This is a genomic window from Paenibacillus sp. FSL H8-0457, assembly GCF_038051935.1.
In the GTDB taxonomy this organism is placed as follows: domain Bacteria; phylum Bacillota; class Bacilli; order Paenibacillales; family Paenibacillaceae; genus Paenibacillus_AQ; species Paenibacillus_AQ lautus_A.
Window position 1 is genome coordinate 3715661 of the sequence record NZ_CP150293.1, and the last position, 57671, is coordinate 3773331.

Genomic DNA, 57671 nt, shown 5'->3' on the forward strand with positions numbered 1-57671 from the left:
GCCGTTATGCAGATAAAAATTACTTTGACTAAAGTCACTATGAATCAAACCGTATGTATCTTTGGACTTGGGCAGAGAAGTAAGTTTTGTTAATCTTTCTTTTAGAATTGAAATCATTACATCATCAGGTCGCAGGTACTTCTCCGCCTTTAATTGAACTTCTTGGTCCCAGGCTTGTCGTTTAAACGCCGGATTACTCCATTCATAACCCTTTGTGGCATGATGGATTTTCCCCATAAATTCGCCCCATTTTTCGTAAAGCGATTCATTCCAATCTTCATCCGACACTTCTTTTCCAAGAGCCATTTCGTATGAAATGGCTAGGAACGAACCATTTTCTGCAGCAATTTCTTCAACCATATTACCTCTGGTTGATGGAACAGCATTTGAAACTGCCAGTCCTTTATTCGACAAATAATTTAAAAATTCAATTTCACCCCGTATATTATTTCTCGATCTTCTAATTGTATGTGAGATTTTTAATATGAAAAATGCGTTGTTTTTCTGGTATTCATAAACAAAGCTTTCATAACCGCCCAATGAACGAACAGTGTCTTTATTAATGTCATATCGCTTTATTACTTCGGTAAGGATCTCTTCAGTGAATTGCTCTTCAATTTCTCGTATCATTTTCTATACCTTCTTTCATTCAACACATTTTCGCTTCTTTCTCACTCTTCCCTCTGTAACCGTTCATCCCGTCTAATTTGATACTGGCGTCTTCGCTAAAATGAAAAAGCTCAAAACAATTTTCTTTATATTCCATACGAACATTGAATTATCCTGTCCGTTAACAAGAACTAGTACCGATAAAACAAAAAAGTCGCTAAAATAGCGACTTTCTATGGGATCATGTCTTGTCCCTAGACATCTTGGGATCTTTTCTACATAAAAAAGCTTAAGGACAGTTTATATTTCCTTTTCTTCGAACTTACGAACTCCTTTATTTTTAGACGTCACTGGTTTCAGACAACCGTAGCTTTTTTTTACCTATTTAGACACTTACTGATATAATTGACCCAACCCTCTGAAGGATCAACAATCCGTTATCAATACTCTCAATGAAGTACTTCATATCATCTAAAACAACAACATCACTTTCCTTCAATTTGACTTCGCTTTTAAAATAAATGAAGTTATCTGATCCAGGTACTGCTCCTTTATAGTAAATCATGCTGTTCTCAACTCCTTATAAAACTTATTTCACTTAAACCAAAAAAAACCGACTTTCCGCCTGTACCTTTGGTTCATGACTTCTTTCACTGGAATGCCATCCAATATTCTGGTTAACTAACTCTTGTTGCCAACGCAAAAACACCTCCCGAAATTGTCACCATATCTTATGACATGGTTTTCTCTTGAAGGTGTTTTTAATTTATCTCACGCTATGGAGCCAGTCCCACCTGCTTCATCTGAAACGCTACTTGGTTTTGACTATTTGCCCCTGTGCTTCTTCTTCGCCTTTTGAACTCTAAGTTGATATTTTCTTTCATTTTCCACAAGATTTTGTTGACGATTATGCACTTTTCGTTGCAGTTTCCTGGATTCGAGGTCCAGCTTTATTGCCTCCTGAGCATGGCTAGATAAACCTCGTTGGGCAATCTCTCTAGACGCCTGCCGAGCTAGTCTTTTCGGATTTATTCGAGTGTTTTTACTTCGTTTCGTATCCGTTCCTACCTTCGTAAGGTTCATCAATTCCATCATTTTCTCGCTAACGAACTCTAATATTTCCGGATCCTTTGGCTCGTTACCAAAAATATGACGACAAGCTTTTAGACGTCCTTGTTCTTCCTGCTCAATCACACCAATCCAGTACTTACAACTTTCATCAAACAATACGGTAAGCTTCACACTTACTCCCCCTCTGTTTATACTGGAGTGATGGACATCCCGAGGGGGGAAGGTCACTGACACTGGAACTGACCCTGTGCGACCGGACTACCAACCGATCTGTGTTTTTACACTCCTTTAAGGTTATATCACATTTTTCAAAATTCTTAAACCGTTCCACTATCCTGCCCGTTAGCTTAATGAAATTGCACCTTGAAACAGGCAGGGAATGCAGATGTTATCCGCGTATTGCGGATTATCAGTTGAATGAACTTCACCCGACTATTGTCATCGTATTGAAATGTTCGCGTATAAACAGCATTTCTATATAGCTAGGATTACCGGGTATACGATGATTAGCTCTCCAATGGCCCAAAGCTTGGAAAGTCCGCTCCACCTCTTCCCTGCGCATCCCTAGCCGAAAAGGACCGATACCGACATGCGGCGTTACGATAATAATTGCGTCAACTGCAAACTCCTCTTTATGACAACTTCTAATTATTTTTCTTCTGGAATGTCAACAATAATATAGTTTTCTTTTAGATTAACTTGAGGCAGTTCGGCTTGTTTAAAAACAACGTCATTCCAATTCTCCTTAGTGATTAAACCATATCCAGTAGAAGTAATATGAGGCATCCAGCGAAAGTTGGCGAATGTCGTATCTTTAAAATTCGGTAGGGAACCGTTCTCTTTTATAAAGGCGCGGTTTATGAAATAAAGGTTATCTTGCGTAGTGGTCTTTTCGCTAATGAAAGCTTGCCACTTAAGGTAAGCTGTGTTCTTCGTAATTTGATAATAGCGGATTACATTATTATTGAGCTCGATGAATCGGTCATGGGTGTTTTCCGGAAAATAATATTGAAGACTGGATGCTTCCATAAATGGTTCAAAGTCCTCCGTGAGCTGTGAAACTCTAGGAAGATTGATTGCAGCATTTCTGGCCGTGCTTAATGCACTACTCTTAACGTCGGTCAGCAGTTTCGTGCTTGGTTTTGAAACAAACGCCGTTTGGGTCTTTTGATTCCAAGTTACTGAACCGTCCAACGCTTCTGCAACAAAACGTAAGGGAATCATTGTTTTACCGTTTTGAATAAATGGAGCAGCGCTTAATGAAACTGAAGTTCCATTTTTTTGTGCTACTTTATTATTCATAGTCAACTGCAAGTTTATGTCGCCCCCCTTCACTGTCACTTGCTTAGTAGTATTATTCCAGGCAAACGTTAAGCCACCTAAACCTTTGAGTGAAGTCAGACTAAAAAACACCTGATTGTTCTTAATGAGAATATCTTTTGAATCTAAGTCATGATTATTCACAACAACTTGTGTTCCTTTTGAACTTTTTACTGCTGCGGCTGCCTCATTTGTTGGAAGTAACAAAAGCGAAGAACATAGAACAGCAAAAGAAAATAACACCAATTTCTTCATCACTAAAACCTCTTCTCTTCTTTATTTCAACTATCCTCTCCCGTTTGCTTAATTAATCATCTCTTTTAAATATAGAATAAGAAAAATATATCACTCCACCAACACCTAAAATCATTGATATCCCAAACAATATCCACACTATTTTCACATCAGTATCGCTAAGACCGTTACCTACTGGACCAACTTTTGGTTCGAAAAAATGATTTAGTTTCCATATACCATAGAGAATGAGAAATATTGATGCGAACAATCCAACAAAATTTTTCTGCTTAATGTTTCACGCCCCCATCCGTACTGATATAAAAGTAACGCGGTCATTAAGTTAATAAATAGATAATACCACATATTGGAACTATCCTGCCCGTTAGCTTAATGAAATTGTATGGAAAGCAGTTAGATATTTAGCTAATCGGTTATCGGCTCATGTTAAAGTAAAAAATGGCCTTTAAAAGTTGAAATGACGGGTGTCAATTATAAGGCATAAATCACTCCCTATGGTCGCCACCCGCCACCAGGTTACATAACTTGGGGTTTTTCCAGAAGCCCAGCCTCCCTGGCTTTTTGCACCGCTTCCTCCCGGTTGCGAACCCCCAGCTTCATATAAACCGATGACGCATAGTTTCGAACCGTACCGTCGGATAAATACAATTTGGAAGCAATGCTTTTATATCGCAGCCCTTCGGACACGAACTGTAAAATTTCAAGCTCCCGCGGCGTTAAATCATAGGCCGATGACGCTTTGATTGACGAAGGATCATCACGGCTATTGTCCGCTTCCAGTTGGGCAAATAATTTGTGTGACATGCCCTGATCGATCAGCGTGCCCCCGCGGTGGACGGTGCGAATCGTTTCAGCCAGCTCTAACGGCTGCATGGACTTCAATAAGTATCCATCCACTCCGCTTCGCATTGCCTCCAGAGCCTGTTTGGTATCCTCGAACGTGGTGAGAATCAGAATCCGGATGTGGGGCCACGATTCTTTAATCGTACGGGATGCGGAGATTCCATCCACATTCGGCATTTCAACATCCATAAGCACCAGCTGCGGCCTAACTTGCCTGCACAGCTCGATCGCTTGCTCGCCATCCTCTGCCGTCCCGACAACCTGAAAATCCTGCTGCTCTTCCAGCAAAGTCCGCAAGCTTTCACGAATAACGGGGTGGTCATCGACGACCAACAGGCGGATGACTTCATCCTTAAGCTCCGTTTGTCTGGGTAGCGTGCAGGTAACGAGAGTGCCTTCTCCCTGCTCCGTATAGACGGCCACATGGCCTTGCAAAATCATCGCCCGCTCCTTCATGGCGCTGAGGCCAAAGCCCTCTCTTCCATGCTCCATCCCGCGGCCGTTATCTTGAATTTCCAGTCTCGTCTGCTGGGGCTCGAATTGCACGGAAACCTTAATCTCTGTTGAGTGTCCATGGCGCACGGCATTCGTCAACGACTCTTGCAGGCAGCGGTAGAGTGCTGTCTTCGCTTGCTTCATTACAGGGTATTCCTCCCCGTAGGAATGGAAAGTAACGCTCACCTTGGCATGCTCCTGAAACTCCTCCGCCAGCTTCCTCAAAGACTGAAGCAGCGGGAGCGTCTCATGCGGCGATTCGATTTGATGCACATAACCTCTGACCTCCTCCATATTTTGGCGGGCCAGGTTCAATAGGGAATCGAGACTTTCGGTTCCTGTATCCGTTGCCATCTGAGGACGCAACGTTTCTAATCCCATAATGAGCGAAGTGTAGGCATGACCGACGGTATCATGAAGCTCTTTGGACAGCCGGCTCCGCTCTTCGGCAAGCGTGATACGCTCGATTTGGGACAGGTACTGCTCCAACACCGCATTTTGCTCGCGGATCGTTTCGCCTTGACGATGATTGAGCACGAGTAAATGGAAGGAGAATCCGAAGATATACGCCATCCCGATGTGAACGGCCATGACCAAGTATTCACTCTGCTCTGCAAGCTGCTTGATTATGGCGGGCACGAGCAAGATGGTTACAGGCCCTGACCAGAGATAGGTTCTATGGGCGCTGTGAGCAGCAATGAAAAAAGCATACAGCAGGAATGCTAAGTAGGCTTGCGGAAAAAATGAAGCCAGATACAAACACAACCCGCCCGAGATCACGATTTCGGTAAATAGGTAGTATTTATAATCGAGCTGCAAGCAAAGCCATGGTACGGAAAAAGCAATCAGCTGCCATAGGACAAGGACTACAATCGGCAGCGTGAAATATTGTTGCAATCCTATGGTCGTAAACGCGAGAGAAATGCTGGATATCAGGCGGATTATAAACATGAGCCAGTCGTACCAGTACCATTGCTTGACCATATCGAACAAAACCATCATCCCCTAAAGACTTTCAGTATGACATTACGTAACTATTATAAAGTAAACTGCTATAGAGTAAACTATCCTCCGACGACCTACGAGGCGAAGCGGGGCATTCGTCTACCGGTTCACATGCTTGATCATTAGACGCGTGTAGCCGCCTATCCAGCGCGCCATGCGGTCCGCAAGCCAGCAGCTCACCATCATCAGTACGACCCCTGTTGCCGATACCATCATAGCTTTGGCAAACGTGTCTACCGTCGCACCCATAATGGAAAGGGTGATAAACGGATAGAGGAACGGGACCGCAATCAATACAGGCGGCGCCACATAGAGTAAGGCCGCACTGACCAGACTTAAAATCCCTACCGGAAACTTCAACATCAGCCAGCCAATAGCGATCCAGTTGCGTCGGTTCAGCAACTCCTTTTTCGCTTGGAGCCAGTTGGACACTTTCGGGGTGACAGCTTTAACACAAGGCTCGGTGGTGATATCCATATAGATCTTGGTTTGTACACGTTCGAATTGCAGGAAGACAGTTGTCGTTCGCAAAACGTTAGCCAGGAGAGGAACGCCCACGACAGTAAACGAAAGACTCAAACCCAGAATAATGGCAACCAGATAAAAGCAGAAGTAAAACAATCCGGTGACGAAAGTAAACAGCAGGAAATAGCCGTTTTGAACAAAACAGGCGACGGTTCTTGCCATCAAAGAGATCACATCCTTTGCAAGTAGTAAACGTATCCTACTTCTCTTGATGTCAAATCTGCCAGTGTCAAAATGTCATATGACATAAAATGAACGGAGCGTGAGCTACGGTCATGACCAACTGCACAGTAGAATTGTTCAAACTCAGAATGGTCCCTGCGTACCAGTAATACAGGTACAAACCGCAACTCATTATGTCTTTTCTTATACGATGCTATTACGCTACGCTTACCAGCACCTTTTTCGAGATTTCAATTAACCAGAATAAATCCGTATCTTACCCCACATACTTCACTTTTCTTTAAGTCACCTTTTAACCTAATATAATATGTACAATCCCCAAGCATTCTTATCTTACAAGGAAAAAGTAATTAAGCACGATGCCATATCAGCAGTCCATTTCATGAAGCCATATACACCTGATGTTCCTCTACAGTGCGCATAAATTATATATAAGGCATTTAGACCAGATGGATCCCTGACGCCATTTGACAAAAACATAAATCGTTAAAAACAAAAAAGCCGCAACTAAGCGACTTTTAAGCATACATAATTAAGATTTTATTGATTCAATTGAGATGGCTTCACTTTTTGAATTTGAACGAGGATGTCAAATGTTTTACCTAATGATACATCAACAGTCGTTGGGATATCTGGACCTACCGTTGTTACTCCGGCAAAAATGGGATGTTGCTCGTTTAGCCAAGTTTTAGTCACTCCGCTTGCCTTACGTAAATCAACAAAGAACTGGTCGTATTTTACTTGTCCAAAGGTGTGGTTGAAACTATTCGGGTCATCTAATTTTAAGATTCCATAGGGCCCGAATTGTTGGCTGGTGTTATAAACATTGTAACGTCCCTCGAAAACAGATGTTCCAATGGTTACATACCGTTTTCCATAATGTTCTGCTAAATGCTGCCCAGCTACTTTAGGGTATACGAAAGGGATCAGGTTTGTTTTCGAAACGTGCCCATTATGGCCCCACACGATTGTTTTTCCTATATGTTCTTCTGTCCATTTCGCATTCTCATACATGGCAATATCGTGCTTCAAATAAAAGTCTTCCAGGTTATCAGGATATGCGGCTGTCATTGTCGTAAATTGCTCGATAATACGGGCATTTTGTTTGATCCATGCGAACTCTGGGGATTTTCCATTCAGTTTATGTTTATTTTGCTCTAATAAAGCGCTGATTTGTTTCGCATCTGAAACATACCGTGCTTTCGTTTCTTTCTTAAGACCGCCAAAGGTATCTAAATCCTTGGTTACAGGAATAAGGCCTTTCATCTTTTGTTCGAAGCGAGTGACAAGTTTCGGATCGTATTTCTTTACATACGCTAGGATATTGTTATAAACACTCTCGTTCACGGTCTGGATATCCATCCCGATGATCCGTATTTTGGATTTATGCTTTGGATCAGCATTATATTGGCGTATCCATTGAAGCAGATCTATGATTTCTTTCGTGTTAAATACAGGACTTAGATATTGGCTTGGGTCCCCTTTACCCGTAAGAACATAGCGATCGAGTCCCAATGCTCTGTCCCATCCCTCTTCTAACACTAAGGCCTTAAAGCCCATTTCAGCTGTCAAATAATTAACAATGCGATGCTTCATGGTAAAAACTTCGTGAGCTCCATGCGTCGCTTCGCCTAAACCAACAATTGTAGCTGATCCGATCATATCCTTAAGCGGTCTTAAATCCTGAAGAGATGCTGTTGGATCCGTTGACTTTAATGGCATGGCATGCTTTTCTAACCATTTTATCTGCTCGGCTTTTTGATTTGAGTTGTAGGGAGCTATAAGAGAAGCACCTACTTTCGAAGTTGCATGAATATTTCCTGTAAAACCAGCCAGTGTGAACATCGAAGCAGCAATTGCGATACCCATTTTCTTTTTCATAAAATCTTCTCCTTAAATACTTTATGATTTGGTTTGATGAGATATATTCTAGTTCCCAGAACTCTCTTCTGTATCCTACTGCACTCGTTGTTATGTACAACAGTGTCAAAATGTCATATGATACGCCCTTCCCCCTTAACTTAATAAAAAGACGTCTGCTGCCTCGATGAAATCAAATCGGGAATGTAACAATGTTCTTGTCATTGCATTTTGACAAGAACTTGATAACCTAAATATAAAAAGCCGCATAATCAGCGGCTTCTAATGCTACTATGTTTTTGTCACCGACAATTTTTACTAACTTAGTCAATCTCCTCCCCCTCCGCCATCTCCCGAACCTCCATCATTGCCACTGTCACTACTGTAGTCGTATGAGCTCCCCCCGTCTGCTCCACTGTCACTATTACTGCTCCAAGTTCTCCCGGAAGTTGTCCCCCCAGGTATTCCCTTCCAAGAACGATTAAAGACATAATCGATAGCGGTATCCACATCGTTATTAAACAGAGAAGAAGCCTCAGAGAAAGTAAAATCCGGGTTTTCTTTGCTTACATTTCTCATAAAACGTTCTCCTACACCAAGTAATAGCGCATCTTCCCTCATCTTTTCCAGCCATTTGAGGTCTTTACCAGCCCTTCCTACGTCATGTCCGCCTCTAGCCAGCTTTCGTCGATACCGCTTTATAGCGCTTCGGAAAGCTGCCGAACGCCGATCTAATGCTCCTCGGGGTAAAAACCCAACAAGTAAAAACGAAAGAATTACGAAGTTCAAGTATTCGTCTACCAAGGGTTCATACAAAATTGGAGCTGCCACGAAAAAGCAAACGACCAAAAAGACGATGATGTATCTTTTGAGGCGCCATCGATAAGAAGCCAATATGAGTCCGCCGCCCAAAATAATGGCCAATATTCCTACCCAACCCCAAGCTGTTACGTCTGCAATGTACAGATAGATGAGCAAAGCCAAATGTATGAGAGCTAGAGCAGGTATGATGACTTTTCTCGCCGCGTATTCCTTGTACATGATCCCTTTGCTATTCTCAGTCTCCACAAGTTCCTGCCAGCGGCTTAGTCCCTTTTTAAGACTTCTCATGCGCTTTATGTATTTACCTTTAGTCGCTTTATTCCTGCGCTCTGTTTTCGTAGGGCCAGAAAATTTATCCAGGTTCAGGACAGTCGTACCGTGAGACAGCCAACCAAGCAAGTAACGGTCTGGTTTTTTCAAGGCTGTACGATTACCCTTGAATGTAAACTCGGGAAGCCTCTTCGGCGCTCTCGAATCTTCCTGGAATCGCATAGCTGATGGCACTAAGGAAACACTCACCATGCCTTTACGGCGCAGCGAAAATACACCGGCCAGCCCATCTGCAAGCCGGAGCTTTCCCTTCCGGAAAAGGTAAATCATATCGATTGGATCCATCGCTGCGATATCTTCGAAGCTGATCCGCCTACCCCTCCACCAGGATGAAATCCTACGCAGTGAAAGGGAATAATAAACGATACCTGCTATGGCTGCATAGGTCAGCCAGCGGCTGATATGTTGACCCGCTTTCAGTAAATGTTCACGCTTTTCGAATCTTTGCTGAAGCTTCTGTTCAGCTAACAGTCGTTCCGAGAGTGAGGCTGAGGTCTCTTCTGTTTCCCTCTCCGTCAGCATCTCTGGGGGGAAATACAACTTCAGCCTCGCACTATCCCCTTCAGGTAATAGCTTGTTTTCGTACCTGATCCAACGATTGTTTACTTCTGTCAAGCTGCCTCTTGAGCGATCGTAGGCAAATCCAGATAAATTTTCTTTTGCAGGCTGTTCTGTACATACCCTAACGGTTACGTTGTGATGATCAAACCTGTTATCTTTGAGTACGGTCCAATCCAGCTCTCCACGATCGTCATATTTCACAGCTTCTCGATCAAGCCTATAGCGATAATAAATCTGCCTCGTTTCATCTTTTGCTTGTAATTCGATGTAATAAGAACCCGATTTAGTTCTTAAATAGACCGGATAACGCTCCAAATTAACATATCCAAGATTACCGAGCTCTCGGTCATTCGGTGGTACATAAGCTTCAAAAAATTCAATATTCGCTCCCCCGAAATTATCCATATATCTAGGAATTCTTTCATACTCTCCTTGTACTGTGTAAGTGAATAGCTCTTCCACATATAAGTCCCCGTCCGCCATTACCTTGGCCATAACGTCCACTTGATCAATCGTTAACTCATTGTCGTTGCCACACCCGACTAAGATAACAACCCAAACAATACTAACTGCCAAAAGCATCGCATGTTTAATCCTTATTTTCACAGTAAACCTCCCGTTAATATACCAGGGTCTCACTGTCCATTTGTTGAACAAGAAGGCAGCAGATCACGTTGATATAAGCATCGTGCTACTATTGATAATAGATGTCTTTCTGCTTCCAGATGCCATTGTCACACTCTATGATGGATCTTAACTCTACGTTTACATAATCTCCCCAATATCCCAGTGTAATAGAGTTTTCATGTAATGAAATCCACTGCAATGACACGATAAAATGTTCTATTTTAAAATTACTGTTTTCATAGACCTCTTTACAATAAAGCTGCACTCCATTATCAAATACATCCATTTTAGATAGAAAGTGTTCAAACATTTGATGAGAGATATTTTGGATACCGTCTACTTCTATTGACCAATCCGAATGGGCGGATTCTAATAGTATTACATCTTTTGATTTATCCGCGTTTTCCCATGCTGTCAAAACTTCATTTGCTGAGAATCTGTTGAATTTAAATAACAGTTGTTGTTTTATCATTAGTGTCACTTCCTTTCAAACTTCAATTACCTCTGCTCCAAAAATCATCAAGCGTCTTCTTGCTTTCTCCTAATGAGCGAAGCTGAACAATATCCCCTCTTTCATTTAAAGTAAAATGTCCTTTGAAAGCATCTGGCATGGCATTATATTGTTTTTCTTCCTGCTCATATGCCTGGACAAAACAAGCATATCCATATTGATTTACTAGATACGGCAGCCCAAAAGCAGAACGAAGCAGTTCATATTCTTGATAGTTATAAGGCGTGCTTTCAGGACGCTTCATCAGAATTTCTATGAATTTAGTCATCAGTTTCTCTACTTCTTTCTCAGTTGCATACTTTGCATAGCCTCGAATTGCAGTCAATCTCATATCTAGGTAGCGCTCTTTTTTAAACGCTTTTAAGAAGAATTCCTTTAAATCAATATCTTCACAGAACACAAGTGCTTTCAATATTGTGTTGCGAATGTACAAATTTTTAGCCTTAAAATACAGTTCTATTAAAAATTCAACATCTTCATTTGACAACGTTATATCCTTACATCTTTCCAGCAGCTGTTGAAAATCGTCTTTATTTTCATACCCTCTTTTTTGGGACATCTTCTTAAGCTCTTCAATTATGTTTATCATTTGAATCCCTTCACCATCTCCTTCTCTTCTCTGGCTTTACCCTATTGGCACATCATTCACCCTTATCCTTTTAACTTCTTAAACCTAGTTAAATATTCACTGACCAATTGGATTAAATTGCGGATAAAAAAACAGCTAATCGCTTATCTTGATCTGCTTGTGTTAAATTGCACTAACATGTCCCGTTAGTGCAATGGAGTGTCACCTAATATTATAAAGGAAACATTCCCCATCTGTCTGATAAAAATGGCCACCCATTACGCAAAACTGCCCGTTAGCTTAATGTATTGCATGGAAACATAGTTAGATGCTTATCTAATCGGTAATCGGTACAAGTTCTTGTCTTCGCCTCAGGACAAGAACTTGTACCGATAAAACAAAAAAGCCGCTATTTTAGCGACTTTCTATGGGACCATGTTCTTGTCCCTCGACATGATTTCTTTTTTTGGCCACATATACCTATAGCTATCATTCAAAAAAGGCCAACCGAATGGATTGGTTGACCTCATTCTCCTTTTGTAATTGCGTGAATCATCCCTTCTTCGGTGCGGCGATCTGACGTGCTACCCTATCGGCTAATGTTGCATCGGCCTGGAATAAATAGCCTAACACAACCCTTTGAATCTCATGAGAAGCCGCCGATAAGTCATCAGCGAGGTTCTGAACAAGATGATCCTGCTGAACTTGTGTGAGCGATTGGTAGAATTGTCCCGCTTGCGTGAAATTATCGGCCTTCGGAATATCGGATCGAACGAGCCGACCGGCTACATAGCGACCTGCCCCGCTCGTTACCTGTTCAGTCGGTGACCAGTTAGCTTGATGGTTAATCGGAATTTTGCGGAAATCCGATCCAAGGCGATGCCGCTGTGAATCCCAATAAATATTGCTGCGACCTTGCAGCATTTTATCATCGGACAGCTCGGCACCATCCAGAAGATTTGACGGGGAGAATGCCAGCTTCTCGACCTGCTCCTGATAATCAGTAGGGTTCGTATCCAATACGAGTCGACCAACTGGCAGCAGAGGGAATTGATGCAAATCCCACACTTTCGTGTCATCCAGCGGATCGAACGACAGCATCGCCTCATCCTCTGGGTTCATCAACTGCACATACAGCCCGTATTGGACCGGTGTGCCTTTGGCAATCGCTTCATACAGATCTTTACCCGAATAATCCGGGTTCTCGCAAGCCAAACGAGCTGCTTCTTGCGCATCGATATATTGCTCTCCAGCCAACGGAATCCAGCGATATTTGACGTAGAAGCGGTCGTTCTGTGCATTTTTCCAAACATAGGTGTTAACACTGTGTCCCGGCGTATGGCTGAAGCTCTTGACCGTCCCTTCGTCCGAGTACAGACGTACAACGAAATGGGTTGCCTCTGGCGCTGTAGCAATGAAACCCCAGAATCGATTTGGATCGATGAGATTGTTAACTGGTGATGGCAGGAAAGCATGAATTGACTCAGGGAACCGGATCGGGTCTCGTACGAGGAACACGGGGATATGATTACAGAGCAGGTCGAATACGCCATGCTCGGTATAAAATTTCGTCGAGAATCCACGCACGTTGCGGGATGTATCGGGTGTCCCTTTGTTGCTGACCGCAAGTGAGAAACGAACTGTAACGGGTACCCGTTGTCCCGGCTGCTGCAAGAAGCACAGTTTCGTATAAGCGGCCATCGAGTGAAGGGTTTCAAAATAACCCATGGCACCAAACCCCTTCACGTGGACCGGACGCTCTAATATCTTTTCGTGGACAAAGGTTTCAAGTGTTTCATGCAGCATGCTGTCCTGTTCAAGAATCGGTCCCCGTTCCCCCACCGTTTGTGAATGGTGTTCCGGCGACTGCATAGCATTCCATTGTGATTGAGCATGGCCTCTTTGCCAGCTTCGATCGTTTGCCTGATTGTTAGCTTTGTTACCGTCCATTGCCCCGCCTCCCATACCTACATTCTCGGGGATATATATGCATGGCTATGTACGGGTATGACAGCATGTCAAATTGTATATTGAATTGAAATGAGTAAATGTGCATTTCATCACATAGTAGAGAAATCCTGTAAACACACTACGTTATCCGCATAGCTTTCTGCTGCGCTTTCAGACACAGTTCTGCCGCCATAAAAGCGGATCGAGCGCAACAGCGGCGATGATAAATTCGCCCGGCTTCACCACCGGACTGGGCTTCCCCTTCGGGGCATAGTTCATTCCGTCGCTTTTCTGCATAATCATAAGCCTCCACCCATATCATTTTTTTCGCCATAATTGCTTCCTGTCGTGATCTTCCCATACTCAAAATTCTCAATGCTCTTGCCCTTTTGGTAAAAATAAGGAACGTTTTGTTGAGCACCCTCTTGCGTATAGAAGGGATCATTCTTTTGTAGCGGGAGTTGCACGTTCTCTCCCATGCTTGCGGATTGGTAGATGCTCATGATCAACTCTAATGTGCTGCGGCCGTCTTCTCCGTCGATGAGCACCGGCGTTCCATGCTCGATCGCGCTCAGCACATTGTCGATCTGACCAGTATGACCTTCGTACGGTAAATCCGGCAATTCGTCATAGTATTTCTGGATTTTTTCTTCTAGTTCCAAATCGCGTTCAGGGAATCCGTTCGGCAAGGAAGTGGAAGCCGTTACCCGCCACGGGGCAGAAATCCGTGCATACTGTCCTTGGAAGATGTATTGCTGTTCTTCTCCGTGGTGGACGACCGAGCTGGTAAGTTGTCCCAAAGCTCCATTCGGATATTTCATCATCGCGATGGATAAATCCTCAACCTCGGCATTGTCATGCGCGACATTAGCCATGTAGGCTTGTACGTGGCTAGGACAACCAAGCATCCACAGCAATCCGTCGATATGATGTACGGCATGATTCAGCGTAGGGCCTCCCCCCTCTTTCTCCCAAGTGCCGCGCCACCATAAGTCGTAATAACTATGGCCCCGCCACCAAAAAGAATCCACTTGGGCGTGCAGAATCTTGCCGGCCAGACCGCTATCCAGCACTTGTTTCAGCTTCATAATCGGATTTCTGAATCGATTCTGGGCAATCACGGACAACACCTTGCCGTTATTCCGTGCCGCTTCGATCATGTCATCACATTCCTTAAGCGAGGCTGCCATAGGTTTCTCAACAATGACATGGCTTCCTGCGTTCAGGAAATCGACCGCAACCTGCGCATGAACGTACGGAGGCATACAAATGGACACGAGATCGATTCCGTCCTGAAGCAGTTCCTTATAATCGTGTGCGATTTTAGCCTCCAGTCCGTACTGCTCCCGCCTTACTTCAGCCTTCTCTGGGTAAAGATCGCATAAGGCAACAATTTTACAGCGGTCCTTAAACTGCAGATATGCTTCGATATGACTGGGCGAAATTGCACCCGTACCTATAATTGCAACCTTTAACATACGTTATTTTTTACCTCCCAACTTTATTTTTTATATAAAAATTATATCCGGTGCAAACTTGTAAATGTGTTTTGCTATGAGGGAAAAATAACGCTAGATTGCGGATTGTATGGTATATTCAATGCATGTACGAAGACGAGGAAGAAGGAGGCAAACAAGTTGTCATTCGTTGCAAGCAACTACAGTATCTCTCCCTTGTACTTTGCCTATAGACGTAAAAGCGAAAATTACGAGCATAAAGAGACTTTCCATTCCCATCTTGGCCTTGAGGTGTTGTTCATTCATCAAGGAAGGGGAACCATGATCGTTAACAACAACAGCTATGAGATTAAGCCGGGCATGCTTTGTATATTTCAGCCCTGTCAACTCCACCACCTAAAGCTTGAATACGACGATCATCAATGTTTCGAACGTTCGATTGCGATTTTTGAACCGACGGTGTTTGAGGCTTATTTTAAACAGTGGCCCGCTCTTCATGAATTTTACAATTTTATTTATCTAGGCAATCTTCCTTTCCCTTGTTTATACGAGGTCGACGACCCGTATCTGGAAGGTGCATACAAGAGCATGAACGATCGATTCCCGACGCTGTCCGACACGGAAAAATATGAAGAAATTTCGCTGTTTCTTGTCGCACTTTTTCGCTCCTTGAAACCAATCTGGGATAAGCGGAAAGTACGGAGTTCAACTTACCAAACCCGTAAAAATCATCGGGTGGAGCACATTTTAACCTGGATTGAGACGAATTATACGATTCCTTTCCGATTGGACGACATGGCGAAGTCGCTGCATCTATCTCCCTACCATTTGTCACATCTCTTTAAAGAAGCGACAGGGATCAGCATCACGGAATACATAGCAGCCCGAAGGATTCATCAATCCATACAGCTCCTAGCGACTACAAAAAAACCGATCTCGCTTATTGCAGAGGAGATCGGATTAACGAATAGCTCTTATTTTTGCAAATTGTTTAAGTCGCAAATGGGAATCACGCCGCATCAATATCGAAAAAAATGGACGAGTACTTAAATAACGGGAATGCGCCTGATATTTATATGGACCTTAGATAAAAAGGTTAATCGTGTCAAGCATGATCAAAGATAGTACACTCATGCAGTGATGAATAAAGCTAAAAAAGAACCGATGCATCACTCACCGGTATCGGAGCGTTTCCGCCGGACTTATTACGAACTGGGATTTGAGAGATATAAGATCAATGATTGATATAATGGTCATATAATTGCTCGAAGGTTGTAAAACGTTCGACTTCTCTACCGACCTTACCATATTCGTCTACATATTCATCCATCATTTCAAGGAACTTCTCTTTCATTACTGATAAATCACTTGCATCAAAGTACTGCATGAGATCAAATTTCTTGGTTCCTTTCTCCGCAGCCATTTCATCAAGATATCCTTGTGCTCCAAAGGCCGAAAGAAAGGCATAGGAGGCATCGTTCGTTTTAACACTGTTCAAGATTTTATTGCGGTAGTTGCACCACAATTCTTCGTAAGTTCCCTTCAGATTATCAAAAGTCGGAGCGGGTTTAACAATGAAGTTATCACACATCTTGCTATGTAACCTCGTAACGCTGTTCAACATATTAAAAGAGGCAATTCGGATATCTTCAATGGTATGAGCTTCGATGACAGACATGTATAAGGATTCGAGGTCATCTGGAACATGGCGATACGAGCGTATTTCTTCTAAATATCGCTTGACACCTCGTTTGATGCACGTGTTATTCATGCTGACCAAGGCATTGACCAGATTGTACAGAACGCCGGCAGATGCATGTCTCACTGAACCGATATGATCACCCAGCATCGTATCGCTGTATGCTTGCTTAGCCAGATCGATCCATTTTTTTGCTCGATTAAGACACGCTTCTCCTATCGGCTCCGCAAGCGCATCAAGAGCTTTTTGCCTAAAGTCGTTCAATTTCTCCAAATCCTCAGACTTTGCATAATAGAGAATTTTGAGCTCGGTTAGGCTCGACACGTTGGGACTCTCTAAGATGGATTGTGCGTGTAATCTTGTATCCCATGGAGTGCAATAGATGTCATAGCCAACGTCATCTAAGATGAAGCAATCGGATATTCCCCATCCCTTTTCTGTATTATTTATGATAATTAAATCAAGATCGCTCTTTTCGTGAAAGTCCCCGGTGCTAAACGAACCAGTAAGCCCAATAATTGCGATATCGTCTTGAAAATCTCTTCTTGCGCGTTCGATCACCATGTTGATCAGCAGTTCATTTTTGTCCAGCAGCTTCTTCTTTATGATTTCGTTCATTCGTTACACCCCTTCGTATGAGCTGGCCGTCCTTCATCACAACAACCTCAACTAGAGTCTATCGATTTAGAGGTGCGGTTGCTATGTATAAGTTGATTTAATTCATCTTTGCACAAAATCCGCTAAACCGTCGATATGACGATTAAGCGGATTTCAGTAGTTCTTTTTTCTTTATGCTTTCGCATGACAAGGAATGCCGATCCGCCAATAAACAGTCCGTTAGACTAATGCCTGCAGCAAGTTTAGTTTTGTAACTCCGTTTATGCGGGCATCCGCTTATTGTTCTGTGAATTGAAGAATTTAATGGAAAATAAAATAAACCTCACCATAATACTTTTAACAAAAAAATTACTGAAGATGTATTTCCGATTTGACATCATTTTGATTTAAAAATTTCATTAAATCATGACTCAGCTGCATAATCTCATTATTCGCATGCAAGCGTATCTAATCACACATTCCGTATCAGACATTCCGTATCAGACATTGCCATGATGAGCGTATCCTTTTTAATAACGTACGGAAGCTTTGCTGCCACAATAAAGACTGACCAAACCTACTCTTAATGATTCACATTCTGTAAATACAGATTTCTGAAAGTTTTTCTTCAGAGAAATTGCCTCTATTTGTGATACGGTTCACCGTATCAGCTAATAAGCGAATCGATGGCACCCGATTGGGTGCCCTTCAAAGTTGAAACAGGAGTCGTACACCCATCCTGGGAGCTGTGATACCGATTTTTTGGATAAAATTATACAAAAATACAAAGTCGCTAATCTAGCGACTTTGTATTTGGGCATAATCAAATTTTGATGTTAGTTCGTTCAATCTGAGATTCTATTACATCATATAGAGCAAGTTTATAGTTTATTTTATCCAAATTAAAATATAGCTCTCTTATGCTTTTCTCAATTTCTTTTTTATGATGGAGCATCATCATTTTTCGTTCCGAAATCGTCGAATCCCCTTCTTTATACAAGTAGACATACTTCTGAATTTGAGCAATCGGCATTCCTGTTGCTCTAAGCGCAGTAACGAAGTGAATCCAGCTTAAATCATTTTCGTCATATAACCGCTTCCCATTTTCATTTCTCTTCACATGTGGAAGCAGCCCCTCCTTTTCGTAATATCGAAGTGTGGGGGCCGCTATTCCTGTCAATTCAGTCACTTTCCTTATAGTCATCATAAATAAAACTCATCGCCTCCTATTAAAGTTAACTTTAATTGATTTTTTGGCATATCCAATTAAATAATCCAAATTTATGCTGTGAAAGAAGAAGGGAGATAGGATAAAATCAATTATTTCACTGTTTCATTATACACTTTTTTTCAGTGGAAAAGTCTTGACTTAAAGTGAACTTTATAATCTATGATAACAATGTAATTAAAAATGAGCTCTGGAAGGATGAAGTTACAATGAATAATATCTCAATCGTCACTGGTGGTAGCCGTGGACTTGGTCGCAATACGGCCATCAGTATTGCCCGTCATGGCGGTGATGTCATCTTGACCTATCGTAGCCAAGCAGAAGAAGCAAAGTCTGTTGTTGCTGAGATCGAATCTTTGGGTCGTAAAGCAGTGGCATTACAACTTGATGTTGGAAATATTGCCAGCTTTGCGGTCTTTGCTGAGACAGTACGTTCGACCCTGCGGTCAACTTGGGATAGTGCCACTTTCGATCATTTAGTGAATAATGCCGGCCACGGAGAAATGATAGACTATGCCGAAACTACAGAAGCTCAGTTCGACGGCCTGTTTAATGTACATGTCAAAGGCGTATTTTTCTTGACCCAGGCTCTTCTGCCGCTTCTTGCAGATGGTGGTCGTATCGTGAACTTCTCATCGGGACTCACTCGCGTTTCTTATCCTGGCTTCTCTGCCTATTCCGCCGCAAAGGGCGCGGTCGAGATTCTAACCATCTATATGGCCAAAGAACTTGGTCACCGAGGCATTACCGCTAATACCATTGCACCTGGAGCAATCGAAACCGATTTTCTAGGAGGCTCTGTACGCGACATACCTGCTTATAATGACACTTTTGCCTCTATGACTGCCCTTGGTCGAGTCGGCGTACCTGAGGACATTGGTCCTGTAGTCGCCAACCTACTTGAATCCGACAATCGCTGGGTTAATGCGCAGAGAATCGAAGTCTCGGGTGGTCAGAACATCTGATCGCAAGTAATGCAGCAAAGACAATCCGTGAAACTGGGGCTGTCTCCGAACGAATACGACCATGTTGGGTTAGAATAAGTCCCACCCCCATCTTGGTCGTAATCGTTTCTCCCAAAAAGAGAATGCTGATCACGATCGCAATGAGAGGGACCAGAAAATGAAACGATCCGATTTTGCCGGCTTCGCCTCCGCGCACTTCTTGACGAATATATTGCGAATCATTGGGGAGAAACATCCGGGGCTGACATTTGAACTTCACGAAGGAAGATCGTATCGAAACTTCTTTGTCGCTATCGACACTGCCACCTAATGTCCGCATCCGGACAATTAATCCGTAGCCTTTTAGAGACATTCACTTGGCAGTTCCCTCATTAAAAGAGGCTTCACACGGGACGAAACTGTTCCTTCAGACTGCACGAGAGCTTTATTTATCGGGGGATCGAAATGGTCCTAAATTCACTTGTTCCATCATTTATAACAGCGAGGTTGCGAACTTCATCTCGGGAAAGCGGCTATCCGGTCCTTTCATTAAGTTTCCACCTTGATTTTTCAGATACATGTCGAAGAAATCCAGCATATAGGCATTAATAATGGAGCTCGCTCGTTCAGGTGCTATTTTCCCTGTAATGCCCAGTATTTTGAAAAAAGGAGAAATGAATTGGACATCGGTAAAATTCAAATGCTCCGTATTTTCAATATAAAGGACTTGTCCCCCTTCGCTGACCGTTTCGCGCATCCGTTCAAGCTCCAGCTTTTTATCTTCCGTTACCTGATCCACCCACTCTCTTGTTGAGCCCATACGGTCAAGCTCTGCATCCGTGTAAACTCGGTTATCCCTCACCATTTTTAATTGTTCAAATTCGCTTTCCGAATGGATGAATAAAAACGGCTTTTGCAGACCCTTTCTGTCACGCAGTCGGTACAGCCCTCCGTCCAAGTCTATTCCAGCTGTGATTCGCGGATCGTAAGAAGCGTCATAGGCCGTCGCACCGCCGATGGAATGACCAAACACCCCGATATGCTTAAGATCAATCTTCCCTTTAAATCGACTTGGAATCTGCCCCGATTGGATAAGCTCGAACTGGTCCAGCGCAAAAACCACATCATCTGTTAAAACTTTTCCCAATTTGTCGCGGTTTCCGCTTTCGGTCCGATAATCGTGGTCGGGCGAAAATAAGTCGTTGGTTGTGCTGGTCGTGATTCGACCATCCGGAAACTCAGTTGCAAATGTATTGAAGGTGTGGTCGATCACGGCCACGATATATCCGTGACTCGCGAGATTTTCGGCTTGCGACGTGTGGAGGAACCTGGAAGAGCCGAAGCCGGGATTCGCAAGAATCAGAGGGTATGAAGTCTGTGCTGAAGAGACTTCGGTCCCCGAATAAGCATGACTGGATACGTACTTCAAGTGTTGAAACGTAAACTCAGGAAGGCCATAGTTCGCAGCCATATATCGTAAAATCCGAGAATCGGGAATAAAGGGAGCATACTTGCCGGAGCCCGCTTGGGCCGGATACCATACTTGAACCATCAATTCCCTCTTGCCTGTCGCGGTTGTGCCAAATGTCTCCTCTCGGCTTGAATCGATGAAATGAAAGACTTGTGTACTTACCTTCAGCTCGCCAGTTGGCTCCGGAAAGTTGAATACGGGAAACACATATAGGAAGCATCCCGTTGCGATTAACCCAAACCCGATAAAAAGGCGGCCCAGCACCCTACGGTTTCGCGAAGCAGTCTTAACGGCTGCAGGTTTTTTGAAAGCGTCTTTCAGTGATAGAATAAGCATTATGAGCGTAAATCCGTATAAAAATAATAGCTGAGCCCTGTATCCTTCGACAAGCAAATGGATTACTAAAAAAATGGAGCCTGCTCCGCTTGTCAGGAGCAAAGCTGATCTTCGGATACGCTGATTGACAATGAACTGGATTGCCAACAAACACGCACTCGAAAAGAATAGCATCATTTCCAAAAACCTCACGCCAACTCCCCCTTAAAAATAATCCTATCAAGGGAGTATTTTAGAGGAGCAGCCAGGTTGGTACCATTGATTTAGATGACAATTACCTTACACGCTTGTAAGATTGACGATGATGCGCGCAAGGATCTGATCATCCAAGGATAAATCCTGCAATTTTATTTAAAACACCTACACTTATGCGTTCTCATTGAACCATCGAGTTTCGTTGATTAACGACGATAAGACATTCTTTAGTCGACATTAAAATAACCCGCGCCAGGATAAGGATATGGCTGAAATAGGATTGCGTACAGGCCACAAAAATATCAGTTACTCACCCACTCATTTAACATGTTCTTGTCCCACGACTCTGGATAAGAACTCTCTTGTACCGATAAAACAAAAAAGCCGCAAAATTAGCGACTTTCAATTGGATTAGTTCTTGTCCCCCCGACAATAAAATTTCCTGGCTCTCCGCTGCATAGGAGTTATTTTATTTTAATGACTACCTTTCCTTTGGCACTTCCGCCTTGCAGGTACGAGAATGCTTGCGCTGTCTCTTCCAAATGGTACACTTTATCGATAACGGGCCTAATGTGGCCACCTTCAATATATTCTTTTATAACCTTCAATTGTGCTCCACTCGATTTCATAAAAAGGAAATGATATCTTGTATGGTACTTCTTCTCAAGTGCTGTGATCTTACGGCTCACGATGGACAAAATGGCCGTTTTCATCCAACCCAACTTTGCTTCTTTTCCAAATCTTGCGTTTGGCAAGCCAGAGATGGATACGATTTGTCCTCCTGGCTTCAGGACACGGAACGACTTTTCCAAAGCCGCTCCTCCTAGCGTATCAAAAACAGCGTCATATCCAGTAAGCACTTCTTCAAAATTTTCTTTTTTATAATTAATGATCAGATCGGCGCCCATCGATTTGACCAACTCATACCCTTTTTCACTTGCTGTTGTTGCAACAAAAGCTCCCATCAATTTGGCCAGTTGAATGGCGAACGTCCCCACGCCTCCTGATCCTGCATGAATCAGAATTTTTTGGCCCTTTTGGAGATGCAAAATATCGGTAAAGGCTTGGTAAGCCGTAAGTCCGACCAGTGGAATAGATGCAGCTTCTTCAAAGTTTAGATTCTGCGGCTTTAACCAAATATCTTCCTCGTGTACTGCAATGTATTCCGCCAATGTGCCAATACGACTCTTTCGTGGTCTGCCATAAACTTCATCACCAGGTTTAAATGCACTCACCCGTTTGCCAACCTTAACTATAACGCCGGAGAAATCATTGCCTAAATTTAGTGGGAACTTGTAACTCAGCAGGAGTTTTACTTTCCCTTCCTTAATTTTATAGTCGATAGGGTTTAAGCTGGCTGCATGAATTTCCACTAACACATCATGTTCTCCGATATGAGGTACTGGTTGTTCTGTCAACACTAAGGGTACATTTTTACCGTATTTCTCAATGGCTATAACCTTCATTTAATATCACTCCCATTAGGATTATTGGTTTAAACAAATGAACCTATCGAGCAAAAATGATCTGCTCTACCGTATTCAACTTAAGTCTTTGGTTTGTCACTGAGGCTAAGTGCATTCTGCTTCTATGGCATTAATCAAGGTTTTGAGTTGTTCAAGCGGTTTGCGGACTGTCAAAATATAATAATTTTCTACGCCCTTTTTCTCGGATTGAATATAACCAGACTGTTTCAGCACCTTCAGATGATGGGAGACGGCTGGTCTAGATAAATTGATGTGTCCTGCTATCGCATTTACATTAAGTCCCGATTTGTTCTGTGCTAGCACCATAATAATAGCTTGACGGTTTTCATCGGTCAGCACTTCCAAGAGCGGGATGGTCTCTTTGAATTGTTGCAGAACTTGCTCGGTTCGCTGGCTCATTCGATCCATCCTTTCCGTTCGTTCGTTTAATCACTTAAACATAATTTTAACTATATTCTTGATAAAATCAAGCGTAAGCCGTTACTATATGATGCGTTTCAGCGTGTTAGATCTTCAATTATCCTGCCCGTTAGCTCAATGAAATTGCATGTAAACTTAGCTAGATACTTATCTAATCGGTAATCGGCTCATGTTCTTGTCCTTTACGGCAATCGGTACAAGTTCTTGTCCTCGCCTCGGTACATGAACTTGTACCGATAAAACAAAAAAGTCGCTAATAGCGACTTCCAATGGGACTATGTTCTTGTTCCTCAACACAATACGCTGATTATCTTTCGGAGGACAAGAACTTGTTCGGTTAAATGATTTGGGCAAAATCGATTTAGTTGCGGACACCAGTCCACATCCAGTGCAATCTCTCATACACCGTAGAATAGATTTCTCGTCCGCCCTAATGATAGCAGACCCTGCTATTCATCGGATACGCCAAGCGCTTTGTTCCGTTCTTTAAACCTCTCATTATGCGACGATACATATGCCATTCTTGGTGCCTCGGGATCCATGTATCGTTTGGCGCTATTAAGCGCCAGAGCCGCATCCGTGAACGCCCCTGCAATAAGGTTGAGCTTGCTTTCGTAATTGGCGAAGTCGCCAGCCCCGAAAATGCCCGGCAAGTTCGTCTCAAGTCTCGGGCTGACGAATATGTTCCATTCGTCCATATCCAGTCCCCAATCCTTGATACCTGTAAAATCGGACTTCAGCCCGTGGTTGACGATAACCTCGTCTATTTCTATCTCGCGCGAGTCCCCTGATTCGAGATGGGTAATCGTCACCCGTTCAATCGTCTTTCCGTTGCCGCTGAATAACTGAGTGACTTCATACGGCGTAAGCACATCGACAGAAGACTCCTTCATTCGAACAATGTTCTTCTCGTGTCCGCCGAAGCGGTCGCGCCTATGTACAACTGTGACCTGACCGGCGATGGGAACCAGCTCGTTCGCCCAATCGACAGCGGAGTTTCCTCCACCTGAAATAAGTACACGTTTCCCTCTAAAAGGCTCCAGTTCCTGCACCGTATAGTGAAGATTGGACACCTCATAGCGCTCAGCTCCCTCCAGCTCCAGCTTCGCCATTCGCAGAATGCCGCGGCCGATAGCCAGAATGACCGTGCGTGTCCAGTGCCTCTCCCCCGTTGCCGCCTCCAGTATGTACGTCGAATCCGCTTGTTTCTCCAGTCCGATGATGTGCTGGCCGAATACAATGGTCGGGTCGAACGTCTTCGCCTGCTCCGACAATTGGGCGATTAAATTCTCGCATAGGATCGGCGGAACCCCGCCAACATCCCAAATCATTTTCTCGGGATAAATAAGCATCCGCCCGCCGAGCTCGTCTTTCGCTTCTACTAGCTTTGTCTTCAAATCGCGCATTCCACTATAAAAGGCAGTATACATTCCCGCAGGACCACCGCCGATAATCGTCACATCGTATAATTCAAGCTGCTCAGTCAATTGATATCCTCCTCAAGCCGGCTCATGTAAAGTCCATGCTGTGATAATCATTATCAATATAATTGTAGCTTCGGCCATGTGATAATAACAATAGACAAAATCGACGGTTGCTTTATACAAAATACTAAATGGAGGATGCGGACTTTTCAGTGGCAAGCAAAACCGAATCAAGCTAAAGAACACAGTATATCATCGATTTTTTTACCATTGGAAATAATTCCGTTATTCATCCAAGTTAGAAAATCAACCTCGTAAACGTGGTTGTTTCGTACAGCGGGCAGCTCACGCCACTCTGGCTGCTCTAGCAGTTCCCTTTCCTTTCCTTCTGCCTGGCTATGCCACTTATCGAAAGTTATGAACAGATGATCCGCGGTTAACGTACGTAGGTCCTCTACAGAGAGATTGAACATGCCCGGCCTATTCGCTTTTGAAGCTACACCTACTGCAGAGTGGGAACGCAAGCCAACATCTCCATAGAGAACAGTCGAAACAAAGCCTTGCCCTTCTTCCGTATATTGAATGATGTGGTCCGCCGAGATACGCAAAAAAGCGACCGTTTCACCTTTTATAACCTGACTAAGCGTATGACTCGCACTACGTGCTTTGAAATCATACTTTGCGATAGCATCTTCGGCCAACTCTGTCCGACCGAAATAATCGGCGACGGTACGCAACAGCGTACGCCAATTATTGGTCTGCTCACGCAGGATGCACGTGTTGGATATGCGTCGGCACTGAGAATATTGCTGTTGCTCATAACGATCCATAAGCAATATCAAATCGGGCTTATAGCCGGAAAGGGCGTCAAAGTTTCTGCCGTTCTCGTCGAACGTCGGAATATGGTTTAAGCCGAGATAGTCTTGCTTGCCCCATTTCGCATGCCAGTACTGGACGATAGGCTGCATATCCAGCGCGACCAAGAAATCCTCCAAATACGGCGCTACTACTCTAAGCTTTCCCTTGCGGCTGCGGCGGTATTGTCCGGGCGATATGCCTACCGTCTGCTTGAAACGACGATTGAAATAATATTCATTGTTGAAACCTGCATTCAGCGCAATATCGAGCAGCTTGTCATCGGTGCTTGCCAGCCACTTCTTAGCTTCATTAATCCGTACTTCATTCAAGTACTGAAGCGGTACTTGACCCGTAGCCTCTTTGAACAGACGGGTATACTTCCAGCGATCAATGCCTGCGAGGGAGGCTAACTCCTCCACGGTCAGAATCTCACAGTAATACTGATGAATATGCCGTATGCTGAGCTCTATCCCATGCCGCTCGATATCCGTTCCCATATTCTCGGCTGTAGGTGCATTTTGACGGAATAGAAAAAGCAGCAGTTCTTGAAATCTTACAAATCGTTGGAACAGCTCGAGCCCGCCTGTCGCCCCGCGGAGTCCATATATCTCATCAAGCAGCTCCATCGTTTTCGCGAAAGGTGCGCAGGCAAGCTCTTGCTTATCCGGCAGCAAGCTCGAAGCTGCATCATAGCCGCTCGTTACGAAGCACACACGGTAATAGCTGCAGTTCATAATCTCTTGATCAACAGATAAAGATCTCCCAGGCCCCTGCAAATAGCATTTTCCTTGTCCCTTCCCGCTCATTATAATGAGCAGTTCAAAGCTTTCCTTATCGTTTTTATCGCTGCCGTCCAAATCACTCATTTCTACTTGCTCGCCCGCATCGATCAAGCGGATTGATCGCAGCACATAATGGACTAAAGGGGCAGTCCCAGCTTGTTTGCGCTGTTCGATATCCATCGTTACTATCAACCCCTTTTTAATTGATATTCATTCTCAATGAACATAGTGTAAATCAAAACGAGCCACCCATCAACCTTCGTTGAAAAGCGGCTCTTTCTCACTTATGGCGATGAGTCCTGCCAATGAACTTAATCACTCTTATGTCCTGCTAAGAAGCCAGCAATCGAAGTAAATCATCCATCTTCAATCCGTTGGCCGTAATGGCTCCCGTCTGCCAATACGATCTCTCTACGGGATATACATGGCCGTTCTTAAATGCAGGAACGGTTTGCCATAGCGGATCTGCCTTCATTTCCTCAAGCGCTTTCGCGTTGCTCTCTTCCTCCCACGTTCCGTTGGACGGAAGCATAATAATATGGTCCGCGTCAAGCTCCGGAATGACCTCTTTCGACAAGACGATATTGCCCTCCGTCATCGCCTCGGCGAACCCCGGTGCCTTCAAACCAAGATCCTCATACAAGATTTGTCCGACAAACGTGTTATGAATGCCGAAAATATTAATCGATTTGTCTACAACGTTCATCCGCAGAACAACAAGCTTCTCATCGCCGATTGCCGCGTTCAGCTTCGCCTTTACGTCGACAATTCGGGCTTCGTAATCGGCAAGAACCTGCTCCGCCTTGTCGCTGAGACCAAGCAATTCGGCGATTAAGGTCAATGTTTTGCGCGAATCCGCAAGTACGTCGTCCGGCAAGCGGAACGTCGGCGCAACCTTGGAATAGAGCTCGTATTGTGCTGCATCAACCTCTCCGGCGCCGATGATCAAGTCCGGCTCCGACACAAGCATAGCTTCGATGCTGCCGGTCACGTCGAACAACGGCACGTCCAGCTTCAAATAATCCTGCTTGCCCCACATCGGGTTATAATATTGCACAATAGGAGTTACCCCAAGCGCAACCAAATAATCTTCACGATAAAGAGCTGAGATTCGCTTCGGATTTGTAGGAATCTCTACCTCTCCGAAACCATCGGTTACAACGCGCGTTTCCGTCTGAGGCGGAGCTTCACTTGGCGCTGCGGTTGCCTGTCCAGGCTGATCGGTAGTACCGCCTGTCGAGCCGCAGCCCGTCACCGTAATCATTGCTGCCGTTATAAGTGATATCCATCCTGTTTTCATAAATCCCGATCTTGCCATGATTTAATTCACTCCCATAAGTTTTATGTTTTGTAGCAAAACAATTCATTTATTATTAATAATGATAATCATTATCATTTTGCTTGAGTAGATTTTACACCAAATTGGATTACATGCTCAATATACATTCTCTACGACAGGCTTTATATAAACTCGTCACTTCACTTCCTACTAACAAATAACAAGAAAAAACATGACCCTCTACCGGCTCACAGACTATGATGAAAATTTTCATAACCTTATTTTAAGGTCTTCTAAACCCTCCAAAAATGCTCAATGAACCAAGCAGACCTCGTGGCTTTCTGCGTTATAAATACGGAAGCGGTACCTTGAAACACATAGGTCCAGGCACTAAGTCGTATCTTACAAAACCTCACAGGTTATGGCTATTAGAATCATTAAACATTCCTTGAAGCTTAACTGACCTGCTGCTAGCTTCTTTTTGCCCACTTATTTGTTTCCGGATCATATATGGGAAGCATCTCGCCCTCTGCTTAGATGTACGGAAATCCAAGCAGAATAAAACCGCTCTAACTCCTCTTTAAAGAACGTTCTTACCGTGCACCTACCTTTTCCCCACTAGAACTGATTTTCTTTTCCTTGTTCATCACCTCTTATAATGTCCTTGGCTCGGGACAACTTGTACCTATAAAACAAAAAAGCCGCTACAATAGCGACTTTTAATGGGACTCGACAACATTCTTAGCTTCAGCACCATGTTCCAGTTTAAAGCCTTTGTGTATACAGAAGCATGGCTTTTGCAATCCTCCACCTATAGGGACCCCCTATTTGAAACGAGAGACAAAGCGGCGTTGCCAAGGCGTCTCAACAGCTCGTGGACTGTATTGCTGCCGAATATAGTCGACAGCTTCATGATTTGGTAATCCATCAATCACAGCGAGACAGGCTAGTGCCGTACCTGTTCGTCCAATCCCGCCCCCACAGGCGATTTCAACCCGTTCAACTTCAGCCCGAGTCCATGCTTCGCGAAGCGCATCAGCGGCTGCAACCTTGTTTGTTGGCAGCCAGAAGTCCGGCCAAGGAATCCAGCGGCTTTCCCAAGTAACGGGCGCTGGTTGTCGTCCAAGCAGGTAGAGTGCAAAAGTGGGCTGAAGCCCTTGGGGAAGTGGACGTCTTAGTGCTCGGCCGCGGACGAGTCGACCTGAAGGAAGGCGCAGCACACCTGGCGATTCGGGGTTCCATGTATCATTCATAGTGTCACCCTCCGAAGGATTTAAGAACACGTACAACTAAACATTCCTTTGAAGCTTGACATTGCATTCTGACGTTGTCGCAGTGACGTACTCCACATAATTCACAGAGCCGTTAAAAATAAGCTTCATAACGCATGCGGATTGCGGGTAAAGGGATCAAATCCAGAACATTTCCCTTTGGAACCCACCTGCATTCGTTAGATTCTTCAGTCGACTCAGCTAACTCTCTACCCACAGCTTTGCACACGAAATCAAACATGACCTTCGTAGGAACATCAGTTTCACCGTCATGCCACTATTGAATCGCTGTATATTTATTCCACGTGTTTCATGTACTTCCCTGCTTTCATAATGTATATGCTTGAAGTTACTCACCGAACGATTGGACTATCCTGCCCGTTAGTTTAATAACAGGGCGTCTGCCGCTGTCGATGTCGATGAAATCATATTGGGAATGTAACCATGTTCTCGTCATTATGTTTTGACAAGAACTTGATAACATAAATATAAAAAGCCGCATAGATTGCGACTTTCAAAGTCATCATGTTCTTGTCCGCTTCTTCCTATTCATCACGGCTGTGGCAATAGATATCGAAAAAGGTAGCCGGCTTTGGAGTCGGCTACCTTCAATGTCTTCATTGAGATATATCGTATCCCGTTAGCGTAATCTACTTTTGGAGACAGAGTCATCGAACCGTCTGGTAAACGAGGCCTATGGCTCCAGAATCAAATGTCTTGTTTTCGATAAGTTTAAGATTGACCTTCTCCTTGAGACCTTGGAATAACGGCAACCCGCTGCCGATCAGGACGGGAGATACCGTAATTTTATACTCATCTATTAAATCAAGCTGCATAAGGTAGTGTGCGAACCTAGGACTGCCGAGGATGACCATATCCTTGCCTGGCTGCTGTTTGAGGTTTTTGATCTCTTCCTCGACATCTTCTTTCACCAGTCTGGAATTGTTCCATTCGACTTTCTCCAGCGTCGTGGAAAAAATAATTTTGGCTGTCTTTTCGATCCACTCGGCATGATTAAGTTCATGCTGCGAAGCTGATGGGTTCGAAGGCACAGATGGCCAGTAACTGTGCATCATCTGATAAGTTCCACGTCCCCAAATGACAGTGTCGGCAGTACTCAGAATTTCTTTCGCGTGCTTCTCCAAATCAGCATCGTAAGAAACCCAGCCAATGTCCATTTTACCGTTCGGCCCTTCTACAAAACCGTCAAGCGATACGTGCAAAAATAGAACGAGTTTTCTCATTTTCAGTTCTCCTTTGTTCATGAGGGATCTCTACATTAACTACATTATAGGACAACTCAGCTTGGGTTGTTTCTTACGGATTGCTAAATGGGTTCTCAGCTAGCTGTATAACTGACTCGCTGACGAATGATGGAACTGTATCAAAAGTAGTAGGAGATTAATTAAATCATAAATTAGAAAAGGAGAAGCGCTGGAATGCCTCTCCTTCTTCTTCTTCTATCAAATCACACCCATAAACGACCTGTCTCGCAGGTGTTCTTCCACTCGCGTTTATTGATCCATGGTTTCTATAACAACAGCCTTACCAAAATCTTCGCTTAGCAGAATCTCAATTAATTTGTGCGCAGTGTATTCAGGCGTTTGTAGCTTCCCTTCCTCAGAAAGTCGAATGAACTCATTAACATATGGGAAAAGATCATTACTTACGGATCGAATTTCCGATTGTAAATTGGTATCGATCATACCTGGATATACAGCGACTACTTTTGCTGGATATGTCACGAGCTTTTGCTCAATGTCTATGCTTTTGGTAAATGAGTCAAGGCCAGCTTTTGCAGTGCTGTAACAGCTTTGTGAGGGTAATAAATATTTTGCGGATGCTGAGGATATGTTTAGAATTCTTTTGTCCACATTCATATCTTGGGTACGTTTAAGATAGTTAGCTGTTATTATCATTGGTGCTAATAGATTTAAATGGATGTTCTCAATTATTTTATCCGTTTCTATCCGTTCAATTGGGCTCACAGGAGTCAACATGGCGGCATTATTGATAAGATAGACCGCTTTATCGTTGGAATTAAGCTCAATTTGACGGAAGATGTCCTCAAAAAGTTGATCAATCTCGCCAATGTTTGTTAAATCAAAATTAAAATAATCAATTCTGCAGTCCCTCTCCTGGGCTAGATCGATAATCCGTTGGTTCGTAGTTCTAGAAATGCATATAAGGTGATGGTTCTTATCGATTAATTGATTAGCCAACGATTCACCAATACCTCTTGATGTACCTGTAATCAATATATGTTTCAACCGGATCCCTCCTTATAAGTTAACTATGTATTTTCTCGAATGATAATTCTATTAACAGTTTCTTCCCAAATCATCTGATACTCCAAATCCATCTTCATCATCTTACATCTAGACAAATTATCAATAAGAAGGGCAAGAATTTTAGCACTGACTTCGATTTTTGTAGGTTCAACTAGACCCAGATCACTGCCTTTTGACAATAAATTACAGAAACCATTGATAAAATCTTGTTGAACTTTCAATAAAGGAGCTCTAAATTGCTCATCACGCTCGGCTAGCATCGTGAACTCACTAAGCACTCTTAATGTTGAACGATACTCTTCATCATCGCTTGGCAGCATATTTAAACCGCCCCGAATTATCGTCTCTACAAAATTGTCTTTATTAACGGATTCAGCGTCAAAGTAAGCAGCAAAATAATGATCCCTAAAAATATAATCAAATGTTCGGCTAATCAACTCTTCCTTTGTTGCAAAATGGTAGTATATAGAGGATTTGGTTATGCCTACTTTTTTAGAAATCAAGCCCAAACTCGTTCTCTCTATCCCATGCTCTGCAAACAGCTCATATGCCGCTTGGACGATATGACTTGATGTAATCTCTCTTTTCTTGATAACCTTCAGGCTCCCTTCATCTGAATTAATGCCATTATAAGGATTATCATAATGTATTGTCAATAATTTAACGACCGATCGTTCAAAAACATTCAAATAAATCTATCTAATCGGTAACCGGCACAAGAACTTGTCCCCAGCCATGTACAATAAACTTATGCCGATATAATAAAAAAGCCGCTAAAATAGCGACTTCAATGGTCCATATTCTTGTCCCTCGACATTTAAAAAAGACAACCGATCGCTCTAACCGGCTGCCTCCTCTTCTTTATTCAGCTCCCGTTAGCGAAATTGATCTGATTAATCGATTAAGGCTGCCAAACTTCCCATATGTTACCGTCAGGGTCAGCAAACGTTATGTTTGGTCCGCTTGTGACCCGTTCTCCTAAAATATTCACTCCGTTTTTCTTAAAACGTTCTAATAGCTCTTCGATCCGTGGTGTAATAAAACATGCTATTGCGTGGGGCTTGCCGTTGTCCAATGACCATGAAAAGCGTAATCGCCCGCCTTCTTCGTCTGATTTGTGAAGGAACAGAGCGGGTACAACTTGCCTTAAACCAGGTGAAGGCAGGTTTCCATTCCGATCGGGAATATTCAAAACAGCCATCACCATCCCAGGCTCAACACGATCGTTGTTTGCAGGTTGGTACCCTAAAATCTTTTGATACCATTTAATAGACTCGTAAACATCACTTACTGGTACGTAGATACAAGTAACTCCCGTAATGTCTTCCAGCCCTTCTTCCATTTTGAATTCCTCATTTGCCTGCATAGCTTATCATCCCTTTGTTCATTCTTTTTCTAGCTTTTTATCAAAACAAGGTTAAATGCGATGTTTTCCCCTGGTGTAGCTTGGAGAAATACTAGAGGACAATGAGGAAATCTTTTCTCCATCGTGCTCTTCTTCATTCTTCCTATAGGAGGTGCGAAAAACGTTTCCAATTCCCTTCGGAGACAACTTCAACCGTTCCGTCGATCACTTTGATGGCGGTCTGATCATCGATCGCATACGCTGGCCCTTGCATCCCGGCAGCCCATCTCTCTGCATCAGCCATGGTGTTTCTCGGCAGCATTTCGTGATCCAGATGCGGAAATATTGCAAAATCAACCAGACTCAGCGCTTCATCGCCGCCAGTGGGTGGGGTCCAGCCAACGAAAAATTCCCCGATGTTAGGTGCCATCACCATACTCCCGGCACTCAGTCCCACATAAACTGCCTGCAGAGACGGTAAGAAGTCTGCCAGTCCGGACTGCCGCATCCAGTGGCACAGGTAGAGGGCGTCGCCGCCCGCAACCAGCAGGACGTCCGTCTCCCTTACTAGCGGCACCCAGCGGTCTTTGTCGATGCTTGGCAGCGCTGTGAGCTCCAGCACGCCGACGGACTTCCAGCCTAGGTCGACCATGGGATTCTCGGAATTCCCGCTAATGAATTGCCAGGCTTTGACGCCGGGGCCTACCCAGGGGTGTCCGTACATCGCGGTGGGAATACACAGGGCATTGCAGTCGGCGATCGGCTTGCCCAGCATGTCAACTAGCGCATTGTGTATGCTTTTGTTATTAATGCCGGCAGATGTGAGCAATAATTTCATAACTTCACTCCTTTGTTTGCGTTAGTCGTTTATTCTTTAGACTTTAGGGGGCTACATAAACTATAATATAGTACATTTCTGTGCGGATTGTTTCTTACAGATTGCTAATCTAATCTGCCCGTTAGTTCAATATAAGGGCGTTTGTCGCCGTCGATCAAATCATATCGGGAATGTTATCAAGTTCTTGTCATTGTGTTTTAACAAGAACATGTCCCGATAAAACAAAAAAGCCGCTAAATTAGCGACTTTCTATGGGTCTAGGTTCTTGTCCATCTATAACTTTCAATGAGACTCTCAATGAGACTTTGTTTTTGTACTCCGTCACATCTATCATATAGACCATCGTACTTTTTCAGAAATTTTTAAAAAAATCACTAGCGTTATATTTTTGAATGGATGAAACTTACACTCAAGCATCTCGTTTACGGTAAAATACAATAGCTGCCGTAATAAAAATAAGTGTCCATATCATTGAAATCCCTGTCCCTTGCATTGGTGAAAGGACATTTATTTCATCAGAGGAAGGCGGCATATACATATAATATCCTGCCGTATCCGGAAAATACATTGTAATACTAGGCAGAAAATCTCTCGATAATGGACTGACAACGAAATAATAACCAAGCAGTACCACTAAAGCAGGGGTGGTTCGTCTTAATAAAGCACCTATAGCTGCACTGAGAAGTGTGGTTAATGTCAGATAGCCTGTTGCGCCTGCTAATGCTTCTACCATGGTATCTATATCAATCGCTGCTGCTGTGTCTTTCATCATCATATAAGTATAGAGTACACCGGATACAGCGATAATAAAGGCCGCGGGAACGGTTATGATTGCCAATGCCAAATGCTTCATGGATAATTGAATCCCACGACAAGGTATCGCAGCTAACGTAGTTCGAATCTGTCCACCGATATACTCTGAACAAGTAGCTAGGATCCCAAGAATAATGAATCCTGCTTGAAGATAACCCATCGAAGCAAACCCTATATTCAGTATTTTTTGCGTCCCTATTGCCCCTTGTAAACCAATAGAAGTAAAAGCTGCGGCTAATCCTAAATTAAGAATGAATGTACCCATAAAAGTGAGCCATATCAATGGTAATGTAGCTAATTTATCCAGTTCAGCACGAAGGATTTGTGTTATCTTTCTAATAGAAGGGACACTCATGCAGCAACGTCCCTCCTATGGAATACGATAGCTGCAGCAATGAAAAGAACGACTACCCAGGCAGACATGACTATGCCGCCTGTGAACGGGGTGAGAAATCTGTCGCTCAGAAACATAAACATTTCAAGGCCAGCCCGATCCGGTAGGTATAACGCTAACTTTGTAACTTTAGAAAGCAGGAAACTAAATGAAACAACGGATGTATTTATGATGAGCACAGCAAGCGGAATCGTGCCATTCTTAGTTAGTACAGTAATCCCGAATGCTAATAGAGCAGTGAATGTCCAGTAACAAACTGCACCGAGCAGCTTCGACCATTCTAATGCAGGGGAATACTCACCAAGAACAAGATGCGTGGCAGACACAGTTGTCATTATAGCAACAATACAAAGCAGTATACTGATTACAGTCACAGCGCCTGCTTTTGCCAGCAAAAATTGAAGCCTTGATGAAACAACCGTTAAACTTGTTGTAATCTGTTGTCCTCCGCCAGATTCACTGCTCTCTGTCAAATACTCGCTGCTGACAGCAAGCACACCAAGGATGATGACACCTTGTACACCAAGGGCTAATCCAATATAGCCAACTTCCAATAGCCGTGTGCTAACTCCAGCTATAATCTCCTCTTTTTGAGCTATACTGTCTAAGGCGGCTATGACCGCAGGAGAAAATGCTCCAACAAGAAAGGCAAGCCAAATGCCCGGCAGGGAGAACAATTTAGATAGTTCCGCGTTGAATGCTCTCATACAACACCACCTGCATGATCAGATGTCCGGGCAAAAAAAGCTTTCTCCAGCGTGGAATGGTTACCTATTACTTCATCCAACGTTCCATCTGCAACGATTGTTCCTTGCTTAATAATAACCACATCATCAACTGTCTCTGCAAGCTCTCCTATTAGATGACTGGATAGTAACACCGTGTTGCCAGACTCAGCCCGTTTACGCAAAAATGTCCGGATCCAACGAATTCCTTCCGGGTCGAGCCCATTTACGGGTTCATCTAGAACCAATATTGGGGGATCACCCAGCAGTGCAGCGGCCATTCCAAGTCTTCTCCCCATACCAAGCGAATATTTTCCCACTCTTTTATCAGCTGCATTAGTAAGACCTACGATTTCCAAAACTTCCTCGACACGTGAGTTAGACAATCCTGCGGCACGAGCAATCCAGCGTAAATGGGCCCCTCCTGTTCGGCTGCGGTGAGCTCCAGATCCATCCAATGCGGCACCTACTGTTGCTAGAGGATTATCTAACTCTGAGAATGGCTTGCCATTTATGAGTGCACTCCCTGATGTGGCGCGATCTAATCCAAGCAGGATGCGAAGCGTTGAGCTTTTACCTGCCCCGTTTGGACCTAAAAAACCAGTTACTCTACCGGGTCTAGCTTTAAAACTGATACCCGATAAGATTTCTTGAGATCCGCGATGTTTGACTAAGTTATTAATTTCAAGCAACCATAACACTCCCTTTCTGTTATGGTTCCAATTATAAAGTAGCAAAGTTACATCACGGTTATCATGGTGTTTACTTCCGGGTTACCTTTGGGTTACGCTCTACCAATAACTACACTTGTGCCATTTTCATTTGAGGTAAAGTCAGCTCTCAGCTTCATTTTTTTCAACATATAATTTGAAGTCGATAAACCAATCCCTGCCCCATGCTCATAGGAAGAGTTATCCAAACCTGGACCTCTGTCTGCAATAATGATCTGTTCTTTTTCTACATCAACCATAATGTTTGCATATTTCCCTTCTGCTGCATGGCGAAGAATATTCTGAAATAAATTATCCAAAACTCGTGTCATCCAATTAGGATCTGCTTCCCAATAAAAAGTCTCCTCTCCCGGTAAATCAACATCAAGCTGAATTTCTTTTTCTTCAAATACAGGATACCATGCAGCAACAGATGCTCTTACTAGACGTCCAATATCTGTTGAAACGGGCACAAAAGGATGTTTTCCCGAGGTAAGCAATGTATAGGACAGTAAATCATCCATTAGATCTCCGACTCTTGTAATCGTATGGTTGATCTCTGTTAACGAGTTTTGTCCTTCTTGACTCATGAGTTCTTTATTTAAACGGGTGACATGTCCTCTCAAAATGGTAAGCGGTGTTCGTAAGTCGTGAGATAAATTCGCAATGAGTCGATGTCGTAATAACTCCTCTTCATATTCTCGCTTGCGACTGTCTTCAAGCTGCTGAATCATCCAATTAAAAGAACTTCCTAACTGGTCTATCTCATCCATACGATCATTTTGAACAGATATGGTTTTAGGAAATGAGTTGTTTTTAGCTGAAAATGACATGACTTCTTGCAAGCGGGCAAGACGTCTTTGAAGTTTCAAGAAGAAGCGCCAAGATAAGATCACAAATGCGACAATAATAAAACCAAACACTAGTACGGTAACGTAAAACAGATTTAACGTATTTACATTTTTATCATGGATATCTGAAACCCCAAAAAACGCACTGATGAAAATAATCATAATCGGAGGAAAAAAGATAAATAGAAAATGTACTTTTAGAAAACGACGAAATAATGATCTGTTTTGCTTCATAATTTCACCCGATAGCCTATACCCTTCAACGTTTCAATAATCTCCTGGGAATCGGGATGACGTTCCAGCTTTTGACGCAGTCGGTGGATATGCACCATCAGTGTTTTATCGCCTGTTATATAAGCTTCTTCCCAAATAGCTTCATAAATTTGTTCTTTTGTTAAAACTTGATTAGGGTGGCGTATGAAGTACATTAAGATTTGATGCTGTTTCCCTGTTAATATAATTTCTTCTCCTGTGTGTTTGTCAAATATCATTTGACCTTCCGGATCTACTTCAATCTGATTTCCTAACGAAATGCGATCGGATGTTGATCCACCACTACGACGGATTAATACTTCTATTCTTGCGACTAATTCATCTGTATGGAATGGTTTCGTTAAGTAGTCATCAGCAAATTGCAAACCATCTACTTTATCATCTATCGATGTTCGAGCAGTTAACAGCAAAATAGGAACAGCAGGAGCTGTCTTCTTTAATCGTCTTCCCACAGTAAATCCGTCTAAACCGGGTAACATGATATCCAAAATAACAATGTCTTGCTGATTGACTTCTTTTTCGGCTCCTTCACCAGTTAGCAGCCACTGAACTGAATACCCTCGCTGTTCCAATTCTTCCTTTACCCAACTGCCTATTTTCTCGTTATCTTCAATATATAATACGTTTCTTTTCAAGTAACATCCCTCTTTTTAAATGGAGTCCACTACAGATTAACACACTATAAAAAAAAGTTTCCAGTTAAGACAATTTTATCGTTCGCTAATAGAGTTTTATAAAAAAGAGGCCCGTCTAACGGATTGGCACTTTTCTGCTCATGACATTAGATTTAATACGAACAATAGAAAATCCCCAAAAACCCTAGATACAGCTAGGGTTTCGGGGATTTGCGTTCCGAATGAATTATTCAAGTATTATGAGAGCCTCCGCCTAACCTCTTCCGATCCACAATGACGGCCATGGTTAATATCCTTCTTCCCGCATGTGTACTTGAACCGAAAAACCCTTTTTCAGACGCAAACCGGCAGCAAGTTCAATGCAGCCGGTTTACGAACATGTATTTTTTCTTTTGCGTTTACCTCGATTACACTTATTTAGAAGCTCCGAGCTTGGCTCCATGAACCCCTACAACAATCAGCCACGTAATCTCCGCCAAGATTAAGAATCGTCCGAACATACCGGCCAAAACCTCTGGTCCGAATTGCCCGTCTTGCGGAATTTGAAGAACGAATACCAGCATCGCGACGATTGCAATCATCGCGATTGTGAGCATCACTCGCTTCATGGGACGCCAAACATCAAGTCGACATAACGAAAGACTGATCAATAATGCGGCTAACGGCGTATAGTCCAGCATCGCACCGATAGAGTGCATGCTGCCGCTAAACGTCGCATCATCCGGACTAACGGAGATAGGATCGGTCACGAAGATACCTGCGATTATTACGCCTATTGCACTGATTCCAAGAATAACAAGTCCAATGTATCCCGTAACCGTACGAATATGCGGGAATATCGTAATTGCTACGCTGATTTGAGCAAGAGCCAGCAATCCAAAAGCCAGGTGCATCATCCAACCGAAGTCGCCAAGAGCATATTCGCTGATAAAACGCCATGTTGGATCAAATTCGGGCTGCAGCAGATGCAGGCTGCATAGGAGAAGCACGAACAATGCTCCTGAGAAAATTGACACTAGCGCGAATATGGAGGCTGTCACCGTTAAAGGTTTTGCCATGACCAACTGCTTAACCAATCCCAATCCCTCCTATTGGCGAGACTCTCGTCATCGTCGTTTCATAGCCTCCTCCGCCAGGATAATGCCATGCCCCCGAATGGGTATCTCCGTCAGAGCGGAATGCCCCTTTATAATAGGAAGGCGATCCTTTGTCTCCAGCCCATATGACGAGCGTATCTCCTTCCAATTCATACACATAATCGAAGGTATTGCCTAACGTATCGTAATATCGGGACCGAATATCCGGACTCTTGCTTTCGCCGAAGGGTTTTAAATGCCCAATCATCTCGATCCCTTTCACTTCTTGACCATTTTGGGAAAGATGGACGCGTTGTATCAAAAAGTGCCCGCCTTCCATCCACTCATAGGTTACCGTTCCTTCTGCTCCGCCGCTGATTTGCCAAGTACCTACTAGTCGGTCCAACGTTATAAGATTCGTCATTCTCCCATTCTCCTTATCGTTCGGAATTTGCTACAGCTTTTGCTACTATATCAGGAGCCATGATACCATTCGCATCGGTGAATCCTATCAATACAGGTCCATCGCTTCAGCGTCGTTACACTTGATAGTGAGTTCTCTGCGATCGCGGTTTTTACGAATGATTGTTTTTCTGTTCTTTTGTAGTCATCCTTTTTAGGTAGCTTTCAAGGGAATCCAGTCTTTGATTCCAGACTTCGCGATAATTCAGCATGTAGTTCGCGATAAAACTGTTGATACCTGTCATAAATCCTCCTTCTTCTTGTATTCCAGCATATACTCCTTGAAGTTATCATGCGGCTGCCTAATGCCTAATGCCTAGCGCTTGGCGATTACCCCTACCAATTCGGGTCCATTCCTTGGTAACACAACATGTTGAATCGATGGGGTCCGGCAAAAGTAAATAATGCGTTAACTGCATGTTTGGTGATCTACTGAACAAAATATACACTATGGCGTATATACACGTCAATATATATTAAAACATATTAACTCGAATTAAAATCAGTAACACGAAAGGAACAGCCCCGCAGAGGTTTAAGCTTTACGAGGCTGTTGAGGATCAAGATTATCAAGAACTACCCGATTGATTGCTTAATCAATAGCTGTAAACTCTAGTTAAATAATTATTTAATCGAAAAAATCGACTTCCTTGGGGCCATGTTCTTGTCCCTTGACAAGAAAGCTTTTAATGTTTAAAGCCTCTGGCGGTTATCCAGCTTGCTTAATATCTGATTGATTTGATACTGGTCAATCAAAATCAGAACGACACCGAGAGGATTATTTAAAGCATCCACTGGAAACGAATGTAGATAATAGAGTACTTGATGTTGTTTCTTATCAGCCAGTTTCACTTGACTGCCGGTCAAGAATGTCGACTGATGAAACTATTTCCAGAGCATACGTTGAAATTGTTGTTTGTCTAGGGATGCATTGTCCCTGAACAAGCTCTTACAAAACCATTCTATGTCCGGAAATGCCGTATCTGATGAGATAATCACGAAAAAACCGCACTACGGTGCGGTTTACAGACGTTTCGCACTCAAGGAGCCGCTATAATAAACGCGGCATTTTATCTAACTTGTCGATAATTGTCATTGGCGCTACGTAAGTTCTTGTCCGCTGTTCGGGATAAGAACTTGTACCGATAAAACAAAAAAGCCGCTAAATTAGCGACTTCCTTGGGGCCATGTTCTTGTCCCTTGACATTGCCGAGGCATGTAATACCCAATGGAGCTAAGCTCCTTCCCTATATGAGTATGAATTCTGCCTGTAACATGCAAGTATGACGAGTGCCATCCTTTTCAGGATGGCCCCTTCTGTCCTGCAACCTAATCTCTGCCGGTCAACAGTCGTCTTCCTAACTGCAATCGTGCTTCAAGCTCGATCCTGTTTTTGCAATCTTCGCAGCAATGCATTCCATTGAAATTTCGTTTCACACGGTCGTAAGCTTGAGTCCCCTCAATGACATAAAACTCTCTTCTGCAATGATAACAGGTGGTACGAAAACGAAAAAATCCATCGATTTGCTCTAGCATTGCTTCCCTCCCGTCAATCACAACAAAGTCCAATACTATTGACGTTTTATTTGCGACGCGATATAACTAAATAAACTCTAAATAACACAGTGTGTTATTTATTTTAATTCATTGTGCTAAATAAAACAAGGGGGCGTTAGCCTTGCCGAAAGTCGTGGATCACGAACAAAAAAGAAAACTGATCGCCGAATCAGCATGGAATATTATTAAAGAAAAAGGGATCGAACACGCGTCAATCCGTGCCATTGCAGCTGCGGCAGGGTTATCACCCGGCGCATTGCGGCATTATTTTTCAACACAGGACGAGCTGTTGCTATTTATCGTGGATTATTATTTGACAAGAGGAGTTGCCAGAGCAGAAGAGCGCCTCGAAATAAGCCCTATTCCGATGAAGGCTGCGAGGGAAATTCTGTTACAACTGCTCCCTTTGGATGCAGAAAAACGAACTGCCGGCGGCGTCTGGTGGGTCTTCGCCATCCGCTCCCTCGCGAGTCTGGCATTACAAGCTAAAAAAGACGAGCTCACGGACGGACTCCACTACCTGACTAAAGCCGTCCTCGAAATCCTAGCTGAGGCGAAGCTTCTCCTCCCTTCGGTAGACATTCAACTTGAAACATTAAGATTGGCCGCGATTGTCGAAGGCTTGACGATACTCGCTTTGCTCCGCCCGGAGCTCTACACGCCGGAGACAATTGAGCAGATCGTCAGCCGACATCTTCAGGAGCTGTGCTCGCAAGCTATGGATGAATGAGTATGTAGACGATTCCCGAAAAGACTTGCTGTTACTTATGGTACGTTTCAGCTTGTTGGATCTTCAATATTCCAGTTCGTTAGATCAATGAAGTTGCATGTAGACTTAACTAATAGTCGGTTCATGTTCTTTTCCTTTGCTGCAATCGATGCAAGTTCTTGTCCTCGAGACATGAACTTGTATCGATATAACAAAAAAGCCGCTATAATAGCGACTTTCTAACAGGTTCCGATACTGTGTCTCCACCCTTCAATGAGGCCGACTCAACGAATGACTTCTGCAATTATTGCTCGTAGACGATGCCAGGATAACCCCGATCCCCTATCGCATGCAGCTAAACTTTATTTTCTTCAGAAACCCGGGTGGTCATAAACTCTGCTTTCATCCGGACGGTGACAGAGGTACCCGCACTGAGTTTCGACGAGATGCTCAAGCCATACCCCTCACCAGAGTGTAGCTTGATCCGCTCGTTCACGTTAAACAAGCCGTAGGAGCTTCCGTTGCCCGTGTGATCACTAGGGCTGACTCGCTCCTCCGTCAGCAGACTGCGGGACATCTCCTCGTCCATGCCAATGCCGTTGTCCGAAATCACGAAAACGAGATCGCTTTGATCCAACTCCACCGTAATATCGATAAGCCCTTTCCGGTCCTTCGCCTTGCGTATGCCGTGCAGCAACGCGTTCTCGACAATCGGCTGCAAGATAAGCTTAGGCATGCGATATGCCTTCAACTCATCCCCCGCCGCCACCTTGAAATCGAACGAGCCGAAAAATCGGCTCTGCTGAATTTCGAGATACACCTCTGCCAGCCTCAGCTCGTCCGTAACGCTTACGATGGTATTTCCTTTATTGAGACTGAGACGGAAATACTTCGCGAGACTGTCGATCATCATACTGATGTCGGTTGCACCCTTACCGATGGCAATCCAGTTGATCGTATCCAGCGTGTTGTAAAGGAAGTGCGGATTGATCTGCGCCTGCAACGCTGACAGCTGGGCTTCCCGTTCGCGAATCTCAGCTCTGTAGTTTTCTTCGACGAGCGTACGCACCCTTAGGATCAGATGGTCGACGCTTCGCTCCAGCATATGGAAGTCACCATTAACCGCCGGTAACTCATGCAGACCGTCGATCGCTTCCTTGCCCTCCTTCCCTTCCTTTCGGATGACGGTGATCACGTGGTTGACTCGCCGGTTCATCCCCCGCACGATAATCGCCAGAAGGACAAACGGAAGGATCAGAAACAACGCGACATATTCAATCAGCGAGCGCCACTCTGACTGCTTCGTCTGTCGCTGCGTAGCGGGCGACAGCTGGGATTCCGTTCCCTGGACGACAAGCTTCCAGCCCGTCGGCGCAAGCGTCGTATACAGCACGTCGCTTTGTTCATTGTTCAGCAGAAGCGACTTTGTTCCTTCCGCCCCCTCGTTCAGCGCATCCAATAGGTGAGGATCAACCGCCTTGCCGATAAGTGCCTCATCGGGATGATAAACGATTGAGCCATCCTGAGCAACAAGGTAAACTGCTGTGCCCGGGGCGAACTGAAGATCGGATAAAATATTGGAGACGATGTCTTGACGGACGTCGATCATGAGCACACCGGACACTTTGTCATAATTATCGGGATCCCGCAGCATTCGGGCAGCAGATAATATCGTCTCATTGGAGCCGCCGAGATACGACTCCTCGTAGACACCCGTCCATACGATCCCACCGTTTCCATCGATGATGGAATGAAACCACGGTCTAACCATCAAGCTATCCAGCGTAAAGAAATTGATTCTCTCTTCTGCATACAGCTTAGATTTGTCCACGAACACCCGAACATGAAACACGTCGGAGTTAGACTGTACGGTCTCGACCAAATACCGCAAATCCTCAATCACCTTGATCTGTGTGCCGATGGACTGATCATCCGAATTAATGGATAAGTACGAATGCAGGTTTGCGTTCATGAATGCAGCGTCACTAATATCCTCGATGCGCTCCAGCCGGTAGGAGAGATTGCTCCCGGCCTGCTTTAGCGCTTGCTGCATCGTCCGAATGACCTCGCTCCTCAGAATATCCGCGGAACGCGCGTAATAACCATACAAGAAAATGCCCGCCGGAAGCACAATGAGCAGCAGATACGCGATTAACCAAGAACGGGGGATCGAGAAACGGCGAATCGCCGCTGGCTGGAGCAGCGGCGAAAGCAAGCCGGTTACGGCGACCCAGGCTCTACGCATGAGACCCCCGGTATGCGCTAGGTGTAACACCCGTTACCTTTTTGAACAGCTTTGAGAAGTAACTGGGGTCGGTATATCCGATCGCGTAACAAATATCATAAAACTTGTACTGCGGATCGCGCAGCAGCTCCTTCGCCTTATCCACGCGCACTTTAGTCAAATATTCGCCCACCGTCTGCCCCGTCTCTTGCTTAAACAGGAGACTGACGTACGTGGAAGACAAATAGACCGCCTTGCCGATATCGGCTACGGTAAGCCCGTTGTTGGCGTAGTTCTGATCGATATACCCGCGTACTCGCTCTATGACGTTTGCCACCCTGCCAGTCCGCTTCTCCCGAATGTGTTCCCCGACGGTCGCCAGATACGATTCGATCAGCCCCCGCATATCTTTTAACGTCTCCTTCGCGTACAACGCCTCTGTCAGCTCTCCCTCCATAACTTCCAGTTCGGGGTCCCCAGCGCCAAGCTCCATGAGCAGCTGTCCGATTGCGAGCACGAGCTGCATGCACAGATTGCGGCCGTACTTCAGGCCGTCCGGGCGGGTGTAGGACAAGCTGGCAAAAATCATCTCCACGGCTTCGCTAATCTTGTCCTCATCGTCCGCCTTGAGTGCGGAAATCAGCTTCTCATTGAGCTCGTAATCGTATTTCCGCATGGCGCCTTCCTCCGGCTCTGCGCTCTCCAGACTGTCCATTGTGATGATACGGTTTTTGCCGAGGTACCACTTGTAATCGACCGCTTCGCGAGCTTGCTTGTAAGCTGGCGCCAGTCCGGATAAGCCGCCTGCCATATCGCTAATGCCGATCGTCACGCCGATCTTGAGCCAGCGTTCCAGATTGGAGCGAAGATCGCCGGCCAGCGCAAACAGTGCCTCCGCCGCTTCGGATACCGAATCGCCGCCGGGCTCCGATACCTTCAGCACGCCTACAAATTCGCCGGTACGTTGCTCGAAGGCATACCCTCGCAGATGCGCATCCAGCAGCTCCTCGTAAATGTTCAGCACCGAATACCACAGCAGCTGGCGGTCGCGCTCGGAACGGCTGGCCATCACATCGGCAAGATCATCCACGCAGACGACCATCACCCAATAGGAAGCATTCACGGGCAAGTCCAATCCCAGAAACGACACCCGCTCCGCCAATTCCGACTTCGGCGCACCCTCTCTGATCATGGAGAGCAGGAACTTCTCACGCAGGAGCGGCATACCTTCCTTTAGTTTAACGAGCAGCTCCTGCTTATAAATCCGTTCGGAGCTCTCCGCGTCCAGATCGGCAACGACGCGCTTGATGACCGTACTCAGCTCCTGCAAATTAACCGGCTTAAATATATAGTCGACCGCGCTGACCTTCATCGCTGATTTAAGATAATCGGCGTCGTCGTGCCCGCTGACGAATATGATCTTCATGGCCGGATATTCGGACGAGATACACTGCGACATCGTAATACCGTCCATGTTCGGCATCCGGACATCCGTTAGTATAAGATCGGGCTGATCGCGGGCGATCATCTCAAGAGCCACGTCTCCATCATCCGCTTCGCCTGCCACTTCAATTCCGTAAGCGGCCCAATCGAAATAAGCGCGCAAGCCCGCTCGGACCGCCGGTTCGTCATCCACGATAAGCAATCGATACATCGCCCGCCATCTCCCTTCTCCTAATTTAACGGCCTAACAGTCTAGCGTCTTGATTGGCAAGCTCGGCCTGCACTTTGTCAATGTCTACTTCGCGAACGGGCACGGCGTCTTCGAGCGAGATCGCGGCCGCAATGCCTGCTGCTTGACCCAGCGCATAACAAGTCGCTTGGACGCGCATCGAAGACATTGCGACATGCGTTGCGGAAATCGATCTGCCCGCAACGAGCAGGTTGTCGATATCGCCAACAGGCACCATCGTGCGATACGGAATATCGTAGCCGTCTACGCGGCGCTCGTCGGTTGTCTTGCCCGCATCCGGGCTATGAATATCGATCTCGTAATTTGTTTGGGCGACCACATCCGGGAAACGCGTGCCGCTTACAACATCTTGTTCGGTCAACGTGTACAGCCCTTCAATTTGATTGGTCTCCCTAACACCTGTCTGCGGTGCGATGTGTGCGATGGCGTATGTCTCGAAGCCCGTTCTCTGCAAATAATGCGCGATCGAGAACACCTGCTTAAGCGCTTCGGTCTCCGCGTAATTGACTTGCTCCATATCGGCTCCGTTCGCCTTGACGCGCGACATATTAATGAGCAAAACGCCGTCTTCGCGCTGCTTCCAATATAACCTGCGCCCCTGCGGCAGATCGGATACCTCCTCGTAATAATAACAGCCTTCCGGAAGTATCTTCTCTACTGGCTTTCCCGTATCCTGCATCGTAAACATAAGTGTCATCGGCTGCGTGAGTCCATCAGACTCGCGGCCCGTGCGGTAAGGTACACCCGCATCGATGGCTACTCGCGCATCGCCCGTGCAATCGATGATGACATCGCCTTCTATCGCCCTTAGGCCTTCGCGCGTCGAGACGATAACCGAACCGATCCCGCTGCCGCTGCGGATCGTGCCCACGAATTCACAATGGAAGTAGACCGATACCCCTTCCTTTTTCATTTTGTCATTCAAGTATTGGCGAAGCAAAAATGGCGAATATTGCGGCGCGACCGATTCGTCATGGCCTGCGGGCAGATAGTCGGCCAGCATCTCCTTGATGATCTCGCGGTAGATGCCGGTCACATTGCCGACAGGCATAAACACGCTTACGTTGGCAAGCGTCCCCATCCCCCCGAGTTGAGCGGACTTCTCCAGCAAGATCACCTGTTTGCCGCGTCTCGCCGCGCCAATGGCAGCGGCCGTCCCCGCAGGTCCGCCTCCGATGACGACAACGTCGGCCTTGGCATGGGTTTTCACTTGACGTTCGAACGAATACATTGCATGTTTCATGATGATCTCTCCCTTAGATCGAAGTAGCGGTGTGAGCAAAAAAGGATCACCACCGCTTATCCTGTTTTTTATTTAGTCGTTGCGTACCAATCGTTAATTTCCTTTGAAGCCGCTTCCCCGCCCGCTGACATAAACTTGGATTGGAAGTCGGCAAGGCTATCGATGGACTCCGCGCCGGCGATCAGTTTGACCGTGTAGTCGCCAACCATGGTGCTCAATTGCTGATTCGTCTTCGAATATTGCTGCATGTACGGAGCAAGACCCAGAACGTTTTTGATTTTCACTTCGGCTGGCTGCTCGTTGTTCAGGAAGTTAAACGCATCAAACATAACCGGGTTTTTGCGAACGCGCGCTTGCCAGTATTGCGGATAGTTTTCTTCATCCGTTCCCGCCATGTAGTTATTCGCCAAGTTGCGCTCGTCGGTGAAGATCGGCTGGATTGGCTCGTATGCTCCGTCTACTACTTTATAATGCGTGCCTTCCACGCCGATCGCCATATTTTTGAACGTTTCCGGCTCCAGGCTTTCATTGATCCATTTGATCGCATCTTCCGGATGCTTTGATGCTTTCGGAATGAACGTCAGACGGTCAAATCCGGCGTTTGCCGCGAAGCCGGCTTCTCCGTTAGGCCCCTTGAGCGCCGGCACGAAAGCGAATTTGGCCTCCGGCTTGGTCTTCGCAAGGGAATCCGAGATGGCCGGAATGTCCGCCCAGTGAACAACGATGGCGCCAGCTACGCCGCTTGCGAATTTCTCCTTCGCTGTAGCGTCTTTGTTGGCTACGAATTCTCGGTCGATCAATCCTTTCTCGTACAAGTTGCCTACGTAAGCGACATAATCCTTAAATGCCGGGTCCATGACACGCGGCACGAGCTTGCCGTCTACGTCGTTCCAAGTATTGGAAATGCCGAACGCGCCTACGAGGTTGTCAATCATCGATTGGTCACCCTTGATCGTAAGTGGTACATTGCGGTCGCCGTTGCCGCCTGGGTCCTTCTCCTTGAATTGCGTGAGAACGTTTGTCAGCTCTTCGGTCGTCGTCGGCATGGACAGACCCAGCTTATCGAGCCAGTCCGTACGGATGAGTATGGAGCTGTTGATATCATACGTAACGGTTACCGGGATTGCGTATAGCTTGCCATTTACCTTAAGCGCTTCCATCGATTCGGGCTTTATAGCCGCCTTAATATTTGGGCCAAATTCGTCGATAAGCGGCGTCAGGTCGACGAGCGCACCCTTTTGCGCATAATCCGAATATAAAGCCATGTCGTTATAGGAAGTGACGATGTCATACGCTTCGCCGGAGGACATGATTAGGTTCAGCTTCTCCGCCCACTTGTCTTGAGGCAGCATATCGTATTGCACTTTATAGCCCGTTTTTTCTTCGAGCAGCTTGGCTACCGGGTATGCATTGTATTCTTCGTTCTGCCATACGTTCAGTCGCTTTAAGGCTGGCTTTTCCGCATCCGGTTTGGCCGTCGCTTCGTTGTCCGTGTTCGTTCCGTTGCCTGTGTTCGTTCCGTTGCCGGAACAAGCAGCCATAGTCATTACCAGAAGCGCAGACATGGCCATGACAGACATCAATTTGAATGCTTTTTTCATAATGAGACCCTCCTGCAATTAATATAATCTATATCATTAATTTTCCCGCAACGTCCCGATGAAGGGGCAATTCTCCGGTACCTGAAGTCATGCCTTGACGTTCATCGCCATTGCTGGAAAAGTTAATGCCTTAGGAAAGCTGCTTTACATGCCTGCCATCAACCTTTTACGGAACCGATGAGCACGCCTTTGATAAAATATTTCTGCAGGAACGGATAAACGAGCAGAATCGGAATCGTGGATGCGATGACCGTTGCTGATCGGACGCCTTCCGCAGGCACGTTCATGAGATCGTCGGCCGTCTTGTCAAGCGCCGAAGATGTATCGGCGTTCATGACGATGTCCTGTAGGTACAATTGCAACGGCTTCAGCGACGAGCTGTTGATGTACAGCATCGGGTTGAAGTAGTCATTCCAATAATAAACGGCGTAAAACAGACCAATCGTCGCAAGCACGGGACCACTTAGCGGCAAAATAATACGGAACAGAACCGTTAAATTGCTCGCGCCTTCAATTTTGGCGGATTCCTCCAGACTGGCCGGCAAGCTTTCAAAGTAGCTCTTGATGACCAGCATGTTGAACACGCTGATGAGCGCCGGCAAAATGAGGGAGCCTAGATGGTTAATGAGGCCCAACTCGCGGATGAGCAGATAGTTGGGGATGATGCCCCCGTTAAACATCATCGTGAAGATGAACAAAATGATGATGATGCCCATCCCCGGTAGCTCGCGCTTCGAGAGCGGATAAGCGGTCAGCGCCGTAATGAGCAGCGATGCGAGGGTACCGATGACTGTAATCAGCACCGATATCCAGAGCGAGTTTAGAAACTGGCTGTTCGTGACGACGAATTTCATCGTTTCGAGCTGAAAGCCGACCGGGAAAATTCCGACTCGGCCCGACAGGATGGCCCACTCTTCACTGATCGACTTGGAAAATACGTTTACAAACGGAAGCAGTGTAATAAGCCCCATCGCGATGAGCAGAACGTAGATAGAGCCATCTAGCATGAAATCTTTGACAGTTTTCCTATACATGGTCGTTCCTCCTTTACCAGATGCTGCGATTCAGGAATTTGCGGCTGAGCATGTTGCCCATGACGATTAGCAGGAATCCGACCGCTGAGTTGAATAGGCCAACCGCCGTACTGAAGCTGTAATCCTGCTGGCCGAGTCCCATCCGGTATACATAGGTGCCGATGACGTCCCCGGTCTCGTACACGAGCGGATTATACATGGTCAAAATTTGTTCCGTCCCCGCCTCCAGCAGGCTGCCGATCCGCAGGATGAACATCAACACGATGGTAGGCAGCATGCCCGGAAGCGAAATCGACCACATCTGTCTGATCCGCCCCGCCCCGTCGATGGCTGCTGCTTCGTATTGCTCCTGCTCGATACCCGCGATCGCGGCGATAAACACGATAGCGTTCCAGCCGATTTCCTTCCACCCGGCCGTGAAGACAACCAAGCTGCGGAACAGGCTGTTGTCGGTAAAAAACGAGATCGGCTCTCCGCCGAACGAACGGATGATTTCGTTCACGATACCGCCGGTAGGTGACAGGATGTTAAGGAACAACCCCGAGATAATGACCCAGGAAAGGAAATGCGGCAAATAAATGATCGTCTGGATCGTCCGCTTGAAGAACATGCGCCGCACTTCATTGAGCATAAGCGCGATGACGATCGGAATCGGGAATAAAATCGTTATTTTGTACAAGCTGATGAGCAGCGTATTTATTAATACTTGCAGAAATTCATCCGATTGCAGCAACCTCTCGAACTGCGCCATCCCTACCCACTCGCTGCCGGATATGCCGCCGAAGATGTTGAAATCCTGGAAGGCGATAACGATCCCGTACATCGGCGTGTATTTGAACAATAACAAGAACACAAGGCCCGGTATAAGCAGCAAATACATATCCAAGTTGCCTCTAATCAGCTTCCAACGCCGTCCGCCGGCGTACAGGAGAGTGCCTTCTCTTCCGCTGCGTTTGCTCACGATCTCCACCTACTTTTCTCTGTCTTGTATCTTATTGTAGGGGTGGCAGCCCAGAGGGAGTAGAGGTCGATCCTTTTATTTCTGGTCTTTTCCAACACAGTTTGCGAATGGACTTGGGACTTGGCCGGGCCCTGTAGTGTGCTGCTTTGCCAAAAATTTTAGATAACGCTTAAAGTCCTTTAAATCCTATCGGCCCCCCTAAACGATTGCCCGCTCCCACATTACAAAATAGGTATTGCGGCAGCGTCTTTAAGCTCGTTCGCCAGACGGTCATAAACGCACATTCGACCAAAACAGACGCATGTTGGGATGCCGGCATGATCAATATAAATCTGGATATGTCCGTCAGGAGCGCAGCATTACGGAGGTTCGGTTCGCCACTCATTAATCTTGTAAAAATGACCCTGATTGCACAAAGCAATAGGGTCATTTTTCTAGTGTACCTTCAAAGAATTGGTCAGCAATTTGTCCCTTACGGCAATTGCCCCAATTCTTGTCCCTCGACAGAATTCTATCGGCAAGTCAGGTTAGCCAATCGCCGTATCTCATCGCTTAACTTTCGATTGACTGGATACACCTCTTCTATGAAATTTAAAATACGAAGTGCCGATTCTGGAACATGATCGTATCCCTGAATCATATCTCCTATGATTCCAGCAAAACGCGGGTATCTCCTCTCTAGCCGCCTCTCGTTGCCGAACGGATCGGGAAAGTAGTCCACCTCTTGCTCCAGCAGATGGAGCACGGATAGAATCCGATCCACTGCGTAACCTTGAACAAACCTTGTCGCGGAGAGACGCTCTCCCCTTGCATAGCGACCAAGCCCCACGTATAGATTGGTTAACGCTTCATTCATAGGAAATTCCAAGGAATCCACTTTTAGGTTGGGGACCGGGTTGGAAGGTTTGGCGATGGCCGTATTGGAATACAGGGGGTTCTTCCATATGACTCTGCCTTCCGTATAGGTCGCATTCGCCAGCTCCCACTCCTCGAATACAGCATATTCCCCGAAAATACCATCCTCGAACAATACTTTGTAGCCAACATCCGAATTCTTAAACGCATAAGCAAGAGGGTGTACGTCCTCGAGCCAATCCAACCGGTCTATATATCGGTTTTTCTCCCTTGGCTCTACAATGACAAAGAAATCTAAATCCGAATATTCATCCAACCGTTCAGTTTCGACCCCAACGGAACCAACGCCTAATAATAAAAGAGCTCCCCCCTTGCGTTCGAGCGACTTGCCGATCTCGCCCAGCCGCTGTAACAGCAATTCTGTTCTCAACATTACGAAACCTCCCCTAGTTTTGGAATGCAAAAAGGGTCCAACCCACTTTTCAGCGAGGTTGAACCCGAAGGTTGCATTGCCTTTATTATCCTGCCATCAAGGTATCACGTATTCTTATTGCCGTCAATCGAAAAAAACTTGCCATGATTTGTAATTACGGTTCACCGCACATGATCTCAATCTATTCTGCCCTATATTTAATGGACTTTGAAGCTGCTGCCGGCGGCAAGCTGCTTCCTGGTGCGTTTGAGCTATCGTTAGGGCACCGTGGTATCAACATAACCAACCCTGACTTTCTTCATTCTTCTACCGAATACAATAGGGATGAAAATCCTTCCCATTCGAATGGATAGTGATAGCTACTTCGAGGATGGATGGATCAGCATGGATTTGAGAGGCACCATCGATTCCTCTGGAACGTAATAATTGAATTTGTTGTCGCTGATCTGTCCAAGCAGCTGGCGGCGTATCGGATCGGCGTCCATCAGCAGACTCACAGACGCCGAGTGATAGTCAATAGGACGCATCCAGATCGGGCTGTAGCCCAGGAACAGCTGCCTTCTTGTGAATGTGGAGCGATTCGGCGAGCCAGCATGCCACAAGTTTTGGGCGAACACGAAGACGTCACCTGGTTTTCCGCACACTTGTACCTCTCCGTCAAGCTGCTGGCGCACATCCTTGTGATTCGGATTGTACGGCTGCTTGTGACTGCCCGGAATCACTTTCGTATTGCCGCGATCCGGCTCTGACATATCGCTCAAAATATAACAAACCTTAATATAATAGGTTGCCGTCAAGCCGTTAATGACAGGAAACTGCGGATGCGGACCGTCTTGATGCCAATCGATAAAGCTGTGCGTGTCCGTTTGGGTTTCGCTTGGATTCGGTTGTCTGATCGTGAGGTGGGAGATATGAAGCTGGATGTTGTGGCCAAGCAAATTAACGATTAACGGAAGAATGGCAGGCTGATCGATTAATGCAGCAATCTCGGCATGGCGTTCTACGCTGTTATAAATATTGTGCGAAAGCGCTTCCGGTTCAATCGAGATAATTTCGTCGATCGCGGCATTCAGCCGGCTTACCTCTTCCTGCGACAAAATATCTGGTATAACCAAATACCCCTGTTCATGAAATTGCTCCATTAATTTCGGTATTTCCAAATGGGCTGTCTTCATCCTTTATACCTCCTACTTGTATTTAATTATATTATATTTGCCGAACCATCATGTTATAATGTAAGAAAAATCGATTTCCCTTGTAAATAATTTCAATATACGAAAGGGTGTTGTCATGCAATGGAGTTCAGCGGATTTCTCGATCCCGATTTGCAATACCATGTCTACGTGAAGGATACCCCTCAATTTCAGAAAACGCATGATACATATGATCATTGGGCGTTGTTCATCGTCGAAGAAGGCGCTTTTAATTACAGAATGGGCAGCCAAAGCGGAAGGGCGGTCAAGGATGACATCGTATTATGCCCGCCCGATCTAACCTTCTACCGGCAAACGGACGGTTTATCATTCCATCTCATGGGGTTTCAATGGATCAATTCCCTAGAGGGGCCGCCGCGTGCGGCGGATTTCCCGACTTTCGGCAAGCTTCGGCTATTGAACCACAAACGCTTCCAATCCACCCTCTCTCAATTTCGCGAAGCCCAATACTTGCATGCAGGGATTGGTCATACGTACAAGAAACATCTTCTCAGGGATCTGCTCTATTTGCTTCAGATTGAGCAATCTGAGCAGCATACGATGACCTTGTTCAGCGAGGATCCGACCCTTGGGCGAGCCCTGCATTTGCTTCAGCAGCAAGCAGAATTCGGTCTATCGTTGAAGTCGATCGCTGTGGAGCTTGGTCTAACCCAGGTGCAACTGACAAGACTGTTTACACGCGAGTTCCGCATAACGCCAAGCGCCTACGCGACTAATCTTAGAATGGACAAGGTGAAGCAACTCCTTGTATACTCTTCGCTTACCCTTGCCCAAATCGCCGAGCATTGCGGATTTACCGACGAACATCATTTAAGCAAAAGCTTCAAAAAACTGTGCGGCGTCAATCCTTCGTCGTACCGAAAAACGCATAGCGTATAATAGAACAGGCCGACCTGCATCGAATGAGGTCGGCCTTTCGTTCCCGTTATTTAGTCCCCGTAACCGAGCGCCTTGAGCTGTTCCATGGCGCTGTCCACTAACGCTTTGTAGTTCATGGACGTTTCCAGCGTCTTGATAAAGTCATCGTATTCGGTCAATGGACGTTTATCGTAAATAAACTTCGCGATCTCCTCTTCCATGTACCGATTCGCATCGGCAGGGTTATACCCCTCCGGATTGTCGACAAATCCGTTCAACGCTTCAATACGGGGTTGATCGTTCGCGAATTCGATTGCAGCCGATTGTGCGGCGAACTTCGCTTGCAAATACTCCATTTCCGGTCTGCCGGTGAATTGGTACAGCCAAGAATGGCCGACTTCGCCCGCTTTGTCCGTCATCTTAGGCTTGCCATCCTCAAGTGTGAAGTGCGTATCCTTCACCCCGAACTGCACGAGCAGCGAGCCTCCGTCCGGATTCGAAATATAGTTGAGCAGATCGAACACCCGCTGCAGTTTCTCCGGGTCTTTCTCAAGCGCTTTCGGAATGGCATATCTCCCAGGCGCCGCGCCGATATCCCACGAACCGTCGAATTGTCCTCCTGTACCAGAAGGAGCGGCGATTTGCAGCCATTCCGCATTCGGATTAACGGTTTTGATCTGTTCCACGAACTGCTCCTTCGTCATGTTCGGCCAATCGATATAGACGATGCCCGCCTGCCCTTTGATCGCCTTCTCCTGATGCTGCAAACCGCTGTTGGCCAGCAGCTCCGGATCAACCGATCCGGATCCAATCATGTCCTTAATAAAGGCCAAAGCATCTTTCATTGCCGGCTCATGAAGCGCATTGACGACTTTGCCGTCCTTCTCGTAGAAGTTGCCTGGCATTCCGACGCCGAAGGCTCCGAAAACGGTCGAGAATGCACTCAGCTTGCTGCCCGTTAGACCAAAGGTATCCGGCTTGCCATTACCATCCGGATCGTTCTTAGTGAACGCATCCGCTACGGAAGCCAACTGTTCCACGGTCGTCGGCACTTCCAGCTTCAGCTTGTTGAGCCAATCCTTGCGGATCCATAAGGTATTGTATGGGATTTGCGGAGATTTGGAGATGCCATATACTTTCCCGTCGACCATCCCCTTCTTGACGCTGTCCTCCCCGATGAACGCTACCGTTTGCTCCAATTTATCCATATACGGCGTCAGATCGAGCAGCAGCCCTTGCTTGGAAAATTGAATTAACTGCTGCCGGTCGACCATGAACAGGTCGGGAAAGTTCCCCGAGGACATCCGAACGTTTAGTTGATTGTTGTAATCGTCCGCTGCTGGATATACTGTCAGGTTCAGGTCGATATTCAGCGCCTTATCCAATTCCTGCTTAATGATGTCTTTATCGGGTGACGGAAGATTGTTCCCCGTCTCGATAATGTCGAGCTTAACCGGTTTGCCGCTAGGCTGCTCCGTCGTTTCCGTTCCGGGCTTGGCGGTAGCGCCCGAAGGATTTCCCGGATTATCGCTGCTGTTTCCACCCGAACACGCCGTAAGCATGGCCCCCGCTAATGAAACGGCTACGAGCAAAGTCCTTAATTTCTTCATGATCTTAACCCCTCTCTGAATGGTTTCATCGGTTAACCTTTAATCGAACCAAGCAGCATCCCTTTTGTAAAATGCTTTTGAAGAAACGGATAGATCACGATGACCGGCAAGCTCGCAATCATGACGGATGCCATTTGCATCGTCTGCGTCGGCATCATATTTTCCGCGTTCTCCAGCGGCTGCTGGCTTTGCATCAGAATTTCCCGGACGACGACCTGCAGCGGATACAGCGTGCGATCGGTCACATAAAAAATCGCTTGAAAAAACTCGTTCCAATGGCCGACCAGGTAAAACAATCCAACCGTCAGCAAGACAGGAACGGAAAGCGGCGTAACGATTTGCAGCAGGATGCGGAACTCTTTGGCTCCATCCATTCGGGCCGACTCGAACAGCTCCTCCGGGAGCCCTTCAAAAAAGCTTTTCATAATAAGAACGTTAAAGCTCCAGACTGCATTCGGCAGAATCATCGCCCAGATCGAATCGAGCAGCCCCATCGACTTAACGACCAGATAGGTCGGAATAAGCCCTCCGCTGAACAACAAGGTGAACACGATCATGAGAAGAAAAAAGTTTCTTCCCGGCAAATTCCGGCGACTAAGCGGGTACGCCATCAGTCCCGTCAAGACGAGATTGACCGCTGTTCCGATCACCGTAATGAGAACGGTTATTTGGAACGCCTTCGGAATATTGGACTCCGTCAGCAGCGTGCGGTAAGCGGAAAACGTAATTTCCTTCGGGAACAATATGAATCCGCCGTTACGCAGCACTTCTCCGAACGGAGTGATGGATACGGATACGACATAAAGGATCGGCAGAATGGCGACAAGTCCGCATATTCCGAGAATGACGTATATGATTGCGTTAAAAATTTTATCATCGAGGCCTCTTACCATATGCCCTCACCCCATTTCTTCGCCACACGGTTAGCTCCTAGCACAAGGATGAGTCCAATGACCGATTTGAACAATCCGACTGCCGACGCCAAACTGAAATTAAGCTGCTGCAGACCGGTTCGGTAAACCCATGTGTCGATGATGTCCGCAACCGGGTATACCTGAATATTGTACAGAATGTAAATTTGATCAAAGCCTGCATCAAGCAGATGGCCAAGCTTCAGAACGAACAGCAGGACGATAATGCTTCTAATGCCAGGAAGCGTAATATGCCAGATCATTCGCATTCGGCTCGCACCATCCACCTTCGCCGCCTCGTAAAGCGTCGGATCGATGCCCGCCATCGCGGCTAAATAGATAATCGCACCCCAGCCGAGATTTTGCCATACCTCCGATCCAACCAGTATGCTGCGGAAATATTCCGTCGAGGTCAGAAACGGGATCGAGCTTCCCCCCGCTTCCACAATCCAGCGGTTGATGAGACCGCCGTTCTGGGATAAGAGCGTCAAAAGAATGCCGAAAATAATGACCCAAGACAAGAAGTGCGGCATGTAGGTCAGCGTTTGTACAATCGACTTCAGCCAGCGAATGCGGCATTCGTTCAGCAGTACGGCCAGCATGATCGGCGGCAGCGTCCCCCATAACAGCTTGTAGAGGCTGATCAAAAGCGTATTGGTCAGCAGTTGACTGAAGTAAGGCGACTCGTAAAAGCTCTGAAAATGCTTATACCACGGATCAACCCACGAGCTGCCCGTTATGCCGTCCAGGATTGCAAAATCTTTGAAAGCGATAATGACTCCGTACATCGGGAAGTATCGAAATATGACAAAATAAATAATGCCGGGCAGCAGCATGATGTAAAAGGCTTTAAACCGCCATGCTAACTTTAAAATCATGAGCAGCCTTGTCCGCAGAGAAAACCGTATCCGAGGGGCTGGCGTTAGGCTATGATTGGCTTCCATCGTATCCCTCCCCAGTGTGAATGCGCTTCCAATAAGGTAAGTATAAAGGTCCTCACGTCTCCTCGATATACACAAAAACGTAAAAAATGTAAGCATTTCCTTCATCATCATTAACATCGAATATGGATCCATCTGCATCAATATCAACGATAAATGAGTAAAGGCTGTCACGAATGGTCTGAAGAAACCACGTGACAGCCTTGGTATCGTTTTTGGTTAACGCCAAATACCTAATCGTTCGTCGCTTTCCATCAGGACGGGCATATCGACGCGGACCACAGTACCTGCCCCTTCCGCGCTTCCGATCCGCAAGCCGTACGTCTCGCCGTGATGGATCCGAATTCGCTCATGCACGTTCCGCAGCCCGATGCCCGTAAACCGGTACATGGAGCCCTGCCCACCGTCCTGATTTTCCAACAGCAGCCTGC

General features: G+C 45.5%; 49 protein-coding genes (2 of these 49 running past the window's edge). 5 read left to right on the forward strand and 44 right to left on the reverse strand.

Going from position 1 to position 57671, the window contains the following annotated elements:
* The 12 genes from MHI43_RS16340 to MHI43_RS16395 all read right to left on the reverse strand — a co-directional run.
* A protein-coding gene (locus tag MHI43_RS16340; RefSeq protein WP_036660503.1) for a phosphotransferase crosses the window boundary here: on the reverse strand, nucleotides 1–630 show its 5' portion. The gene continues 387 nt to the left of window position 1, outside the view; only the first 630 of its 1017 coding nucleotides appear in the window; it begins with the start codon at nucleotides 628–630; its stop codon lies off the left edge, out of view.
* A gap of 804 nt (nucleotides 631–1434) precedes the next feature.
* Nucleotides 1435–1851: a YjdF family protein gene (locus MHI43_RS16345; RefSeq protein WP_015735436.1), complete on the reverse strand. Its 417-nt coding sequence runs from the start codon at nucleotides 1849–1851 to the stop codon at nucleotides 1435–1437.
* Nucleotides 1852–2328: 477 nt separating this feature from the next.
* Nucleotides 2329–3255, reverse strand: a complete 927-nt coding sequence (locus MHI43_RS16350) for a copper amine oxidase N-terminal domain-containing protein (RefSeq protein ID WP_036660506.1) — start codon at nucleotides 3253–3255, stop codon at nucleotides 2329–2331.
* A gap of 516 nt (nucleotides 3256–3771) precedes the next feature.
* Nucleotides 3772–5577, reverse strand: a complete 1806-nt coding sequence (locus MHI43_RS16355) for a hybrid sensor histidine kinase/response regulator transcription factor (protein WP_036660953.1) — start codon at nucleotides 5575–5577, stop codon at nucleotides 3772–3774.
* A gap of 120 nt (nucleotides 5578–5697) precedes the next feature.
* Nucleotides 5698–6285, reverse strand: coding sequence for a sensor domain-containing protein (locus MHI43_RS16360; protein ID WP_036660507.1), 588 nt, complete (start codon nucleotides 6283–6285; stop codon nucleotides 5698–5700).
* Nucleotides 6286–6846: 561 nt separating this feature from the next.
* On the reverse strand, nucleotides 6847–8187 hold the full coding sequence (locus MHI43_RS16365) for an erythromycin esterase family protein (RefSeq protein ID WP_036660509.1): 1341 nt from the start codon (nucleotides 8185–8187) through the stop codon (nucleotides 6847–6849).
* A gap of 306 nt (nucleotides 8188–8493) precedes the next feature.
* Entirely contained in the window at nucleotides 8494–10485 is a 1992-nt protein-coding gene (locus tag MHI43_RS16370) for a DUF2207 domain-containing protein (protein ID WP_036660511.1), read from the reverse strand.
* A gap of 88 nt (nucleotides 10486–10573) precedes the next feature.
* Nucleotides 10574–10978 (reverse strand): hypothetical protein, encoded by a 405-nt coding sequence (locus tag MHI43_RS16375; RefSeq protein WP_036660513.1) that lies wholly within the window; start codon nucleotides 10976–10978, stop codon nucleotides 10574–10576.
* A 22-nt stretch (nucleotides 10979–11000) separates the two neighbouring features.
* Nucleotides 11001–11606 (reverse strand): hypothetical protein, encoded by a 606-nt coding sequence (locus MHI43_RS16380; protein ID WP_009593856.1) that lies wholly within the window; start codon nucleotides 11604–11606, stop codon nucleotides 11001–11003.
* Between the two features lie 531 nt (nucleotides 11607–12137).
* Nucleotides 12138–13535, reverse strand: a complete 1398-nt coding sequence (locus MHI43_RS16385) for a catalase (protein WP_036660515.1) — start codon at nucleotides 13533–13535, stop codon at nucleotides 12138–12140.
* Nucleotides 13536–13706: 171 nt separating this feature from the next.
* Nucleotides 13707–13838: a hypothetical protein gene (locus tag MHI43_RS16390; RefSeq protein WP_268745065.1), complete on the reverse strand. Its 132-nt coding sequence runs from the start codon at nucleotides 13836–13838 to the stop codon at nucleotides 13707–13709.
* Entirely contained in the window at nucleotides 13835–15013 is a 1179-nt protein-coding gene (locus MHI43_RS16395) for a Gfo/Idh/MocA family oxidoreductase (protein ID WP_036660517.1), read from the reverse strand. The genes MHI43_RS16390 and MHI43_RS16395 overlap by 4 nt, the downstream gene beginning before the upstream one ends.
* Before the next feature lie 159 nt (nucleotides 15014–15172).
* On the opposite strand from MHI43_RS16395, the gene MHI43_RS16400 reads away from it, so the two are divergent.
* Nucleotides 15173–16042 (forward strand): AraC family transcriptional regulator, encoded by an 870-nt coding sequence (locus tag MHI43_RS16400; RefSeq protein WP_015735447.1) that lies wholly within the window; start codon nucleotides 15173–15175, stop codon nucleotides 16040–16042.
* 184 nt (nucleotides 16043–16226) lie between these two features.
* On the opposite strand, the gene MHI43_RS16405 is transcribed toward MHI43_RS16400, so the two are convergent.
* Complete coding sequence (locus MHI43_RS16405) at nucleotides 16227–17309, reverse strand: nucleotidyltransferase domain-containing protein (RefSeq protein WP_036660520.1); 1083 nt, start codon at nucleotides 17307–17309, stop codon at nucleotides 16227–16229.
* Nucleotides 17310–18111: 802 nt separating this feature from the next.
* Nucleotides 18112–18477 carry a MerR family transcriptional regulator gene (locus tag MHI43_RS16410; protein ID WP_341283132.1) on the reverse strand — a complete coding sequence of 122 codons (366 nt, stop codon included), beginning with the start codon at nucleotides 18475–18477 and terminating at the stop codon, nucleotides 18112–18114.
* Nucleotides 18478–18725: 248 nt separating this feature from the next.
* Between MHI43_RS16410 and MHI43_RS16415 the strand changes: the two genes are divergently transcribed.
* Nucleotides 18726–19481, forward strand: a complete 756-nt coding sequence (locus tag MHI43_RS16415) for an SDR family oxidoreductase (RefSeq protein ID WP_036660523.1) — start codon at nucleotides 18726–18728, stop codon at nucleotides 19479–19481.
* Nucleotides 19482–19638: 157 nt separating this feature from the next.
* A complete protein-coding gene (locus MHI43_RS16420; protein WP_341283133.1) occupies nucleotides 19639–19791 on the forward strand; it encodes a hypothetical protein in 153 nt (50 codons plus the stop codon).
* 162 nt (nucleotides 19792–19953) lie between these two features.
* On the opposite strand, the gene MHI43_RS16425 is transcribed toward MHI43_RS16420, so the two are convergent.
* From MHI43_RS16425 to MHI43_RS16510, 18 genes are all read right to left on the reverse strand, one after another.
* Nucleotides 19954–21459: a dienelactone hydrolase gene (locus tag MHI43_RS16425; protein ID WP_036660524.1), complete on the reverse strand. Its 1506-nt coding sequence runs from the start codon at nucleotides 21457–21459 to the stop codon at nucleotides 19954–19956.
* Nucleotides 21460–21926: 467 nt separating this feature from the next.
* A complete protein-coding gene (locus tag MHI43_RS16430) occupies nucleotides 21927–22928 on the reverse strand; it encodes an NADP-dependent oxidoreductase (protein WP_036660525.1) in 1002 nt (333 codons plus the stop codon).
* A gap of 105 nt (nucleotides 22929–23033) precedes the next feature.
* Entirely contained in the window at nucleotides 23034–23348 is a 315-nt protein-coding gene (locus tag MHI43_RS16435) for a metalloregulator ArsR/SmtB family transcription factor (RefSeq protein WP_015735452.1), read from the reverse strand.
* Nucleotides 23349–23818: 470 nt separating this feature from the next.
* Entirely contained in the window at nucleotides 23819–24856 is a 1038-nt protein-coding gene (locus MHI43_RS16440) for an NAD(P)/FAD-dependent oxidoreductase (RefSeq protein WP_036660526.1), read from the reverse strand.
* 167 nt (nucleotides 24857–25023) lie between these two features.
* Nucleotides 25024–26613, reverse strand: a complete 1590-nt coding sequence (locus MHI43_RS16445; RefSeq protein WP_036660527.1) for a helix-turn-helix domain-containing protein — start codon at nucleotides 26611–26613, stop codon at nucleotides 25024–25026.
* A 151-nt stretch (nucleotides 26614–26764) separates the two neighbouring features.
* A complete protein-coding gene (locus tag MHI43_RS16450; protein WP_015735455.1) occupies nucleotides 26765–27751 on the reverse strand; it encodes an ABC transporter substrate-binding protein in 987 nt (328 codons plus the stop codon).
* Nucleotides 27752–29651: 1900 nt separating this feature from the next.
* On the reverse strand, nucleotides 29652–30227 hold the full coding sequence (locus tag MHI43_RS16455) for a dihydrofolate reductase family protein (RefSeq protein ID WP_036660528.1): 576 nt from the start codon (nucleotides 30225–30227) through the stop codon (nucleotides 29652–29654).
* Nucleotides 30228–30497: 270 nt separating this feature from the next.
* On the reverse strand, nucleotides 30498–31253 hold the full coding sequence (locus MHI43_RS16460) for a (S)-benzoin forming benzil reductase (RefSeq protein WP_036660529.1): 756 nt from the start codon (nucleotides 31251–31253) through the stop codon (nucleotides 30498–30500).
* Nucleotides 31254–31276: 23 nt separating this feature from the next.
* Nucleotides 31277–31930: a TetR/AcrR family transcriptional regulator gene (locus MHI43_RS16465; RefSeq protein ID WP_341283134.1), complete on the reverse strand. Its 654-nt coding sequence runs from the start codon at nucleotides 31928–31930 to the stop codon at nucleotides 31277–31279.
* 245 nt (nucleotides 31931–32175) lie between these two features.
* On the reverse strand, nucleotides 32176–32640 hold the full coding sequence (locus tag MHI43_RS16470; RefSeq protein ID WP_036660530.1) for a VOC family protein: 465 nt from the start codon (nucleotides 32638–32640) through the stop codon (nucleotides 32176–32178).
* 142 nt (nucleotides 32641–32782) lie between these two features.
* A complete protein-coding gene (locus tag MHI43_RS16475) occupies nucleotides 32783–33457 on the reverse strand; it encodes a Type 1 glutamine amidotransferase-like domain-containing protein (RefSeq protein WP_036660531.1) in 675 nt (224 codons plus the stop codon).
* A gap of 409 nt (nucleotides 33458–33866) precedes the next feature.
* Nucleotides 33867–34625 carry an ABC transporter permease gene (locus MHI43_RS16480; RefSeq protein ID WP_036660532.1) on the reverse strand — a complete coding sequence of 253 codons (759 nt, stop codon included), beginning with the start codon at nucleotides 34623–34625 and terminating at the stop codon, nucleotides 33867–33869.
* A complete protein-coding gene (locus MHI43_RS16485) occupies nucleotides 34622–35371 on the reverse strand; it encodes an ABC transporter permease (protein WP_036660533.1) in 750 nt (249 codons plus the stop codon). The genes MHI43_RS16480 and MHI43_RS16485 overlap by 4 nt, the downstream gene beginning before the upstream one ends.
* The gene (locus tag MHI43_RS16490) at nucleotides 35368–36081 is read right to left on the reverse strand and encodes an ATP-binding cassette domain-containing protein (RefSeq protein WP_036660534.1); all 714 of its coding nucleotides are present in this window, start codon (nucleotides 36079–36081) and stop codon (nucleotides 35368–35370) included. Before MHI43_RS16490 ends, MHI43_RS16485 begins: the two co-directional genes overlap by 4 nt.
* Nucleotides 36082–36173: 92 nt before the next feature.
* The gene (locus tag MHI43_RS16495; protein WP_036660535.1) at nucleotides 36174–37184 is read right to left on the reverse strand and encodes a HAMP domain-containing sensor histidine kinase; all 1011 of its coding nucleotides are present in this window, start codon (nucleotides 37182–37184) and stop codon (nucleotides 36174–36176) included.
* On the reverse strand, nucleotides 37181–37858 hold the full coding sequence (locus MHI43_RS16500; RefSeq protein ID WP_036660536.1) for a response regulator transcription factor: 678 nt from the start codon (nucleotides 37856–37858) through the stop codon (nucleotides 37181–37183). Before MHI43_RS16500 ends, MHI43_RS16495 begins: the two co-directional genes overlap by 4 nt.
* Nucleotides 37859–38271: 413 nt before the next feature.
* Nucleotides 38272–38934: a DUF998 domain-containing protein gene (locus MHI43_RS16505; protein ID WP_036660537.1), complete on the reverse strand. Its 663-nt coding sequence runs from the start codon at nucleotides 38932–38934 to the stop codon at nucleotides 38272–38274.
* Nucleotides 38927–39358, reverse strand: a complete 432-nt coding sequence (locus MHI43_RS16510; protein ID WP_015735471.1) for a hypothetical protein — start codon at nucleotides 39356–39358, stop codon at nucleotides 38927–38929. Before MHI43_RS16510 ends, MHI43_RS16505 begins: the two co-directional genes overlap by 8 nt.
* Before the next feature lie 1716 nt (nucleotides 39359–41074).
* Between MHI43_RS16510 and MHI43_RS16515 the strand changes: the two genes are divergently transcribed.
* Nucleotides 41075–41683: a TetR family transcriptional regulator C-terminal domain-containing protein gene (locus tag MHI43_RS16515; RefSeq protein ID WP_015735474.1), complete on the forward strand. Its 609-nt coding sequence runs from the start codon at nucleotides 41075–41077 to the stop codon at nucleotides 41681–41683.
* A 334-nt stretch (nucleotides 41684–42017) separates the two neighbouring features.
* Here the strand turns inward: MHI43_RS16515 and MHI43_RS16520 are convergent, their stop codons facing one another.
* From MHI43_RS16520 to MHI43_RS16555, 8 genes are all read right to left on the reverse strand, one after another.
* Complete coding sequence (locus MHI43_RS16520; RefSeq protein WP_036660538.1) at nucleotides 42018–43907, reverse strand: sensor histidine kinase; 1890 nt, start codon at nucleotides 43905–43907, stop codon at nucleotides 42018–42020.
* Nucleotides 43900–45540 (reverse strand): response regulator, encoded by a 1641-nt coding sequence (locus MHI43_RS16525; RefSeq protein ID WP_036660539.1) that lies wholly within the window; start codon nucleotides 45538–45540, stop codon nucleotides 43900–43902. The genes MHI43_RS16520 and MHI43_RS16525 overlap by 8 nt, the downstream gene beginning before the upstream one ends.
* A 25-nt stretch (nucleotides 45541–45565) precedes the next feature.
* Entirely contained in the window at nucleotides 45566–46822 is a 1257-nt protein-coding gene (locus MHI43_RS16530; protein WP_015735477.1) for an FAD-dependent oxidoreductase, read from the reverse strand.
* 68 nt (nucleotides 46823–46890) lie between these two features.
* Nucleotides 46891–48423, reverse strand: a complete 1533-nt coding sequence (locus MHI43_RS16535) for an extracellular solute-binding protein (RefSeq protein ID WP_036660540.1) — start codon at nucleotides 48421–48423, stop codon at nucleotides 46891–46893.
* 158 nt (nucleotides 48424–48581) lie between these two features.
* Nucleotides 48582–49457: a carbohydrate ABC transporter permease gene (locus MHI43_RS16540; protein ID WP_036660541.1), complete on the reverse strand. Its 876-nt coding sequence runs from the start codon at nucleotides 49455–49457 to the stop codon at nucleotides 48582–48584.
* A gap of 13 nt (nucleotides 49458–49470) precedes the next feature.
* On the reverse strand, nucleotides 49471–50418 hold the full coding sequence (locus MHI43_RS16545) for an ABC transporter permease subunit (protein ID WP_051425299.1): 948 nt from the start codon (nucleotides 50416–50418) through the stop codon (nucleotides 49471–49473).
* 511 nt (nucleotides 50419–50929) lie between these two features.
* Nucleotides 50930–51706 carry a hypothetical protein gene (locus MHI43_RS16550; protein WP_036660542.1) on the reverse strand — a complete coding sequence of 259 codons (777 nt, stop codon included), beginning with the start codon at nucleotides 51704–51706 and terminating at the stop codon, nucleotides 50930–50932.
* A gap of 359 nt (nucleotides 51707–52065) precedes the next feature.
* Complete coding sequence (locus MHI43_RS16555; RefSeq protein WP_036660543.1) at nucleotides 52066–52881, reverse strand: phytanoyl-CoA dioxygenase family protein; 816 nt, start codon at nucleotides 52879–52881, stop codon at nucleotides 52066–52068.
* A gap of 120 nt (nucleotides 52882–53001) precedes the next feature.
* Here MHI43_RS16555 and MHI43_RS16560 point away from each other — a divergent pair, with 120 nt between their 5' ends.
* On the forward strand, nucleotides 53002–53799 hold the full coding sequence (locus tag MHI43_RS16560) for a helix-turn-helix domain-containing protein (protein ID WP_015735483.1): 798 nt from the start codon (nucleotides 53002–53004) through the stop codon (nucleotides 53797–53799).
* 50 nt (nucleotides 53800–53849) lie between these two features.
* Here MHI43_RS16560 and MHI43_RS16565 read toward each other — a convergent pair whose 3' ends face one another.
* From MHI43_RS16565 to MHI43_RS16580, 4 genes are all read right to left on the reverse strand, one after another.
* Nucleotides 53850–55388: an extracellular solute-binding protein gene (locus MHI43_RS16565; protein WP_036660544.1), complete on the reverse strand. Its 1539-nt coding sequence runs from the start codon at nucleotides 55386–55388 to the stop codon at nucleotides 53850–53852.
* Between the two features lie 32 nt (nucleotides 55389–55420).
* Nucleotides 55421–56281 carry a carbohydrate ABC transporter permease gene (locus MHI43_RS16570; RefSeq protein WP_015735485.1) on the reverse strand — a complete coding sequence of 287 codons (861 nt, stop codon included), beginning with the start codon at nucleotides 56279–56281 and terminating at the stop codon, nucleotides 55421–55423.
* Nucleotides 56275–57177 (reverse strand): ABC transporter permease subunit, encoded by a 903-nt coding sequence (locus MHI43_RS16575; RefSeq protein WP_235201676.1) that lies wholly within the window; start codon nucleotides 57175–57177, stop codon nucleotides 56275–56277. The genes MHI43_RS16570 and MHI43_RS16575 overlap by 7 nt, the downstream gene beginning before the upstream one ends.
* A 282-nt stretch (nucleotides 57178–57459) precedes the next feature.
* Nucleotides 57460–57671, reverse strand: the final stretch of a protein-coding gene (locus MHI43_RS16580; RefSeq protein WP_036660546.1) for a sensor histidine kinase. 1570 nt of this gene lie beyond the right edge of the window; 212 of the gene's 1782 nt are visible here — the last part of the coding sequence; its start codon lies off the right edge, out of view; it ends in the stop codon at nucleotides 57460–57462.

Bases quoted from the DNA above. Each gene is read 5' to 3' on its own strand.
- MHI43_RS16350 (WP_036660506.1), bottom strand. From the start codon at position 3,255: ATGAAGAAATTGGTGTTATTTTCTTTTGCTGTTCTATGTTCTTCGCTT.
- MHI43_RS16355 (WP_036660953.1), bottom strand. From the start codon at position 5,577: ATGGTCAAGCAATGGTACTGGTACGACTGGCTCATGTTTATAATCCGC.
- MHI43_RS16360 (WP_036660507.1), bottom strand. From the start codon at position 6,285: ATGGCAAGAACCGTCGCCTGTTTTGTTCAAAACGGCTATTTCCTGCTG.
- MHI43_RS16365 (WP_036660509.1), bottom strand. From the start codon at position 8,187: ATGAAAAAGAAAATGGGTATCGCAATTGCTGCTTCGATGTTCACACTG.
- MHI43_RS16375 (WP_036660513.1), bottom strand. From the start codon at position 10,978: ATGATAAAACAACAACTGTTATTTAAATTCAACAGATTCTCAGCAAAT.
- MHI43_RS16380 (WP_009593856.1), bottom strand. From the start codon at position 11,606: ATGATAAACATAATTGAAGAGCTTAAGAAGATGTCCCAAAAAAGAGGG.
- MHI43_RS16385 (WP_036660515.1), bottom strand. From the start codon at position 13,535: ATGGACGGTAACAAAGCTAACAATCAGGCAAACGATCGAAGCTGGCAA.
- MHI43_RS16390 (WP_268745065.1), bottom strand. From the start codon at position 13,838: ATGATTATGCAGAAAAGCGACGGAATGAACTATGCCCCGAAGGGGAAG.
- MHI43_RS16395 (WP_036660517.1), bottom strand. From the start codon at position 15,013: ATGTTAAAGGTTGCAATTATAGGTACGGGTGCAATTTCGCCCAGTCAT.
- MHI43_RS16405 (WP_036660520.1), bottom strand. From the start codon at position 17,309: ATGAACGAAATCATAAAGAAGAAGCTGCTGGACAAAAATGAACTGCTG.
- MHI43_RS16415 (WP_036660523.1), top strand. From the start codon at position 18,726: ATGAATAATATCTCAATCGTCACTGGTGGTAGCCGTGGACTTGGTCGC.
- MHI43_RS16420 (WP_341283133.1), top strand. From the start codon at position 19,639: ATGAAACGATCCGATTTTGCCGGCTTCGCCTCCGCGCACTTCTTGACG.
- MHI43_RS16430 (WP_036660525.1), bottom strand. From the start codon at position 22,928: ATGAAGGTTATAGCCATTGAGAAATACGGTAAAAATGTACCCTTAGTG.
- MHI43_RS16435 (WP_015735452.1), bottom strand. From the start codon at position 23,348: ATGAGCCAGCGAACCGAGCAAGTTCTGCAACAATTCAAAGAGACCATC.
- MHI43_RS16445 (WP_036660527.1), bottom strand. From the start codon at position 26,613: ATGGATATCGAACAGCGCAAACAAGCTGGGACTGCCCCTTTAGTCCAT.
- MHI43_RS16450 (WP_015735455.1), bottom strand. From the start codon at position 27,751: ATGGCAAGATCGGGATTTATGAAAACAGGATGGATATCACTTATAACG.
- MHI43_RS16455 (WP_036660528.1), bottom strand. From the start codon at position 30,227: ATGAGAAAACTCGTTCTATTTTTGCACGTATCGCTTGACGGTTTTGTA.
- MHI43_RS16470 (WP_036660530.1), bottom strand. From the start codon at position 32,640: ATGCAGGCAAATGAGGAATTCAAAATGGAAGAAGGGCTGGAAGACATT.
- MHI43_RS16475 (WP_036660531.1), bottom strand. From the start codon at position 33,457: ATGAAATTATTGCTCACATCTGCCGGCATTAATAACAAAAGCATACAC.
- MHI43_RS16480 (WP_036660532.1), bottom strand. From the start codon at position 34,625: ATGAGTGTCCCTTCTATTAGAAAGATAACACAAATCCTTCGTGCTGAA.
- MHI43_RS16485 (WP_036660533.1), bottom strand. From the start codon at position 35,371: ATGAGAGCATTCAACGCGGAACTATCTAAATTGTTCTCCCTGCCGGGC.
- MHI43_RS16495 (WP_036660535.1), bottom strand. From the start codon at position 37,184: ATGAAGCAAAACAGATCATTATTTCGTCGTTTTCTAAAAGTACATTTT.
- MHI43_RS16510 (WP_015735471.1), bottom strand. From the start codon at position 39,358: ATGACGAATCTTATAACGTTGGACCGACTAGTAGGTACTTGGCAAATC.
- MHI43_RS16520 (WP_036660538.1), bottom strand. From the start codon at position 43,907: ATGCGTAGAGCCTGGGTCGCCGTAACCGGCTTGCTTTCGCCGCTGCTC.
- MHI43_RS16525 (WP_036660539.1), bottom strand. From the start codon at position 45,540: ATGTATCGATTGCTTATCGTGGATGACGAACCGGCGGTCCGAGCGGGC.
- MHI43_RS16530 (WP_015735477.1), bottom strand. From the start codon at position 46,822: ATGAAACATGCAATGTATTCGTTCGAACGTCAAGTGAAAACCCATGCC.
- MHI43_RS16535 (WP_036660540.1), bottom strand. From the start codon at position 48,423: ATGAAAAAAGCATTCAAATTGATGTCTGTCATGGCCATGTCTGCGCTT.
- MHI43_RS16540 (WP_036660541.1), bottom strand. From the start codon at position 49,457: ATGTATAGGAAAACTGTCAAAGATTTCATGCTAGATGGCTCTATCTAC.
- MHI43_RS16550 (WP_036660542.1), bottom strand. From the start codon at position 51,706: ATGTTGAGAACAGAATTGCTGTTACAGCGGCTGGGCGAGATCGGCAAG.
- MHI43_RS16555 (WP_036660543.1), bottom strand. From the start codon at position 52,881: ATGAAGACAGCCCATTTGGAAATACCGAAATTAATGGAGCAATTTCAT.
- MHI43_RS16560 (WP_015735483.1), top strand. From the start codon at position 53,002: ATGGAGTTCAGCGGATTTCTCGATCCCGATTTGCAATACCATGTCTAC.
- MHI43_RS16565 (WP_036660544.1), bottom strand. From the start codon at position 55,388: ATGAAGAAATTAAGGACTTTGCTCGTAGCCGTTTCATTAGCGGGGGCC.
- MHI43_RS16570 (WP_015735485.1), bottom strand. From the start codon at position 56,281: ATGGTAAGAGGCCTCGATGATAAAATTTTTAACGCAATCATATACGTC.
- MHI43_RS16575 (WP_235201676.1), bottom strand. From the start codon at position 57,177: ATGATTTTAAAGTTAGCATGGCGGTTTAAAGCCTTTTACATCATGCTG.